This is a genomic window from Mycobacterium sp. G7A2 (assembly GCF_041902445.1).
Taxonomy (GTDB): Bacteria; Actinomycetota; Actinomycetes; order Mycobacteriales; family Mycobacteriaceae; genus Mycobacterium.
This window is the reverse complement of the sequence record NZ_CP169251.1, coordinates 5,065,571-5,123,241: the sequence shown is the minus strand read 5'-3', so window position 1 is coordinate 5,123,241 and position 57,671 is coordinate 5,065,571. Positions and strand designations below refer to the sequence as shown.

Sequence of the window (57,671 nt, the reverse complement as noted above, 5' to 3'; positions counted from 1 at the left end):
CTCGGGGCGCCGTTCGCGGTGCACGTCGTCGAGCAGGTCGCGCACGCCCTGGACTCCGCGCACAAGGCCGGGCTCATCCACCGCGACATCAAGCCGTCGAACATCCTGATCACCGGCCGCGACTTCGTCTACCTGATCGACTTCGGGCTGGCCCGCACCGCCGGGGAGCAGGCCCTGACCACCGCGGGCAGCACCCTGGGCACGCTGGCCTACATGGCGCCCGAGCGGTTCGAGGCCGGCCAGGTCGACGCCCGCTCCGACGTCTACGCGCTGACCTGCGTGCTCTACGAACTGCTCACCGGGTCCCGACCGTATCCCGCCGACAGTCTCGAACAGCAGATCGCCGGGCACATGATGGCCCCGCTGCCGCGCCCGTCGGACACCGACCCGCGGCTGGCGGCCTTCGACGCCGTCATCGCGAAGGGCATGGCCAAGAAACCGGCCAAGCGTTACCAGAGCGCCGGCGAACTCGCCGTCGCTGCCCGGCGCGCGCTGAACGCGCCGGTGCGGCGGGCCCGCGGATCGCGGCACTCGGCGCGCAGCGACCGACGGTTGCCCGGTCGTGTGCTGGCCCTGGCAGGTGCCGCCGCGGTCGTCCTGGCTGCGACGGCCGTCGGGGCGTGGATGTGGGCGCCGTGGCGCGACGCCGGCGCCCAGGATCTGCCCGACGGGGCGATCGCGCACATCGCCGAGACCGTGCCCGCCGACATCCGCGAGACGGGCCGGCTGGTGATCGGCGTGAACGTCCCGTACGCGCCGATGGAGTTTAAGAACACCGACGGTCAGCTGGTCGGATTCGATGTCGAGCTGATGAACGCGGTGGCCCGGGTGCTGGGCCTGGTTCCCGACTACCGTCATATCCCGTTCGACCAGATCCTGCCGTCGGTGCAGGCAGGGACGGTCGACGTCGGGATGTCCTCGGTCACCGACACCGTGCAGCGCGAGCAGCTCGTCGATTTCGTCACCTACTTCGAAGCCGGTACGCAGTGGGCGTCGCGGCCCGGTGTCGTGGTCGGTCCGGCCGCCGCGTGCGGCGTCACAATCGGTGTGGCGCAAGGGACGTTGCAGGCCACCGAAGAGTTGCCGCGCAAGAGCGACGAGTGCGTGGCCGCCGGGATGGCGCCGCTGGAGATCGTCGAGTTCGCCAGCCAGGACGCCGTGACGACGGCGCTGGTCAAGGGCGAGGTGGACGCCATGTCGGCGGATTCGCCGGTGACCGGTTTCGCGATCAAACTCTCCCGCGGTGACCTGGTGCCCGCCGGCGATGTGTTCGATTCGGCCCCCTACGGCTGGCCGGTGCCCAAGGACTCGCAGCTCGCGGAATCCCTGCGGCAGGCACTCGAGCACCTGATCGAGAGCGGCGACTACCGGGCCATCGCCACCATGTGGGGCGTCGAGCGCGGCATGATCGATAAACCGCAGATCAACGGCGCCGGCGGGTAGCGGCTCAGCGCGACTGCGGGAGCACTTCTCGCGCGTAGACGTCGAAGAATCCGGCCATGTCCGGTCCGAGTCGTCGGACATTCACCTCGTCCACCCCGGCATCGGGATGGCTGCGCACCTGCGCGACCTGGCCGCAAACGTGTAAACGGCGCTGACCGGGGTACGACCACCACACCCGGAACGAAGAGGAGCGTCGATGAGAGTTCGCACGATCCCGTGGGCGATCCTGCGGACGCAGTACCGGCTGGGACGGGTTCCGATCCGGCTGCTGCAGGAACAACTGGTCGCCCGGATGGGCCCGGAAGCGCCGGCGCGGCTGCTGTTCGAGCGTGCCATCGGCGCGCTGGACGCGGCGGTCGGCATGGTGCTCGGCGACGGCGCCCTCGAGGACGAAGGTGTCGCCCGCATCGAGCGCGCCGCCGAACTGGAAGAGGCGGCCCACATCGACGAGATTGCCGCCCGGCGTCTCCGACAGGCCGACGCCGAATTGCGACGCCGGCGCGACGAAGCCCCGGACGCCCCGGGCGGCGCCGCCCGGACAGGACGGTCATGACCGCTCTTCCCCCGGATCCCGCCCCCGACAACACCCCCGGTCCAGACCGCGCCGGGGGTGTTCCTCCGGGTGAGACGCCGCCGGATTCGGCGCAGACCTCGGCGACGTCGAATGCCGATCCCGCCGCGGGACGCAACCTCACCCCGCGGGCCGTGGTGACGTTTGTGGCGATCGGGCTGTTCGCCGCGCTGTTCGCCGTCACCGCGGTGGTGCTGGTGATGGAGTTGCTGGCGGCCTTCTAGCCCAACGGATTCACACCGGCACCGGGCTGCGGTGCTCGGCCTCCAGCTTCGTCCCCTCGATGTCCAGGTCGGGGACGTAACGGCCGAACCACTTGGAGTGCTTCCACATCGTGTCGCCCAGCATGGCCATCACCGCGGGAATCAAGGTCAACCGGACCACGAACGCGTCGAGGAACACCCCCACAGCCAGCGTCAGCCCGATGGATTTGATGATCGGGTCGCCCCCGGCGAGGAAGGCGATGAACACGCCGAACATGATCAACGCCGCTGCGGTGACGACGCGCGCCGAGAGCCCCACGCCACTGCGGACGGCGTCCACCGCGGTGTCTGTGCGGGACAGCTCTTCTCGGATGCGCGACACCACGAACACCTCGTAGTCGCTGGACAGGCCGAAGACGATGGCCAGCACGATGATCGGCAGGAAGCTGATCGTCTCACCGGGGGTGATACCGAGAAGTGAGGCGCCCCATCCCCATTGGAAGATCGCGACCTGGACGCCGACCGCGGCGAACACCGACAGCAGGAAGCCGACGATCGATGTCAGCGGCACCAGCGCGGCACGGAACGCGACGGTCAGCAGCACGAACGCGAGGCCGACGACGACGATGATGAAGATCGGCAGCGCGGCGGCCAGTTTGGCGGAGGTGTCGATGTTGGAGGCGGTGTTGCCGCCGACGAGAAGCGTTGCGCCGGTGTCGGCTTCGATCGCGTCGCGGTCGGCGCGGATGCGCTGGACCAGGTCCGCGGTGGCGGTGTCGTTGGGGCCGGTCGCCGGAATCACCTGAATGGCGGCCGTGTCCGCATTACCTCCGGCCGGTGCGGCGGCAACGACACCCTGCTCACGACCGAGGTTGGCCGCGATGGTCTGCACCGCCCGCGGATCGGTGGCGTCGCTGAGGTCGGCGACGACCAGCAGCGGGCCGTTGAAGCCGGGGCCGAGATGCTCGGCGGTCAGGTCGTAGGCCTGACGCGCGGTGCTGGACTCCGGCTGCGACGCTCCGCTGGGCAGGCCCAGATGCATGCCGAGGGTGGGCAATCCGATCAGGATCAAACCGGCGGCGCCGGTCACCAGCAGCGGCTTGCGGAATCTGACCACGAACCGCGCCCACGTCGCCCCCATGGTGCGGTGCGGGGTGTAGGTCGCCACCTGGGCGACCTCCTTGGGGCGGCCGGGCTGCAGCGGCGGTTGGATGAAGCGCGCAACCTGCCCGCCGGCGAATCCGAACAGCGCGGGCAGCAGCGTCACCGCGATCAGCATCGCGATGAACACCGACACCGCCGCGGCCAGACCCATGTAGGTCAGGAACGGAATGCCCACCACGGCCAGGCCGCACAGCGCGATGATGACGGTCAGCGCCGCGAACACCACGGCGCCACCGGCGGTGCCGACCGCCAGCCCGGCCGCCTCGTCGCGCGGCATCAGCAACAGCAGGTTGTTGCGGTAGCGGTTGAGAATGAACAGCGCATAGTCGATACCGACGGCCAGTCCCAGCATCAGCGCCAGGGAGAGCGCTGCGGTCGGCATGTCCACGAACGCGGCGGCGACGAAGATCCCGAGCGCGCCGATGCCGACGCCCACCCCCGCGGTGATGATCGGCAGCCCGGCGGCCACCACTGCACCGAAGGTGATGACGAGGATCAGGAACGCCACCCCGATGCCGATGATCTCCGGCAGGTGCGGCACGTCGACCTTGTATCCGGGGTAGACGCTGCCGCCGTATTCGACGCGCAGCCCGGCCTGCTCGGCGGGGGCCATCGCGTCCTCCAGCGACGTCAACGACGACTCGGACACCTCGCCGATCGGCTGGGTCCATTGCACCGTGCCCAGCCCGACACGGCCGTCGGGGGCGATCTGGCCGGTCTGGCTCGGGCCGGCGGCCGCCGCGACGTTGTCGACGTTGTTGGCGGCGGCGACGGCCTCGTTGATCGCCGGTGTCAGCGACGGGTCGGTGACGGCGCGGCCTTCGGGTGCGACGAAGGTGAGCTGGGTCTGCGCCCCGCTGAACGCGGGCAGGTTCTGCTGCAGCTGCTCCACGGCCCGCTGGGACTCGGTGCCGGGGATGGTGAAGTTGTCGCTGGGCTGGCCGCGGAACCCGAGGAAGCCGGCCGCCACCGCGATCAGCACCGCCAGCCAGGCGCCGAGCACCCACCAGCGGTGCCGGAAGCTGGACTGGCCAAGCGCGAACAGGAAGCGCGACATCGTTGGTCCTTCTGGGTCGTCGTAGTTCGAAATTGTCGTCGTTCGAAATTGGCGTCGTTCGAAATCGTCGTCGTTCGAAGTGGTCGTCGTTCAGTGGTGTCTCGCAGTGGTGTGGTTCTGCCTCGGCACGCCGGTCGCGGCGTCGAGCAGACACTTTTCGCAAATTGTGTTCCCACGCTGCGGCGGGTTACGCAGCCCAGACGGTGTGATCTGTGTGACGCGGGGCGGGCGCCCGCCGAAGGTGCTCGTCAACGTATTCGAAGCGCTTCCCGATTCCGGAGTTGTTGCTGGACAGCGGCCAAAGCGGCGTGACGCCGGGAGCCGGCTCGTAGGCTGGGCCGGGTGACGACGACGTCGCTGCCCGCGGGTCCACGCCTGCCGCGCGGAGTGCAGGCGGCGCTGATGCTGTCCCGCGGACCCCAGTTCATCGCCGTGTGCCGGCGGCGCTATGGGACCGCATTCACGTTGCGGGTGGCCTCGATGGGCACCGTGGTCTATCTGACCGATCCGGCCGACATCAAGACGGTGTTCTCCGGCGATCCGCGCGTCTATCACGCCGGGGAAGCCAATTCGATGCTCCGGGGGCTACTGGGGGACACCTCGGTGCTGGTCGTCGACGGCGATGTGCACCGCGACCGGCGCCGGTTGATGCTCGCGCCGTTCGCCCGGGACGCCGTGGCCGCGCAAATGGACCTGATCGCCCAGATCGCCGCGGACAACATCGCCGGTTGGCCGCGCGACCGGGCCTTCGCGGCGGCGCCGAAGATGTCGGAGATCACGCTGGAGGTCATCCTGCGCACCGTGATCGGTACGACCGACCCGGCCCGGCTCGCGGCGCTGCGGGTGGTGCTGCCCCGGGTGCTGCGGATCGGGGCCTGGCAGAGCCTGGCGGTCATGAATCCGGAGTTGTTGCAGAGGTGGCCGTGGCGACCGTTGCGTAGGGCGATCGCGGAGGCCGACCGGCTGCTGTACGCCGAGATCGCCGATCACCGCGCCGACCCGCACCTGGCCGAGCGCACCGACGCCCTGTCGATGCTGGTGCGCGCCTCCGACGAGGACGGGCGTGAGATGACTGACCGGGAGCTGCGCGATCAGCTGATCACGTTGTTGCTGGCCGGTCACGACACCACGGCCACCGGGCTGGCGTGGGCGCTGGAGCGGCTGAGCCGCCACCCCGCGGTGTTGGAGCGGGCGGTGCGCGCTGCCGAGGACGGCGACGACAACTACCTCGACGCGGTGGCCAAGGAGACGCTGCGCAACCGGCCGGTCGTCTTCGACGTCGGGCGGATCCTCACCGAACCGGTGGAGCTGGCGGGGCACCGGCTGCCGGCCGGGGTGATGGTGGTGCCCGGCCTCGTGGCCGTGCACGCCGACCCGCAGCTCTACCCGAACCCGGAGCGGTTCGATCCGGTCCGGATGCTGGACGCGACGCTGAGCCCGTCGTCGTACTTCCCGTTCGGCGGCGGCAACCGCCGCTGTCTCGGAGCGACGTTCGCGATGGTCGAGTTCCGAGTGGTGTTGCGGGAGATCCTGCGCCGCGTCGACCTGCACACCACCAGCGAGCCGGCGGAGAAGCCGCGGCTCAAGCACGTGATCTTCGTGCCCCGACGGGGCGCGCGGATCCGGTCAACCCCCAAACCGCAGGCCGCGGTGTAGTGTCACGGGCAGGTCGTGTCGCGCCGGAGACGGTGTCCCCGATGCCAGCGATGCGGTCTGCGACGCGATTCTCTTCGCTCGTAACCGACGTACGGGTTTGTCCCGTACCACGTGAGGACCTTGTTCATGGATTCGTCCGAACTGTTTTCCCACCGCCAAGGGCCGCAGGTCGCGGTTTCGACAACGGTGTCCAGCGAACCGGTGCAGGCGCCGGTGTTTTCTGATCAGCAGCGCCCGACCCGCTCCGGCGATTCGCCGACGACGTGAACGGGATGGCGCGGTCACGCCGCGCCGCCAGCCCGACCCGGCTCGCGTTGGCCCGTCTGTCGACGGGCAGCATCGACGGCGCCTGGTGGCCCCATTCGGCCCTGATCGCCGCTGAGCTTCCTGATCTGGTCGGCGCCCTGCACCGCATTCTGGGCGAGGTCGTCGACATCCGGATCAACTGGTCGGCGACCGAAGGCCAACTCGACCTCGAGACGATCGCGGCCGGCACCCGCATGATGAAGGGCGATACCGTGCCGCGTCGCCCGCGCCTGATGTTCGTGGCCGGTCGGGAACGACGTGTGAAACTCCTTGTGGTGCCGAGCATGACGTCGCAGGCACTCGGGTTGATGATGCTGCGCACGGCGGCGGGACTACCGGCCGACGATGCCGACAACCGGGTCAGCGATACGGCGCACGCGGTCTGGCAGCTCGCCGAAATCGAGAGCGCACAGTGGCGCTGCGAGATCACCACACCTGCGGCCTCGGGCAAGGTGGGCTCGTAACAAGACGTGAGCTCGTAACAAGACGTGAGCTCGTCGCAGGATGTGGGCTCGTAACAAGACGGAGACCGTGCACCGCCCGCCGCGACCGCCCGAAAAATCTTGATGGGGCTGATTTCCGCAGGTCGTGCTAGGCTCATCGCGGATGTTTGTTCGGCATCCGTTCGAAATGAAAGAAGTTGGAAAAGTATGGCACAGGGAACTGTGAAGTGGTTCAACAGCGATAAGGGCTTCGGCTTCATCGCTCCCGATGGCGGCGCGCAGGATGTGTTCGTCCACTACTCGGAGATCAGCGGCAACGGATACCGCTCGCTCGAAGAGAATCAGCGAGTCGAGTTCGAGGTCGAGCAGGGCAACAAGGGTCCGCAGGCTGTGAGGGTGTCTGCCGTCTGACGGCGACAACTTCCGTGTGGGCTGGTGGAAATCTTCCGCCAGCCCACAATTCGTTTCAGGACCCGGTCGCCGACAGGGGACCGAGTTCGCAGCCGTCCGACGCGCAGTCGGCGTACAGTGAAGTGCACGCGTCGTGACAACACGCGCACTGTTCAGACCCGAGATCAACCACGGTTCTCGGTGGTAGGGCTCTCGCCGGCACGAACCTCTGTTTCCGTTTTCACGTGAACCCCGGGCTACTTCGTCTCTGTCTCCCCACCGCGCTGGCTGGTCGCGACGCTCTTCCGAGAAACATCCCGCGAGCGAGGAGACAGATGACCGAAAACCCCGCAGAATTCCGAGCTTTCAACAATTTCACCATCGACAAGCTGGACCCGCGGGCCGAGATCTCGCGCCGCATGTTGAAGCGTCTGGAAAACGTCGACAATGTCGCCACCGGTGGCCCGCGAACACCCGAAGGTCGTGCCGCACTGGCGTCGAGCGTCGTGGCGCACGCGGTGGTCGAGCTGGAGACTCTGATCCTGGATCTGACCAACAAGCTGGAATCGAAGTCCTAGGGCTTCGGTAAAGCCCTCCCAGCCGCCCAACCGGCGACTGGGAAGGTGTGCCTGCTAGCCGGGAAAAGCCTTGGCGTTCAGCGCTTTATGTCGTTGACTGTGCTGGCCGAGGACGCCTTTGCCGCCGCCTTGGCATGTTTGTCGGCGCGCTTTTCCTTCAGCGACTTGCCTGACTTCTTGGTCATCGATTGTCGGGGGGACTTGTCGGACATGGATCGGACCCTTCGTTGCGGAGCCCTGGATGGTCCCGGTGTCCCGACACTACGCGCCAATTCCAGCCCCGACAGGGTGTACCGTGGAGAAGTTGGGAATCCTGCCAGTCCGGCAAGCATCTGGTTCGCTCTGGACACGCCGAGCAACCCGCTCGCGCCGGACATGCCGGTACCAACCGGCTGTAGGAATTTTGTGAACACCTTGTCTTTGTCTGGCTCCCATCGAATGTCCGCAGCGCCCCAACGTCTTTCGCGCAGTGTTCGAGTGGGTTTCATGGGCTCGGGTTCACCGATTCGAAAAGGATCGGCCCGGTTCGGTGCCGGCTTGGTGGCCGCACTGCGCCGCAGTGGTACCGAGGTCGACTTCGTCCGAGTCCGTGACAGCGCGTCGACGCACGAGAGTACCGAGCAACTCGGCGAAACACGGGCGGAGTCCGCGACCAGATGTGCAGAGTTGTTGAATGCCAGTGAAATTGCTGTCATCCAGCACGACGACGGCTTGTACGGCGGCACTCACGGCGACGAACTCTTGGGAGTCATCGACCGGCTCCGTGTCCCGATCATCGTGGTCGTCCACTCGGTCCCTCAGGACCCGGAGCCGCATCAGCGCTGGGTTCTGGAACGGATAGCCGCATCGGCCGACCGCCTGGTGGTGCTGTCGGAGGCGGCGCGCGAGCGACTGTCCCGCGACTACGCGGTGGAGCGCACCCGGGTGATGACCATTCCGCATGGCGGGACAGTCCCCACCACAGCGCGCAGCAAGCGCGCGAGCAGACCGGTGATCTTGACCTGGGGCTTGCTGCGCCCCGGGATGGGGGTCGAGCGCGTGATCGACGCCATGAGCACCCTGCAGGACGCTCCGGGTCAACCCCGATATCTGGTCGTGGGTCCGACCCATCCGCAGGAGTCGGCGGTCAATGGCGAGGCCTATCGCGACGCGTTGGTCGAACAGGCACGCAGGCTAGGGGTGTCCGGCTCGGTGTCTTTCGACCCGCGGTTTCACGACGGAGAAGCGCTCACATCGCTGATCCAGACGGCCAGCGTCGTCGCCTTGCCCTACGACTCGACCGAGAAGGTCACCTCCAGCGTGCTGGTCGACGCCGTGGTCAGTGGCAGGCCCGTCGTGGCAACGGCCTTCCCCCATGCCCTCGAGATGCTGTGCGGGGGCGCCGGCATCCTGGTCGACCGCGACGACCCGGCCGCTCTGTCCGCTGCACTGCGGCAGGTGCTGACGCAACCGCGCCTCGCGGGTTCCATGGCTGCGCAGGCACGCGAACTCGCCTCTCAGGTTTCCTGGCCGGTGGTCGCCGAGGCGTACCTCGGGCTGGCCCATCGGGTACTCGCTGATCGGCAGCGCCGCAGCTAGCGTCAGGATGTCTCATCGATTCTGCCGCAGCGCTTTCGGTCCCGGGATGAGTGCGGGTCAGGCGATGTGTCCACCACGTGCTCGGCGAGCTGAGGTAAACTTCGAGGACGCCGACAGTCCGCCACAGCTCCCCCCTTCTGGCTGGTGGTCCGCAGAGAATTCGGCTCGTACTCGAGCCCACGTGACGTTGACCGACACACCGACGGGACACCACTTTGGCCATCGCTGACATCGCTGCGTTCGCGCATCTGAGCGAAGCGGAAATCGATTCGCTGGGCGACGAACTCGACAGCATCCGCCGCGACATCGAGGATTCGTTGGGTGCGGCGGACGCCGCGTACATCCGCCGCACCATCTCGTTCCAGCGCACTCTCGATGTGGTCGCCCGTCTGGTCATCGCAGGGACGACGTCGCGAATCGGCTGGCTGGTCGGCTCGACAGCCCTGGCCTTCGCCAAGAGCGTCGAGAACATGGAGATCGGCCACAACGTCGTCCATGGCCAGTGGGATTGGATGAACGACCCGGAGATCCACTCGAACACCTGGGAGTGGGACATGGTCGGGCTGTCGTCGCAATGGCGGTATTCCCACAACTACCGGCATCACGTCTTCAACAATGTGATCGGCGTGGACGACGATCTCGGCTTCGGCGTCTTGCGGGTGACACCAGACCAGCCGTGGAAGCCGGAGAATCTGGTGCAGCCGCTGAGGAATCTGCTGTTGGCGGTCATCTTCGAATGGGGTATCGGCTTGCACGGTATCCATTCGGAGCGCGATCGGGTGGGGGCAGGCACTGTCGAGCACAAGGCGGCCCGCAGGGAGTTGATCCGTAAGTCCGCGCGTCAGGTGCTGAAGGACTATGTGCTGTGGCCCGCTCTGAGCGGCCGGCGCTGGCGTCGTACGTTGAGCGCGAACGCGGTGGCAAACCTGTTTCGGAACCTCTGGGCCTACGTGGTGATCTTCTGCGGGCACTTTCCCGATGGTGCGGAGAAGTTCAGTTCTGACGTCCTCGAGCACGAGACACGCGGCGAGTGGTATCTGCGCCAGATCCTCGGTACCGCGAACTTCGATGCCGGCCCGGTGTTGGCCTTCGCCAGCGGCAACCTTTGTTACCAGATCGAGCACCACCTGTTCCCCGACCTGCCGAGCAATCGTTACGCACAGATCGCGCACCGCGTCAGGGCTGTCTGTGACAAGTACGACCTGCCGTACACCACGGGTTCGATTGCCAAGCAATATCTGTCGACATTGCGGACGATTCACAAGCTCGCGTTACCCGATGGGTTTCTTGACCGCGGCCGGTGACGGCGCACCGGAGACCGCGTCCGAGCGCGGGGTCGGTCGTGCGATGGGGCGCCTGCGGTCAGCTCACCAACGCCAGCGAGTGCGCTCGGCGTAACTTGCCCGACGGGGTCTTGGGGATGGTGCCGGGGGCGAGCACCACGACGTTCCTGGGTCGCATGTCGACCTCGGCGATCACCTCGTGGGCGACTTGACGCTGGATCCGGCGGACGTGCTCGTCGTCGTCGAAATCGGTGCACTCGACGGCCACGGCGAATGTCTCACGGGACAATCCGGCGTCCAGGCGGACCGCCACCGCGCAGCCGGGTCGCACCCCGTCGACGCGGCCGGCGGCGCGCTCGATGTCGGTGGGGAAGATGTTGCGCCCGGCCATGATGATCACGTCCTTGATCCGCCCGCACACCACGACATCGCCGGTTTCGGTGAGATAACCGAGGTCACCGGTGTCGTACCAGCCCCGCTCGTCCTGGGCGGGCAGGAACCCGACGACGGTGGTGTATCCGCGGCTGACCGGTTCGCCGCGGACTTCGATGACCCCGACGCCGCGTGTCGGCAGCTCGGAGCCGTCCTCGCCGACGATGCGCAGTTCCATGCCGTGTAGCGGCCGGCCCAACGACACCAGCCTGCGGGTGTGACCGCGGGTGGCCGGAACCGCACGGTGCAGGACCGCGATCAGATCCGCGTCCACCTCGTCGACCACCATGCCCCGGCCGCATTCGGAGAACGACACCGCGACCGTCGTCTCTGCCATGCCGTAGGCCGGCACGATCGCCTCGGGGCGCAGGCCGAACGGGGCGCCGGCATCGCACAGGTCCTCGACGTCGAGGGGGTCCACCTGCTCGGCGCCCGACAACGCCCAGCGCAGGCAGGACAGGTCGAACTCGCCGGGAGCGGCCTGGCGGCGCAGTCGCTTGGCCAGCAGGGTGTACGCGAAATTCGGTGCCGCGGTCATGGTGCCGCGGTACTTGTCGATCAGCCGCGGCCACAGCAACGTGTCGCGCAGGAACTCCATCGGCGTGATCTTGACCAGCTCGGCACCGAAATACATGGGCACAGTGAGGTAGCCCGTCATGCCCATGTCGTGGAAGCAGGGCAGCCAGCTGACGATCACGTCGGTGTCGATGTCGAAGTCGCAGCCGACCGTCATCGCCTCCGCGTTGGCGACGATGTTGGCGTGGGTGATCTGCACGGCCTTGGGGGAGCCGGTGGATCCGGACGTCAGCTGCATCAGCGCGACGTCGTCGTCGGCGGTGTCCACGGGGTCGGCGGGCGGGCCGGTCAGGAGCTCGGCGACCGTCAGCACCGTCATGCCCAGCTCGGCCAGTACCGGCGCGGCCGCCATGAAGGGTTCGGAGACGACGACGGCCTTCGCCGCGATCATGTCGATCACGGCGGTGGTCTCCTCGGCCCAGCGCACCAGGTCGGTGCGGGGAGTGGGCTGGTGCAGCATGGTGACGCTGGCGCCGCGCATCCAGATTCCCTGCGCGGTCGGGGCGATCTCCACCGGGGCGCCGGCCAGGACGGCGACCGCGTCACCGTGACCCACCCCGGCAGCCGCCAGCGCGCCGGCGATGCTGCGCGCCCGCTCGTGCACCTCGGCCCACGACTGGCGCAGCGGGGCATCGGGATCGCCGGTGATGAAACCCTTCGTGCTGCTCGCAGCGTTGGCGTACATGGTTGTGGTGAAGCGACTCATTGCGTTCCTCTGCGACGCCGACGTGGCGTCATGCGAGCCGCTGGAGTTCGACTGTGGGTAAGGCCTGCCCCTCGACGGATCCACCCCAGATGGTCCTCAGGTCACTTGACCGTACCGGTCGCAACCCGGTCCCGTGGCCAACGCGCCCGGTTGAGCGGTGAGCTTTCTGCTTTGCTGGGGTGGATTCCGCCGGGTTCGGCGCCGTGTGCAGCGAAATCCGTCGACGAATCGCGGCGGATCTGACTCATCAGTAAGAAATGGCCGAAGGGGTCCCTAAGTCAGGTTAGGCAAGGTAAGTATGTCTCCCATGGGTGCGGGGTCATACGTAGGTCGAATCGGTTCATTGGCGGTGGCGCTCGGCGTCGGAGCGGCGATCGTGGCCGGCGCCGGAGTCGCGGCAGCTGAGGACAGCGAGGGTTCCTCGTCGTCGGCGTCTTCGGCGTCTTCTTCGTCGACGTCGGGATCGACGACGTCGGGTTCGACGTCGGGTTCGACGGGTTCGTCGGGAGCTGGTGACGCCGGGGAGAGCGAATCCTCTGACGACACCGTCAATTCCGATGACGGTGCCGGTCTCGGTGGTGAAGACAGCGTCGACGACGACGCCGTGGACGCGGCCGACGAAGACGCCGTTGACGAGGACGCCGTGGATCCCGGTGACGAGGTCGACGAGGACGCGGCCGATGAGGACGCGGTCGGCGACGACACTGTTGACGACGTCGACGAAGACGCCGCAGAGGAGGACGCCGTTGAGGAGGACGCCTCCGTCGATGAAACGCCGGACGAGGCGGGCGGAGACGACGCGGCGACGGGTGGCACCGAGTCGGCCGATGAGGCCGCCGGTGGTGCCGACGGCCGCGGCGACCGCCCCGAGATGTCCGACGCCGAGCAGGCCGGCGACGACGCGGTCGAGGAACCGGCTCCCGTCGAGGTCGAGGAGCCGGCAGCTGCCGAGACGCCGACCGACGAGGGCGAGCAACCGGCCACGGAACAGCCCGCGGCCGAGCAACCGGCCGAACCCAGCCCGGTCTCCGAGCCCGCCGATCCCGAGGCGCCCGGTGCCGAGGCCGAGGCCGTCACCGCCGACGTGTCAGCCCTCGACCCCGAGCAGCAGGCCCTCGACGAGGGCCCCGCGCTGCCCGCGCTCGCCTCGTTGGTCATGTCCATCGTCGGCGCCGGCCGCGAAGCCACCAACGAAACCCCTGAAAGCGTCGGCGATCTGGTGACCACCAGCCTGGTGGAGGCCGATGCTGCGGCGCAGTATCCGATCCCGACCGACGTGGTCGTCGAGCAGTGGACACCGCCGTTGCAGTGGCTGCAGAACATCCCGGTGCTGGGGCCGTTGGTGGTCACCCCGCTGGTCGGGCTGGCCCATGTGATCCCGTTCGTCGGCGACATCCTGAATCCGGTGATCGGGTTCCCGATCGACCACTGGGCTCCCGAGGGGACTCCGCAGGCGCGCAGCTTCCGGGTGACGTCGTTCGACGGCACCCGGATCTTCGTGCACTTCATGCCTGCCAAGGGACTGCAGGCCGGTGAGACCGCGCCGACCGTGCTCAACGGTCCCGGTCTGGGCCTGCCCGGCGCGACCACGCTCGAGCTCGATGTCGACAGCTTCCTGCCGCGGGACACGATCGGTGTCGGCGCGCTGCGTGAGGCGGGCTACAACGTCGTCACCTGGGATCCGCGTGGGGAGTGGCGGTCCGAGGGGATCATGACGCTGGATTCGCCCGACTACGAGGGCCGCGACATGTCCCACATCATCAGCTATCTGGCCACCCTGCCCGAGGTCGCGCTCGACGCCGCGAACGATCCCAGGATCGGCATGACCGGCGCCTCCTACGGCGGCGGCATCCAACTCGCCACTGCGGCAATCGATCACCGCATCGACGCCATCGTGCCGACGATCGCCTGGAACAGCCTGGTGGACGTGCTGTTTCCGCGGGGCGCCGTCAACAGCGGGTGGGGCACCCTGTTGCCGACGGTGCTTGCGCTGACGTTCGCCCGTGAGCACCCGCGCATCTTCCCGGTGGCCATCCAGGGCGTGTTGTTCGGCATCGCCGAAGACTCCGACATCGAGTTGGTCAACGATCTGGGCTTCCAGGAGCAGATCGGCGACATCACCGCGCCGACGCTGCTGATCCAGGGCACAGTCGACACGCTGTTCACCCTCGATCAGGCGCACACCAATGCGCTGACCCTGATCGAGGCCGGCACCACCACCAAGGTGGTCTGGTACTGCGGAGGGCACGGCGCCTGCCTCAGCGACTACAACGACGGTGAAGTGGTCATCGACCGGACGCTGCGCTGGCTGGACCGCTACGTCAAGGGCGACGAAAGCGTCGACACCGGACCGCAATTCGAGTGGGTTGATCAGAACGGCGAGTGGTACAGCGCCGAACAGTACCCGGTCACCGAGGGCACGCCCGTCGTCGCCGAACGCACGGACCGGCGCACCATTCCGTTCGTCCCGCTGCTCGGTGGGTCCGGACCCAACCCGCTGATCCTGACCCGCGGGCTCATCGCGACGCTGCTCGGTCTGCCCTCGGCGGCGGGCGCGATCAACGCGGTCAGCCTGCGCGTGCCTGACGTCACCGAGTTGACGCACATCGTCGGCGCGCCGGAGATCACGCTCACCTATTCCGGCGACGGAAACGCCGAGCACGTCTACGCGCAGATCGTCGACGATCGAACCGGTCTGGTGCTGGGCAACCACGCCACACCGATCCCGGTGGTGCTCGACGGTGACACGCACACGGTGACGTTCTCCATGGAGCAGGTGGCGCACACGCTGGCGCCGGGGCAGTCGGTCACCGTGCAGATCGTGACGTCGTCGGCGAAGTTCCTGAACTTCTACTCCTGGGGCGCGATCACCGTCGAGGGCATGTCGGTGAGCCTGCCGACCCGCGCGGCCGAGGAGTCAGCCACCGTCGCAGCCTGACCACCGAGAACGTTCGGGGCGTCGCATCCAGAACGTTGAGACTGCGTCCACGTCGGGGTCTACTCGCACTTCTCCGCGCTGGCTGCAGTCTCAACGCGGTGAGTTGGGCTCGCTGTGAGCGTGGTATGGCCTCCCCAGGCCGAGTGCGGCGTATCGTCGTTGCTGCTGGGGGTGGTGACATGTGTGGTTTCGGGATAGATCGAGGGAATCCCCCGATGTCTCGGCGGGGGCGGGCAGTCCACGATTCACCGATGGAGTCATGTCGGTAGACGGCGCCACGGTGCTGTGCCCGCGCGGTCACGTCAACAGAGGTGACCGGCGTTTCTGCGTGGTCTGCGGAGCCTCGATCGAGATCCTCGACTGGCCGGAGGACGTCGATACGCCACCGGCGAATCGGCGGGTTCTCGCGGTGGCGGGTATGGCGATCGCGGTGCTGATCGTCGTCGGCGTGGCCGCCTTCGTCGTGTTCGCGCCGTCCTCCGGAGACAACGCCGCGCAGCGGCGCAGCGACGGCTTCGCCGCAGAAATCCCGTCGGCGATGCCGACCGGTCCCGTCTTCTGCCCGGCGCCGCCGACGATCCGGGCCGAGTCGATGGAGTTGCGCGCCGAGGGACTCGCCGTCGACGCGGCCTTCCTGTCCCCGTGTCCGGGGGAGCCGCTCGAGGCTGACGCCGAATTGCGCATCACCGTCACCGACGGCCAGCGCGACATCGCGGCGGGCGCTTTCGACTTCGCGACCTATCCGTTGGCCCTGGAGCCCAGTCTGCCCGCGCGCCGGACGCTGATCTTCCCGCCCGGGATGTATTGGCGCACGCCAGATATGGTGCCGGAGACCCCGACGGTGACCGCGCATCGGGGTGCGGCGGTACCGGCGGGTGTCACACCGCCGAAGACGTCGGGATTCGACCTGCTGCTCGCCGCGGCGCCCGCGGTGCCCGAGCACGGCAGCGTCAACGGAGTCGCGCAGGCTGTGCTGGAGGAGCTCCGCAGCGGCGACTATTCCGGCGCGGTCGCAGATCTCGCGAATCGCTGGGTCCCGCAGCTCAGTTCGATGAAAGTGGGGCAGTCCGTCGACGGGGTGACGTCGACCGCCGCGGATGTGTTGCGGGACCATCTGGCGCTGCGGCAGCAGTTCAGCGGTGCCCGGTTGCTCTGGTCGGGTCACTGGTCGACGTTCGACAGCCCGGACTGGTGGGTGACGGTCGTCGGCCCGCCGAAGCTGAGCGCCACCGAGGCGAACCGGTGGTGCGATGTCAACGGATTCGCCGTCGACGAGTGCTTCGCGAAGTACGTCAGCTCGGCGGCGGGAGTCACGGGCACCACCGTCTACCGCGAATGACGTTCAGACCCCGCTCAGCGCGCACCAGATGCGTTGAGACTGCAGCCACAGCGGGGTCTACTCGTACTTTCCCGCACTGGACGCAGTCTCAACGTGGTGGTCAGCCGGCGAAGACGCTGCGCAGGAACGGCGTCGAGTCCGCCATCGACGCCAGCACCGTGCCCGAGTGATCCTCCTCGGGATAGATACGCAGCGTGACGTTCTGGTTGTTGGCCACCAGCTGGTCGTAGAACGCCAACGTCGACGCCGGCGGCACGTCGCGGTCGAGCAGCCCCACGCCGAGGAACAGCGGCCGGTCGAACCCCGTCGACGGTGTGCCCATGTATTCATAGAGCGCATCGGCCATTCCGGGGATCGACGACAGCGGGGCGCTGAAGAATGCCGCCGGGTTGAGGTCGGCGAGCTCGTCGGTCAGCGGGCGCACGCAGACCGTCTCGGCGCGCTCGGCGGCTGCCAGCCCCTCAGCAGTCAGCACGCTGTTGATGTCGAGGTCGGGGCGGGCTTCGCGGAACGCGGCCAAAATGTAGGCGGTATAGGCGTTGGCGACCGGCCCGAGTTCGGGCAGCTCGAGGGCGGGGCCGGCCTGCTGGACGAAGTTGTCGATGTTGGCGGGGGTACCGGTGGCGACGACGCCGCGGTAGTCCAGTCCGGTGCCAGCGCTGAACTCGGTGGCCCAGCGGGCGCTGGCGACGGCGGCGCCGCCGCCCTGGGACTGCCCGACGATCGCCCACTCGGGCGACAGTGGCAGGCCCATGTCGTGGGCGGCGATGACGGAGTCGACGACGCCGTGGGCGGTGGTGACGCTGTTGAGGTAGCTCATCAGACCGGGGGTGCCCAGGCCGGCGTAGTCGCTGGCGACCACCGCGTAGCCCTGGTTCAGCCAGTGCGACAGGTACTCGTCGTCGCGGGGGGAGCGCGGCAGCGCCGACGGGGTGCAGTCGTCGCCGAGCCCGACCGTGCCGTGTGCCCAGGCGATGACGGGGAAACCGCCCTCGGGTGCCGGACCGGGCGGCAGGAACACCGCGCCGGTGCTGACGGCGGGCTGATCATGTTGGTCGACAGTCGAATACAGCACCCGGTAGGCGGGACCGGCCCCGGTCAGCGACAGTGCCGGGGCCAGCGGGACCGACTCGATGGTGGTCCCCGGCGGCGGGATCGGTCCGTCGTAGAAGCGGGCGTCCAGGCCGGACCAGTTCAGCGTGGCGGCGTGGGCCAGCGTCGGCGGTATGAGCAGCGCCGCGGCGAAGATCAGGGCTGACAGGACCTGGATTGGCTTGAGGATCCGCACCACTCCAGTCAAACAGTGCGTTCAGACTGCAGCCACAGTGGGGTTCACTCGCACTTCTCCGCGCTGACTGCATTCTCAACGCAACCTGGGCTGGGGATGAACGTCGGGGTGGGGATGAATCCGCTTTCTGGGTCCAGGAAGTGACACGCTTCGGGCATGGAGGAAATTTTCCTCGGTAGTGAGGCATTGGCGCGCAAGGAGCTGACGGGCCACGAGCTGCGCACCCACCATCGCCGGCTGCTACCCGATGTGTATGCGCCCAAGCGGGCTGTCCTCACGTTGCCGCAGCGCGCCACAGCAGCGTGGCTGTGGTCGGGGCGTGAGGGTGTCGTCGCGGGACTGACCGCGTCGGCGCTGCACGGCGCGAAGTGGGTGGACGGCGAGGTGATCGTGCTGAACTGGCCCAACCACCGTGCCCCGCCGGGAGTTCGCACCTGCAACGACACCCTGGTGCCGGGCGAGACCACCACGCTGGACGGTCTTCCGGTGACGACGCCCGAGCGAACCGCGTTCGACCTGGCCCGCCGTGACAGCGAGAGCAGAGCGGTGGCCCGGCTGGATGCGCTGGCCAGGGCCACGCACTTCAAGACCGAGGACGTGCTTGCCGTGGCCGACTGGCATCCGCACGTCCGATGGCTGCGGCGGGTGCCGAGGCTGCTCGACCTGGTGGACGCCGGTGCGGAATCTCCCAGGGAGTCGTCGCTGAGAATGATGCTGATCGCCGCGGCGTATCCGAGGCCGACGACGCAGATCCCGGTACCTGGGCCGGACGGATACCCGAAGTACTTCCTCGACATGGGCTGGGAGAAAATCAAAGTCGCGGTCGAGTACGACGGCGAGCATCACCGTGAGGATCCCGACGCCTACCGCAAGGACATCATCCGGATGGAATACCTGGCCGGCGTGGGATGGATCGTGATTCGGGTGGTCAAGGGTCAGACACAGGCGCACATCCTGTCGCGCGTCGAGCGTGCGGTGCGTGCCCGCGGCGGCTTCTAGCGCCCGGGGAGTCGCCAGTGCCTGCCGCGACTGCGCCAGCGCCCGCGCCCCCGTCCTTCGAGACTGCGCTCACCGTGCGTTGAGACTGCGCCCAGTGCGGCGTCTACTCGAACTTTGCCGCAGTACACGCAGTCTCAACGCATGGGGCCCAACGCATCCGGAGCCCCAACGCATCAGGAGCCCCGGCGCACCAAAGCTCGCTAATGCGTGGGGAGAGCCTCGGCACCGCGCGAGGGCCAGGGCTGGGGGCGGGGGCGCATCCGGACGTGCTGCGGCCACCAGAACCAACGGCCCAGCAGCGCGGCGATCGACGGCGTCATGAACGAGCGCACCACGAACGTGTCGAACAACAGACCCAGCCCGATCGTGGTGCCGACCTGCCCGATGACGATCATGTCGCTCACCGTCATCGAGATCATCGTGAACGCGAACACCATGCCCGCCGCGGTGACGACCGACCCGGTGCCGGCCATCGACCGGATGATGCCGGTGTGCAGCCCGGCGCCCAACTCCTCCTTCATCCGCGACACCAGCAGCAGGTTGTAGTCCGCGCCGACGGCCAGCAGCACGATCACCGACATCGGTAACACCATCCAGTGCAACGGAATACCGATGAAGTGCTGCCACAGCAGCACCGACAACCCGAATGACGTGCCGAGGCTGAGTACCACCGTTCCGACAATCACCGCTGACGCGACGACGGCGCGGGTCAGGATCAGCATGATCGTGAAGATCAGGATCAGCGCGGCGGTCGCGACGATCAGCAGGTCGTAGTCGGCACCGTGCTGCATGTCCTTGTACAGCGCCGCGCTGCCGCCCAGATAGATCGTCGACCCGGCCAGCGGTGTGCCTTTGACGGCGTCCTCGGCGGCGATCTTCAGCGCGTCGATGCGCGCGGTGCCCTCCTCGGTCAGCGGGTCGCCCTGGTGGATGATGGTGAACCGCACCGCATGCCCGTCCGGCGACAGGAACAGCTTGATGCCGCGCTGGAATTCGGCGGTCTGGAACGCCTCCGGCGGCAGGTAGAACGAGTCGTCGTTCTGCGCGGCGTCGAACGCCTCACCCATCGCGGTGGCGTTGTCCTGCATCGCCATCGTCTGATCCTGCTGCGCCTTCTGGATCTGGTACTGCGTCAGCATGATCTCTTTCTGATGCCGCATGGTCTCGATCATCGGATCCATCAGCGTGACCATCTGCGGCATCAGCGACGCCATCCGCTCGAAATCGGGAATCATGGCGGCGAAGTCCTCGGACATCGACCCGATTCCGTCCAAACTCTCGAACACCGAGCGCAGCGCCCAGCACACCGGGATGTCGAAACAGTGCGGCTCCCAGTAGAAGTAATTCCGGATCGGGCGGAAGAAGTCGTCGAAGTCGGCCAGGTGGTCGCGGACGTCGGCGATCGTCGCGCTGGTGTCCTTCATCTTGGCCACCATGCTGTTGGTGATCTCCGACATCTGCTGGGTCAGCGACTTCATCTTCGTCATCGAGTCGATGCTGACCTGCATGTCGTCGGCCTGGGCGAGCATGTTGTCCAGCATCTTCTGGACGTAGTCGTTGTTCATGATCTGCCCGGTGCTGTTGGCGCTCAACGTGTACGGGATCGTGGAGTGCTCGATGGGTTTGCCCTCCGGGCGGGTGATGGTCTGGACCTCGGCGATGCCGCGCACGTCGACCAGCGCCTTGGCGATCTTGTCGATCACCAGGAAGTCGGCCGGGTTGCGCAGGTCGTGATCGCTTTGCACCATCAGCAGATCGGGGTTCATCGTCGCCGACGAGAAGTGCCGGTCGGCGGCGGCGTAGCCGACGTTGGCGGGGACGTCGTCGGGCAGGTAGACGCGGTCGTCGTAGATGGTGTGATAGCCCGGCAGCGTGAGCAGGCCGACGAGACAGGCCGCCGTCGCCGCGACCAGGATCGCGCCCGGCCAGCGCACGGTGGCGGTGCCGACGCGCCGCCACCCGCGGGCGCGCCCCAGCCGTTTGGGTTCGAGCACCTTGCCGAACCGGGTGACGATGGAGATGACGGCCGGCCCGAGCGTGAGTGCGGCGGTGACGACGAACGTCATGCCGACCGCCAGCGGGATGCCCATGGTCTGGAAGTAGGGCAGCCGGGTGAAGTGCAGGCATGCGGTGGCGCCGGCGATCGTCAACCCGGAGGCCAGGATCACGTGGGCGGTGCCATGAAACATGGTGTAGTACGCCGACTCTCGGTCCTCGCCGTTGCGCCGGGCCTCCTGGTAGCGCCCGACCAGGAATATGCCGTAGTCGGTGGCCGCGGCGATGGCCAGCGTGACGACCATGTTGGTGGCGAACGTCGTCAGCCCGAACACGTCGTGGTAGCCGAGGAACGACACGATGCCGCGCGCCCCCATCAGCCCGAGCACCACCATCGACATCACCACCGCGGTGGTGACCACGGAGCGGTAGACGATCAGCAGCATCACGGTGATCACCGCGAAGGTGACCATCTCGATGGTGCGCATGCTGGCGTCGCCGACGATGTTCTGGTCGGTGGTGGTGGCCGCCGGCCCGGTGACGTAGGCGCGCACCCCGTCGGGTGGGGGCGTTTCGTCGATCAGGGTGCGCACCGCCTGCACGGACTCGTTGGCCAGCGTCTCGCCCTGGTCGCCGGCGATGTAGACCTGCACGTAGGCGGCCTTGTTGTCGTTGCTCTGGGCGCCGGCGGCGGTCAGCGAGTCGCCCCAGAAGTCCTGGACGTGCTGGATGTGGGTGGTGTCGGCGCGCAGGTCGGCGACGATCTTGTCGTAGAACTCGTGCGCGTCGGCGCCGAGGTCGTGCTGGCCCTCGAGCACGATCATCACCGAGCTGCTGGTGTCGAACTCCTCGAACACCGCGCCGACCTTTTTCGTCGCGATCATCGCCGGCGCGTCGTTGGGGCTCATCGACACGGCGCGCATCTTGCCGACCTCTTCGAGCTGCGGCACAACGACATTCAGTGCGGCGATCAGCGCGATCCAGGCCAGGATGATCGGCACCGCCAGCACCCGCAACGTGCGGGGCAGCCAGGGACGCTTGGTCGCGGTGTGTGCGCTCATGCGGATTTCACCACGCAGACGGTCTGGGCGTTGACGCCGGTGGCGGTGTTCTCCTGTTCGAGTTCGCCGTCGACGAGGATGCGGCAGGTGACGTCGTCTCCGTCGCTCTGGGCGAGGATGTTGGCGCTGACGGCGGGCACGGTGGTGCTCAGTGTCAGCGACCAGGGCAGCGCGGCGTTTTCGACGCGCTGCGGAATGCCGTCGAGGTCGACGTAGTTGATGACGCCGGTGCTGCCGGAGCCGAACACCTCGTAGGTCACGACTTTGGGGTTGAAGGATTCGGCGGTGTTGTTGCCGGTGGGGGTGACCAGGACCGGGTTGGCGCCGAACGCCTCACGCAGCTGGCTGACGGTGGCGGCGCCGATGACGACGGCGATGACGATCAGCACGGGCAGCCACACCCGTTTGACGAGTGCGGTCACGGCTCGGGGGCGTAGAGGTGGGTCACGAACGAGCCTTTCGCCTTGAGCTAGACGGTCTAACGAACTAAGTGGATAGAACCAATCAAAATGGACAAAGTCAATCCGTTTACCCTGTGACGGCCCGTACACTCGCTCGCATGAGTGCCGGCGAGCAGACGTTGCGCCGCGACGCCGAACGCAACCGGCGGCGCATCATCGAAGCCGCCCGCGAGCTGTGCGCCACCCGCGGCCTCGAGGCCACGCTGAATGAGGTCGCCCATCACGCCAACCTGGGCGTCGGCACCGTCTACCGGCGCTTCCCCACCAAAGAGGCGCTGTTCGAGGCGATCTTCGAAGACGGCGTCGACCAGCTCGTCGCGCTGGCCGAAACCGCGCTGGAGGCCGAGAACTCCTGGGACGGGTTCGCGTGGTTCGTGCAGCAGATGACGGAGTTGACGGCGACGGACCGTGGGTTGCGTGAGGTCGCGTTCTCCCGGGCCTGCTGCGGCGGGCGGGTCGACGCCGGGCGCACCCGGCTCGACCCGGTGGTGACGAAGCTGGTGGAGCGGGCCCAGCGGGACGGCCATCTACGCCCGGAGATCCGCTCCACCGACGCGCCGCTGCTGGGTTTGATGGCCGGCGCGGTGAGCGAGTACTCCGACGGGCGGTCGCCCGATCTGTGGCGGCGTTACGTCGCGATCCTGTTGCAGGGTATGCGGTGTCAGCCGGGGTTGGACCGTCTGCCCGTCGACGCGCTCACCCACGACGAGCTGGAGGCCGCCATGTACGCGTGGCCGCCGACGGGGGAGACGGTCGAGCGTTGAGAATGCAGCCGCGCCGGCCCCAGGTCGTTGCGGCTCCACGGCGGCGGCCCCAGGTCGTTGAGACTGCGGCCACGGCGGCAGCTACTCGCACTTTCCCGCAGTGAGCGCAGCCTCAACGGGGTTAGGGTCGGGCATGGTCTGGAATCTCGATCAGTCCGACGGCGAGCTGCTGGTGCGCACCGGCGTGGCCGGCCCGGCCGCCAAGATGGGCCACCGGCTGACCATCGCGTTGCAGACCTGGCACGCGCAGGTGCGCTGGGACGGCGACACCCCCGCCGAGGTCGACCTGACCGTCGAGGTGGACTCGCTGCAGGTGCAGAGCGGTGAGGGCGGGGTGACGCCGCTGACCCCGCCGGAGCGCGTCGTCGCCCGTGCCAACGCGCTCAAGGCGCTCGAGCAGCGTCGCTATCCGCAGATCCGCTTCCACGCCGAGGACATCACCGCGACCGGCGGCGGCTACCGGCTGAGCGGGTCGCTGCAGATCCACGGCCAGACCCGCGACTGCGTGGTCGAGCTGGCGGTGGAGGATCAGGGCGACGAGTGGTCGATGTCGTGTGAACAGCAGGTGCGGCAGACCGATTTCGGGGTCAAGCCGTACTCGCTGGCGATGGGCACGCTCAAGGTCGCCGACGTGGTGACGGTGTCGTGCACGGCGCGGCACTCCAAGTAGCTCACGAGTAGCTCACTTCGAGCGCGTTGAGGCTGCGCTGGCCGCGGTGTCCACTCGCACTTTTCCGCGCTGGTTTCAGTGTCAACGATCAGGGAAGTCACAGTTTGGGTGAAGTGTGACTTCGGGTACAGGCCGGACATGGAACGGCTGAGTGGTCTGGACGCGGGCATGTTGTACAGCGAGTCGACCACGGTGCCGTTGCACGTGTGCTCGGTCATGGAGCTCGACCCGTCGACGATGTCCGGTGGCTACTCGTTCGCCAAGTTCTGTGCCGAGGTGGAGAAGCGCGTCCCGGCGGTGCCGGAGTTTCGCTGCAAGCTCGCCGACAACGACTTCAACCTCGACCATCCAGTCTGGGTGGAGGACGAGGAGTTCGAGCTGTCCCGCCACCTGAACCGGGTCGCGCTGCCCTCACCGGGCGGACGCCAGGAACTGTCCGAGGTGTGCGGCCACATCGCGTCGGTGCCGCTGGATCGCAGCAAGCCGCTGTGGGAGATGTGGGTGATCGAGGGTCTGGGCGGCTCGGCGGCCGAGGACGGCGGCGACGTGGTGTTGATGATCAAGGTCCATCACGCCGCGGTCGACGGTGTGTCGGCGGCCAATCTGCTCGACAAGCTGTGTGACATCGAGCCCAACGCCGCCACCCCGGAACCGGTCGACGGCCCCGGCGCGGTCCCGGCGTGGGCGATCGCCGCGGACGGGCTGTGGCGATTCGTCACGCTGCCTTGGCAGTTGACCAGGGCGGTTCCGGTCGCCGCGTCGATGGTCGCCAAGACGGTCGGGCGCGTCGTGAGCGGCAGGTCGATGGCGGCCCCGTTCTCGGCGCCGACGACGCGCTTCAACGGCACGCTGACCGCGGAGCGCACCATCGCCACCGTCCAGCTCGACCTCGACGACGTCAAGACGGCGAAGAACCAGTGCGACGCCAAGGTCAACGACGTCGTCATGGCGTTGTGCGCCGGCGCGCTGCGCGGCTATCTGGCCGACCACGGCGAACTCCCCGACAAGCCCCTGATCGCGATGGTGCCGTCGTCGGTGCAGGGCCAGTCGGACCGGCCGGGCCGCAACCAGCTCTCCGGCATGTTCTGCAACCTGCAGACCCACATCGAGGATCCGGTGCAGCGCCTGCACGCCATCGCCGAATCGAATCGGCACGCCAAAGAACACAGCGCCTCGCTGGGCCCGACGTTGCTGCTGGATCTGGCGCAGAGCATCTCGCGGGGAGCGTTCGGCGCGATGATGGGCCTGATGTCCCGCTCGCCGCTGGGCAACACCGCGATCCACAACGTCATCGTCTCGAATGTGCCCGGCCCGCCGATGACGCTCTACAGTGGTGGGGCCGAGGTCAAGGGCCTATATCCGCTGGGGCCGATCTTTCCCGGCTCGGGGCTGAACATCACCGTGGTCTCGGTGGCCGACAAACTCAACGTCGGCATCATCTCCTGCCCGCAGCTCGCCGACGATCTGTGGGACCTGGCCGACCGGTTCAAGTCCGAACTGAGTGACCTGCTCGCCCGTTGCTGATCTTTAGACGCCGCGGGAATCGGGAAGCCTAGACCGCGGCCGAGGTCAGCGACGGAAGGATCGAGTGTGGGCTCCCCGAAGAGCGGTTCGCGGCTGGGCACCCGGTTCGGGCCCTACCAGCTGCAGTCGGTGATCGGGGTCGGCGGCATGGGCGAGGTGTACCGCGCCTACGACACCGCCCGCGAGCGTATGGTCGCGATCAAGCTGCTGCGCCCCGAGATGGCCGCCGACCACAGCTTCCAGCAGCGGTTCCGCCGGGAGTCGAAGGTGGCGGCCCGGCTGCAGGAGCCGCACGTCATCCCGGTGCACGACTTCGGCGAGATCGACGGCGTGCTCTACATCGACATGCGGCTGGTCGAGGGCGACAGCCTGGCGTCGCTGTTGCGGCAGGTCGGTGCGTTGGCGCCGGGGCGGGCGGTGTCGATCGTCCGCCAGGTCGCCGCGGCGCTCGACGACGCGCACACCAACGGCCTGGTGCACCGCGACATCAAGCCGGAGAACGTGCTGCTGACCGCCGACGACTTCGCCTACCTGGTGGACTTCGGCATCGCGCACGGCGGCGGGGAGGCGTCGGTGACGTCGACGGGCCTGGTGGTCGGGTCGAGCGCGTACATGGCGCCGGAGCGGTTCGGCGGCGATCGCGGTGGCCCCGCCTCTGACGTGTACTCACTGGCGTGTCTGCTGTACGAATGCCTGACGGGCCGGGCGCCGTTCGACTCGGCGGACCTGCGAGAAGTGATGGGGGCGCACATGTTCGCGCCGCCGCCGCGGCCGAGCATCATGCGGCGCGGGATCAGCCGGGCGTTCGACGACGTCGTCGCGCAGGGCATGGCGAAGAATCCCCAGGAGCGCTACCGCACGGCCGGGGAGCTGGCGCGAGCCGCGGCCGCCGCGGTGGACGGAGAGGCCGCGGCTTCGGTGGGTCCGGCGGCTCCCGTGGCGCCGGTGACGCCGCCGTCGACGCGGCGGTTCTCACAGGCCTATCCGAACCCGTCGGGAACCGGTTACGCGCCGTACCCACCTGCGCCGCCAGCGCCGACGCGCCCGCCGCGGCGGGCCGGACGGGGGCAGATCGCGCTGATCGTCGGGACCATCGTGCTGTTCACCGCGGCCGTCATCCTGGCGCTCGTGCTGGTGTCCTCGGGTGACTCGGGTCCGTCGCCTCGGGTCGCGGCGCCGCCACCGTCGTCGTCCGTGCCCTCGTCATCGGCAGCGCCGTCGGAAGCGCCGTCCCCGTCCGCCCCGGCGATCGAGGGTGTATCGGGAACGGATGCACAGGGTTTCGTCGGGCACACGGCGCGCTGCGATGCCGGTGACGCGCCGGCGGCGATGATCCGGACGTCGCTGTCGCTGGCGATCATCTGCGACGACGGCGACGACTTCTACTACCGCGGGGAGCGGTTGCGCGACGGCGCCAACCGGGAGATCCAGAACGTGCGGCGCTCCGGGGATGGGTTCGTCGCGGTCGGTCCGGACGACGGTGCGCGCTATGACGTGCAGCCCGACCAGCTGACGATCTCGAGTAACGGTTCCGTGGACTCTGCCGAGCCGGCGCTCGAGTACGGCTCGGCGCGATGAGCATCGCGTCGAGACCGCGCCCACCGCGGCGTCTACTCGCACTTTCCCGCGCTCAGCGCAGTACGAACGCGCCATGAGTTTCAAGGGGGCGGTGAACTGGGCGACAGGCAGCCGCACGGTGGAGGTCATCGCGCGGTCCGGCTACCCCGTCAACGGGGTGCTGCATCTGCTGATCGCCTACATCATCGTGCGCATCGCGTTCGGCTTCCGCGGCGAAGCCGACCAGACCGGCGCGTTGGCGACGCTGGCTGATCAGCGGGGCGGGGAGTCGTCGCTGTGGATCGTCGCGGCGGGGCTGCTGGCTCTGGCGATGTGGCGGCTGGCCGAGACGGTGATCGGGCTGCACCCCGGTGAGCACAGCCATGCGCATCTGCGGGAGTCGCCGCTTGTCAATCGGCTCAAGGCTTTCGGTCTGGCGCTGCTTTACCTGGGTCTGTCGTTCACCGCGGCGCAGTTCGCGCTGGGAGTCGGCCGGCAAGGCAGCGAGCGGGCGGTGGGTCTGAGTGCGCGGCTGATGCGCACCGAGGGCGGCAATCTCGTGCTGGTGGCCGTCGGCGCGGTGATCGCCGCCATCGGCGCCTACCTGGTCTACAAGGGGGCGATGAAGAAGTTCCTGCGTGATCTCACGGTGCGGGGCGGGCTGCTGATCACCGTGCTGGGCATGTGCGGGCACATCGGGGAGGGGATCGTGCTGTTCGCCGCCGGGGCGTCGGTCATCGGGGCGCCGTTCCTGCGGGATCCGAGCAAGGCCGCCGGGCTGGACGCCGCGGTCAAGACCGTCGGGCACACCCAGTTCGGCAGGACCCTGTTGCTGTTCGCCGCGGTGGGGTTCGCGGCCTACGGGCTGTACAGCTTCGCGCTGACCCGCTACTCGCGCATGTAGCCCGGCGTTGAGACCTCGCGTTGAGACTGCAGCCAGCGCGGCCGTTACTCGCACTTTTCCGACGTGGGTGCAGTCTCGACGCAGGAACTGGTTCGTGGGGCTGCGCCTGTCTACCTGCGGCGCAACGCTTTACGTAGTCGTCGCCGGGCGCGCGCCAACATGGATCGCCGAGGACGGCGCGGCTGAGCAGGCGTGTTGCGGCGCTGACGGGCAGACGACGTCGGGCGGACCGGCTTGACCCCGGGCGGAATGCCGAAATATGCCAACGTCTCCAGGTGCTCCCGTTCTGCCTGCGCGCGCAGGGTCGCGGTGGCCTGCCCCTGAAGCGCGTCGGCGGGACGGCGGAGCTCGTCCAGAGTTTTTTGGCGTAGGTCGACGAGTTCGGCGGCGAGCGGATCCTCCGTATCGGAGTCTTCGATGCGCAGCGCCACCTGTAGGCCCTCGGTCAACCAGGCCAACGCTGACTCGTGATCGCCGATGTCGGCGTATTCGATTGCGGAGGCCTCGTGGATCGAGACATCCTCAGGATTCTCGCTGCATACCGCCTCCCAAATCTGTTCGGCTTCGGCGACTCTGCCCATTCGCATCAAGATTCGCGCCCGCAGGCACCGCGCAGGCGGATTCATGAGAGGCCGTGCTTCGGCGACCGCATCTGCCACCACCAGGGCATCGTCCCACCTGCCGAGGACTTGGTATTCGTGGACCAACTCTTCGTACAGCGAAAGCAACGGGGGATTCCTGGGGGTCTCCGGATCGTAGAGACGCGTCAGCACCGCTCTCTCGAGCGCGGCGACGTAGCGCGCGGAATCCCTCGGGCGGTCGATCGACGCCTTGTAGAGCTCCACTTCCATCGGGTCGTCGTCCATCGTGACCCTCTCACCTCATGATCAGGCGCAGCCTGCGAGCCGGCACACGCGGCGAGACAAGTGTAGTCACTTGCGGGTCGGACCAGCGGAAACAAGACCGGACCTGTCGCCGGCGCAGTGACGCGGCATTCGGTGTTGAGACCGCAGCCAGCGCGGGGTTCACTCGCACTTTCCCGACGTGGGTGCAGTCTCGACGCAGGAATTGGTGCGCGGAGGGGGTCTGGCGCTGTCTTATGCTGATCGCCGAGGGGGTGTGTCCAGCGTGAGTCTGCTCGGGGAAGCGCTCGATTTGCTGCGCAAATACGGCGACGTCGTCGGCATCGACTGGGACAAAGGGCCCAGCATCATGGACCGGACCACACCGAACCTGTCGGCGATCAGCGAGGTCGCCAACCTCGCGAGCTCGCCGATTCTGGCGGCCGCTCAGCTGACCATGTACGGCATGAAGGCGACGACGGGCTCTGGGGAGCCGGAGGACGGGGAGGCGTTCGAGAAATCGGCGGACCTCTACGAGGAGGCCGGGAACCTGTTGATCGACGCTGCGCCAGTACCAGACCGGTGGAACGGCGCGGCGGCTGGGGTTTACAGCGACAAGAATGACGAACACCGCCGTCTGACGCTCGAGGTCGCCGCGGCTGAGAAAGAGATGCGCCAGGTCTTGAGTCGGCTCGCGGCTCAGGTGAAAGCGACGCGGACCGAATTGCAAGACGCTATCGATTTCCTCTCGGACACCGACCTCTCGACGTCCTGGATGAACTTCGTTCCCGGCGGCGCGGCGGTCAAGGCGGCCTTCGATGCAGGGGTCGCTGCGACACAGCTCGGTGTGGCACAGGCATCGATCACGAAGTTGGTGGCGGAGTCGGTCTCGGCAGCGAGCAGCATGAGGGCATTGCTGGATAACTACACGAATGCCGCCGATCAGAAGATGCTGGAGTCCGGCCCCGACGAAGCCAAGAGGTTTCCCTGCAACGAGCCCTTCGACCGCGAGAGGATTCCTGGTGGCCTCCCCAGCCGGGCCGAGGATGAAACGCCCTTCACGCGGCCCGAGCCCCTAGGGCCCCCGGTCGCCTATCCACCCGCGACTCCGTACGAATCATCGCGTCCTAGGTGAGTTGAAGTTGAAGAGGAGAGCTACGTGTCGGATCTGGCTGAGAACCTGCGAGTGCTCACCGAGCACATCGACGATCTCGCCGCGAAGCAGACGACTGCGGCGGGTGATCTGAAGATCGCGGGCGAGACGGTCAACGGCCTGGCTGCCAGCGTGTGGTCCACCCACGGTGTCGTGTGTGCAGCGAGCAATATGGCCGTGGATGCAATCGAAGCTGCTCGGGAAGCCGCGGATGCGACTCTCTGGCGGATGTCACATGACCTGTCGGTGCGGCTCCAGATGGCTTCGGCGAATTACAACAACGCTGACTGGCGTGCAGGCAAGGACATCGATTCGTGCGACCTTTGAGTTTCATCTACTCACATCGGAATCGTTCGCATGAGACGTGATGACACCTGGGACGGCGAGGAGCCCGACGTTGCCGGCGAGTCCTACGTGGCCGGGGTGGACTTCCTCGCACAGTACGTGCGGACCGACGCCGCGACGGGAGATCTCAGTGTGGTCGGCGAAGCGCCGGGTGACGAGGACGCGCATAGCCAGCCGTCTCCCGGTGTCTGGTTTACCGTGGCGAACCCGTCTGGTGTTCTCTCGGCAAGCGCCGCTCTCGGCGGACGACTCGGCTACGTTGAGGTGAAGGACGTTTCCCAGTTCGACGAAGCTCGTCTGGGCCAGGAGATCGTCGAAATCGCCGCATTGGCCAGTGACCGAGCCCGGGCCGCCCAGCATGAGGTGACCGTCGAGTTGATGGGAAGACGCGGCCAGGATCGGTTTGGTGTCAGCGCCTTTCTTGAACACTCCATCGGGCTGCCGTCGTTCGAAACCACCAGCGCGCGGGCAGCGGAGGCTTTCGCGGAGCGCTATCGGTCACATGACGACTGAGTCCCCAACTCCTTCCAAGCGAAATCTGCGTCGTCGCTGGTTAATCGGAATCAGCGTGACGGTCGTTGTCGCGATCCTCGCCACGCTAGCCGTCACTTGGTGGATTCCGGCGTATCGTCTCGAGGCGGCGCGGGAGGCTTGGCAGCCGCCCCCGGATGCGCTGCTGTCGGAGTCGATGAGCGAGCAGCCAATCCCCGGATGGCGCGTCACGATCGCTGATTTGGGCCTGCCCCGCACCGTTGACAGCCGGGTTGCGGTCGGTAACCTCCCGACTGATCCGAGGCCGCTCGTCGGCAGCATCGACGGACGGGCCTACTTCCTGGCCGATAGCGGTGCTGAGGATGCGAGGCAGTGGTGGCTGGCCGGCGTCGACGTGCGTAGTGGCCGAACACTGTTCGACGCGGTGCCCCTCGGCTCGAACAAGCAGACACCGGACTGCTTCCTCAATGGGCCAACCCACATCCTGTGCCTTGAGGGTGCAGTGACGACGTCGGCTTGGGTGATCGACGGACGATCGGGTTCGGTGGATTACAACGGACCGACGGATCTGCAGGAGAAGCTCGGCACCCTGACCGTCCATCAAGTCGGCATCTACGCGGTTGCCACCAATCAGAATGAGGGTGTGTACGGCATCGGTTCGCGGGCGGAAACCACGTGGTTCGTGCCGGGTGCCGGGTCGGTGAGAAAGGTCGACTCATCGCGACCGGCGGCATCCACGCAGACTCTCACTGGACAGCTCGAGGCGAACCCCAGGACTTACATCTTCACCGTGTTCTCCGTCGCGGACGGCGAGGTGATCGAACCCGAGATCGCCGAGGGTTACACACTCGGGAAGCCGGTCTTCTACACCGGCGGATTTGTCGCTGAGGTGAACGATCCTGACGGGATACCCTCCGAGATCGCCTTCTTCGACGAAAGCGGTAAGCGCCTGGGGGAATACGATGGGCGCGGTAGCGCCGGCGACAGCCCGGTCGATCTACCGGTGATCGGACCGACTTCCGACAATCGGAATACGGTGTTCACGACTCAAGGGCAGCCACTGATCGAAGTCCCAGGTGGCACTCTGTATCTCGTCGGAACAACGTTGATGGTCGACGCCGGCAACAGTCTGGCCTTCCCGGAGCTGCACCTTTACGACATGCGCGACGGCACCGCCATAGGATCTGTCTGCGACTACCTGATGCACAACTACATCGGCACCGACGGATCGACATTGGTGTTCGAGGTCCACAACCCCGGTGCCGAGGTGCTCGTGACGGCTAGCGATATGCGTTCGTGCGAGCGGTTATGGACGCTTCCGAAGCGAATCGACTCGCTGGACCGCGTCTGGAACATCGACGGCACCCTGGTGCAACTGACGAACGAGGGGACGGAACTGATCTCTCTGGTAGCGCCGGCGTAGTGATGTTGGGGCGTGGCGAAAGGGGTCTGTAGTCAGGTTTTGATGGTCGATTGCCGACGAACAACAGCCGCGAACGTTGAGCTGCGCATCGAAGTCTCGGTTCGATTTCTGCGGTCAACCCGATAGGCCTATCGCTTCCGCGAGCCGCGGACGCCGAGAACCGGTTGTCGTCGTCGGCCGTGGCCCCACCCGCGATCCCACGGCCACCGGCCCCGGTCGTCGGCCCATACAAGTTGGTAGGCGTGCACGTCCGGACCGCCGAGTCTGATGGCGAACGTCAGGTGCACGTCCGGGTGCTCGACCTCGACCACCTCGAGGAGGAACCTTCCCCCGCAGTCGATGTGCTCGGCCGGCCGAAGAACCATGCCGTCGTCGACCATTCCCTGACCGATGACGTTCAGCAGCTTCGCTGAGGTCTGCGCCGGCATACCCGTCACCAACAACTCCGGCAGACCCCTCCCATGCAGACCAACGGTGTAGGCGAACGGCCTTTTGTCGCATTCGACGAATTGCACTGCCCATCGGTGATCTTCAATTGTCCTTCGCAGCACGTCCAGGTAGTCGTTGGTGGTCTTATCCGGGTGATCGCACTGCCAGCACATGGCCTCCCCTTAATGTCGTGGTTGTGGCCCAGCGTGCACGCACCCACCGACAGAACGAGTTGTCACCACCCGCCGTTGGCGGCAGATCGAGGAATCCTCACACCGCCACGACGCGAATCAGGTCCGCCAAGCCCTGGAAGTCGTCCGGGTTGCGGCTGTAGAGGTCCAGGCCGTTGGCGTGTGCGGTCGCGGCGATGAGCAGATCCGCGAAGCGGCTGCGCGGTTTTCGGCCAGCGCTGACCACAGCCGCAACGATCAGGCCGTAACTGCGACTTGCTCTGCCGTCAAACGGAATTGGCTCGAGTAGCGACTCGACCTCTTGTAGCCGGGACTGGCGTCTGGCTGCCTCGGCCGGTGTGGTCGACAAGAGTGGACCGGCCGTCAGTTCGGCGGCGGTGATGGCGGAAATCGCAAGTTCGTCCGGTAGCTTGTCGGCGATTGACGGGTCGTGCCAGTCAATCACCACCGAGGTGTCGAGCAGTCCTGCCGCCATCTACAGGCTCTGGTCGACGGCGTTATCGAGGTCGCGACGAAATTGGTCTGGGTCGATCCGGGCCTGCACGCCAGCGTTGCGCAACAGGTCCTGGCGTCTGATGAAGGTCTTCCGAACAGACTGAATGGGACGAATCTCGGCCACCGGCTCCCCGTTGCGGGTGACGATGAACGTCTCGCCTCCGGCCACCGCATCCATGACCTTGGCATTCTCGTTGCGTAGCTCCCGCTGAGGGATGGACTTCGCCATGAATTGCAGCGTAGCGTGGTGTGCTACATCCCGCTACAAGCGTGAGTCCCGAGGCCCGGCGTGGACCACGTTGAGGGTGAGCCCCCGGTTCACGTGGCTATTCAGGCAGACTTGGGGACGTGGCCGAGTTGTTGATCGCGCTCAACCCGGATGAGGTCTCCCGGCTGCCTTACCTGCTACGTGTTCCGCTGCCCGGCGGTGACCTGCTGTTCCGCACCTCCGGGACCTGGCCGCGGGTCAAGGCGCTGTACTGCCACCCAGTCGGCCTGCATGAGTGGCCCCCTGATGTCGAGATCGTCGAACGGCTGCCGCTGCGGTCATGCCAGCGCCGCGGTGCCTCCATCGATCTGATCGCGCAGCGAGCCCGGGAGAACCGCTCGCAGTTGGTGTTCACCACGGCGCGCGGCCGCGACGCGGTGTTCTGGCAGGCGCCGCGCACGCGCAAGCAGGCGCGTCCGAACGTGCGCACCCCCACGGCCCGCGCGCACGGCATCGCTGAACTGGAGATCCTCGTCGACGCCCACGAGCGGTACCCGTACCGGTTCAGCACCCAGCAGGTCTCCACCGTGCGGCGGGCACTCACGTCCGGCGACTACGGGGTGCTCGCCGACGGCGAATTGATCGCCAGTGTGGAACGCAAATCCCTGGCCGATCTGGTCGGCAGCCTGACCGGTGGCAAGCTGCGCTACCAGGTCGCCGATCTGGCCGCGCTGCCGCGCGCGGCGGTCGTGGTGGAGGACCGCTACTCACAGCTGTTCAAGCTCGATCGTGTCCGGCCCGCGGTGGTCGCCGACGGGCTGGCGGAACTGCAGATCCGCTGGCCCAACGTCGCGATCGTGTTCTGTGAGACCCGTCCTCTCGCCGAGGAATGGACCTACCGGTTCCTCGCCGCCGCCCATGACTGGGCCAGTACTGAAACTGCTGCGCTGCAGCGTATGTCGTCACCCACAATCGATATCGCCCCCTTGATTGACTCCGCCGCAACGCCGGAACCCAGCACCGCCGAGGTTCGCTCCTGGGCACGTGCTGCGGGCTTGGACGTGCCCGACCGCGGGCGGCTGCACCCCGACATCTGGCAGGCATGGCGGGAAGCCAAAGCCTCGGGCTGACTACGGACTGCGTTCACATTGCGGCCAGCGCGACCTCCACTCGAACTTTCCCGCACTGAGCGCAGCGCCAATATCAATCGGGTGCTTCGGCCCGCGCGACGGCCAGTCCGAGCTCATCCGCTCGGAAGCCGAGTCATCAGCAACTGGTGCGCCGTAGCACTCGGAAGCTCTGGGACAATCAACTACCGTGCTGCCTTCCCGACCGTCGCTGGAGAGCTGGAACCCTGACTCATTGACTGCGGGTGGTGGTATCGGCGCCTTCGTTGGAGTCGAGTTGGGACAATTCATTGGTGATGTCGTATGCCCGAACTGAGACTCCCCGAGCCGGGGAACTGGGCACAAACCGGGAAAGTCGCACTCTCGGTGAAAGTCGTTTTGGTCGTCGCGTTCTGCTACGTGGTCGTCAGAGGGCTGGTGGCTGTATGGGAGGGCAGCTACCTCACCGCGACCGTTTGGTGGGCGACGTTGGGAACGCCGTTCCTGTTGGTGGCCGCATACCTCGCTGTGGCGGTGGGCGGGGCGGGACAGCGAGTATCGAGTGACTCCTCCGGCCTCACTTTCCGACCGGACAAACGCCTCAGCGTGACCTACTTCGTGGTGATGGCCGTACTGCTTCCGGCGGCACCGTCGTTCGCTGTCCTGTTGTCGCGCGGTCAGCTTGACCTTTCCACAACTCCTGGCTTGCAGATCGCGGTGTCAGTGGCCTTTTGGGCACTCGCCTTGCTCGCTGTCGTGGCACTGGCCGCTGGAATACGCCGTGGCGGCTCCGGTTATCTCAAGTTCACGCCGACGAGGATCGAGATCGCCGATGTTCTCAAGACGCGTGTAGTGCAGTGGAATGACGTCGTCGATGTGCGCGATGTCGCGTCCACCGCCAAGGCCAATCAAGGCGGAAAGGCAGTGGTGCTGTGCTTGCGTGAGGGCACGGAGGAAGTGGCGAGCGGCCTTCCCGTCTACGTTCCGAACGGTGTAGCGCTGTACTGGCTGGTGCGTCACTACTGGAAACATCCCGAGCACCGTGACGAACTGCTCGACGGCCGAGCGACACGGCGTCTGGCCGAGGGGGACTTCGACCTGTCCGCCTGACGATCTACTCGAAGCGGTTCCCGTACCGGCGTGCCTCGATGTGAGTTTCCTGGTTGGGGCCCTGGGTATTCGGTGATGCTGTCATCCGATACCGCGGGTCCTCCGGAAGGCCGGAGGGCCGCTCGGGCAGGCCGTTCCGTGGATGGCCGAACCACCAGATGGAATCGTCGTCGCCGGGGCGGCGGAAAGAAGTCGAAGGTTGGTTCTCCTCGAAGTCCACCAAACAAGTAGTACCGGGCAGCCTCGTCTTCGTTCGTCCACGGACCGGGGTCGATGGTGGACTCGGTGGTGTCTCGGGCCAGCCCCCAGGTCCGGTCCGACGGCCCCGCGGTGTAGGCGACGTACAGCATCGGTCCGGCGGTCCAGGCGTGCGAGACAAGATACGGTCCGCGCCCTTCGGCGTTGGCCTTTTTCGATGCGCTGCGGCAGTTTCCACAACACTGCTTCGGCGAAATCCGCGTCGGCCGACGACCCTGTCGCTACGTCCATGCCTCGTTCATACCGCACTCACGGTGGCCCCACTCGCACTTCTCCACCGTGGGCGCGGCCTCAACGCAAGGAAAGTAGCCCCCAGCCCACTAGGAACGCAGTCACCACGCAGACCAGGATCAGCGGGACGCCGAAGCGCACGAACGTCGCGGTGGAGTAGCCGCCGGGCTTCATCACCATCAGGTTGGACTGGTGGCTGAACGGGTTGATGAACGTGAACGAGATGCACGTGCCGATCAACGTCAGCAGCAGGATCGGGTCCATTCCGGTGGTGTCGGCGACGGTCAGCGCGACGGGGGTGAGGATGGCCGCGGCGGCGGCGTTGGACACGATGTTGGTCAAGATGGTGGTGCCGACGGCGATGACGAGGATGACGAGCGCGGCGCTGCCGGTGGACAGCGACAGGATCGCCGAGGAGATGATGTCGCCGAGGCCGCTGTTGACGACGATGACGCCCAGGCCGACGGAGCCGGCGATGATCGCCAGGATGTTCCAGTTCAGGGCGCGCACCGCCGACCGCGGGGTCAACACACCGGTGACGACCATGAGGGTGGCGCCGGTGACGGCGATCAGTTCGATGGGAGCCAGGTTGAGCGCGGCGGAGGTGACGACGGCCAGCAGGATGAGCAGCGCGATCCAGGTCTTGCGGGTCTGCGGGGCTTTGCCGGCGACCTTCTGCCACAGCCCGACCAGTGGGTTGTCGGCCAGCTTCTCGACCGAGCGGGCGGTGACGAGGCACATCTCGCCGGGTCGGGCGGGGGCTTCGCGCAGCAGCTTGGTGGTCTGGGCGGCGATGACCTCGATGTTGTCGTCGACCTCGAGGTCGCGCACGGACTTCTGCTCGTCGGTGGAGATGGACACCATGTACAGGTCCTGGGGTGCCTGGCCGAAGCGGGGGCTGGCCCACAGTGTGCGCACCCCGGATTCGGTGGCGCGGTAGATCAGCACGTCGTCGGCCTGCATCGGTTCGTCGGCGTCGACGGCCTCACCCCAGCGCTGTATCTCGAGCAGCTCGAAGTCCGGCGTGGTCGCCACACCGAGGGAGGCGGCGGTGCGCCCGACGGCGTTGGAGCCTCGAGCGATGGGAATCTCGGCCCGCCACTCCAGTTTCCGTTCCTTGTGTTCGGTGGCGCCGCGCAGCACCCGGGGGGCGAGCAGGAACAGCACCGCCCAGCCGACCAGCGCGACCGGGACGGCGATGGGCACGAAGCTGAACATGGTCAGCTCGACGCCGGCCGGGTCGGCGATGCCGGCGATCAGCAGGTTGGAGCTGGTGCCGATCAGAGTGGCCGAACCGGCCAGCGTCGTGGCGTGCGCGATGGGCAGCAGCACCCCGCGGGCCGGCACCCCGGACTGGCGTTCCAGTTCCTTGGCCGCCGGGATGAGCATCGCGACGATTGGGGTGGTGTTGATCAGCGCTGAGGCGACTCCAACGGGCGGGACCAGGCGCGCCAGGGTCTGGGTGGCGGTGGTGACGCCGTTGAGCAGCCGGTAGGTGACACGGGTGATGACGCCGGTGTAGAGCACGCCCTTGGCGATGACGAGCATGGCGGCGATGGTGATGACGCCGCCATTGGACAACCCGCCGAACAGTTCGGCCGGGGTGGCGATGCCGGCCAGCCCCGCGACGACAAGGGCGCAGATCAGTGCCAGGACCGCGGGTTGGCGGCCGGTGGTCATGACGATCAGGGTCACGACGACGATCACTACGGCCAGGATGGTCATGGGGAGAAGGTAGCGGCGAGTGCAGTCTGCGTTCAGGCAGGCGGACAGTAGGTCATGTAGGCCAGCACGACGTAGTCGCCAGCGCCTTTGCGGTCGAACGACGGGTTGTCGCTGAGGACGAAGTCGACGATTCGGGCGACCGGGGTTCCGAGGTCGATCTGTCGGCAGACGCCGTGCGCGTACATGACGGTCGCGTACGGATTCGACGTGGTGATGCCGACGGTTTGAAGCCTGTTGAGAAAGGCGGCGTCCTGCGGCTGCGCGCTCGCGGCGGGAGCCAGGGTCAGTGCGGAGGTCACTGCAAGTCCGGCGACGACACCAAGTCCGGCGCTCAGCGGATTCATGCGGTTCCCAACTGTCGAACACAGTGTGTGGCACGTGCGCTGTATTCGCTCTAGTTGTAGCAGCGCCCGAGGGCCTCGGCTACGGGAAAACGAAGATCAGATCGTTGCGCCTCGGGCGCAACCGATACGTGCGTGGTGAGACAGTCAAGGCTCGAAACGGCAGATTGAATGATGCAGCTGTGGCAGACGGTACGTATTGGGCAGATGGGGTAGTCGCCGCTGATATTCAGGGGGTCATCCCGATTCGTCGTGTCGGCGGTTTGCGGCATCATTCATGAAGTCAGGGCGGCTTCGGCAGAGCTCGGGGCAAACAGCACAGGGCTTGGGGGAGCGGTGTACAGCGAGTTCGACGGGACGGGACCGATGGTGGTCTGTCCGCAGGGGCACGCTAACGCCTGGAACTACAAGTTCTGCGGCCAGTGCGGGCTTCCCATCGGCGTGGTGGCCTTTCCTGACGATGAGTCTGAGGACGAGGACGCTGCACGTGATGATGCGCCGAAGCGGCGAGGCTTGCTCGTCGGAAGTGCGATCGCCGCGGTCGTCGTGGTGGTGGCTGTCGCCGCCACGGTCGCTGTGCTGTTGACTCGGCCGTCGGCCGACGACTCGGCAGAAACGGCTTTGCCAGCGTTCCCCACCGGCGGCGTCGATCCTGCCGGCATGGTGCCGCAGTGCACGGCCGCGCCGGCGGTACAGGCCGAGTCTGTCGACATGACGCCCGAGGGATTGACGGTCGGTGCCGCGTTCTTGTCGCAGTGCGGGGGAGGCAACACGGAAGCGGGGGAATCCGTGCGAATCACCGTCGCCGACGGCAACCGGGACATCGCCGCAGGATTGTTCGATTTCTCGGCTGCGCCGTTGACGATGAAGCCCGGTGAGACCGCGCGCCGCACGCTGGTGTTCCCGGCGGGCATGTACTGGCGTACACCGGCCATGTTTTCCGGCGCGCCACAGCTCGTCTTCCATCCGGGCGAGCAATCGACGTCGACGACCGCCGTTGCGCGTTCGGACACGATGGTGGCGCAGGAGGCCGCTGATCCTGAGCACGGCAGCGTCGACGGCGTCGCCGATGCGGTGCTCCGCGAGCTGCGGGACGCCGACTACGGATTTGTGTCCGGCTCGATTGCGAATCGTTGGGTTCCCCAGATCAGTTCGAAGAAGCCGGGCCTGACTGTCGACGGCAGGACATTGACGAGTGCCGACGTGCTGCGCGACCACCTCGATTTGCGCGCCAAGTACAGCGGTGTGCGGTTGGTGTCATCGGGGCAATGGACGACGTTCAACTCACCGGACTGGTGGGTGACGGTAGTAGGCGTTCCGGCGCTGGATCCAACCGCGGCCAACGGATGGTGCGACTCCCAAGACCTGGGCGTCGACGACTGCTTCGCCAAGTTCGTGAGTTCCCTCTTCGGTGTCGAAGGCACCACCGTGTACAGGAAGTGAGTGGACGATGAGCTTCTGTGTGTTCTGTGGCGGGCGCCTGGCCGACGCGATGCGGTGCCACTCGTGTGGTGCCGTCAATGTCGATGGCACCTGGCATGAATCGGCGTACGCACAGACGGACTTCCCGAATCCCCCTTCAGGAGCGGGATGGTTGCCCGACCCCACGGGCCGGCATGAGGGCCGCTACTTCGTCGCTGGACAGCCGACGGACCTGATCCGTGACGGCGGTGTGGAGGCGCTCGACCCGCTGGGTAAGCAGCAGCTGGAATCATCTGGCGACGACAGCTCCTCGGCGACAACCCCACCAGCCAGCCGCCGCCGGGTATGGCTATCCGTCGCGGCAGCAACGGCAATCTTGCTGGTGGTGGGAGCGGCCGTTGGCGCATTCTTGTACGTCAACCGTGATCAGACGACTGTCGACGACCGGTACCTCAGGGCGCTGCGGCAGGACGGGTTCTCCGGCGAGTTCAACTCCGATGCCAATGCTGTGGCACACGGTAAGAGCGTATGTCGGCAGCTGGAGGAAGGTGGCCCGCAGCAGGGAATGCCCGCGGATGAGGTTGCCGTGCAGTACTTCTGCCCACAGTTCGTCGAAGGATTCCATGTGCTGGAGACGGCGACCATCACAGGTAGCTTCACGCTCAACGACGAGGACGCAAACGCGTATTCGTCCGCGATCGAGGTCGACGGTTCGTCCTGTACTGGATCCGGCGGATATTCGGACGTCGATTCGGGAACGCCGGTGACGGTCAAGAACGGTAAGGGGGAGACCCTGACCACCACCTACCTGGAGGAGGGCAAGGGCGGTCGGTACATGTGCACCTTCGGCTTCACATTCGAGATCACCGAAGGCCAGGACCGCTACGTTGTCTCAGTAGGTCGCCGGGGCGAGCTGAGCTACTCCTTCGAGGAGCTGCGCGCCGGCGGCGTGGCGTTGTCGTTGGGTTGATGATGGACAACTCGCGACGGCGCGAATTGGATGACAGCCTGCTCGACCTAATCGGTGCGGTCGTGGCACCGGGCGACGAGATCTACACGTTGACATCGAAACGGTCCAACCGGATCGTCTCGATCGATCGCGCCGCGATCGAGGTCGAAACGATCCTGTCCGACGACCGGGGCTCCGGTCCGCAGCTCGTCCGTCTGTCACGTTGGCGAGACGAGCCCGCGACCCATCAACGTACGAGTCAGCCGGAAAGCCTATGGCCGTAATGGCTTCAACAAGGTTGACTATCAAGATTAGGAGCAATCGTGGTGACACTCGGCGGTCGGGACACTGGGATGGCAACGCATTAGAAAGGCGCCGATTCGTGAGTGGCCATGATCCATCTAGTCGCCTCAGGCCCCTAGGCTGAAGCAGTGACGGAACTGAATCCCGGGATCTACGAGGCACTTGTCACGGAGGCGTTGCGTTCTCGCCTCGTTTCGCTCGAAGGTTCGTTTCGCCCGGCGCGACGGTTGCAACAGGCAGAAGCTGCCGATCGGATTGCCCTGCATTTAAGCCGCCAGATCGAGCAGTCCCTCTCGGCTGTGGCTGAGGACGTGCGCGTCCAGGTCGGCATCGAAGTTGCCCAAGCCTTGATGGCACGTCTTGCCGAAGTCGTTGACGTCGAAACGTCCGACACACCCACCAAACCTGGCGAAGTTCTGCACGCAATCCTCGAGCAGCGCCCGGATGGAACTCCACGCCCGGTCGCTGAACCGCTGATTCCACTCATCGACACCACCCTCCTGACCAACGCGCCTGGCGAACCGGGCCTGTTGAATCAGCTTGACGCCGAGATCGACTCCGCAGACGCGATCGACATCGTCATGGCCTTCATCCGCCGCAGCGGTCTAAACCCATTGTTCGGCTCGGTGCGGCGCCATTGTGAACGCGGCAGACCGCTACGGGTCCTAACCACCACCTACACCGGTTCCACCGAACGCTCCGCGTTAGACCAACTAAAAGGACTTGGCGCAAACATCCAAATCTCTTACGACCTAAGTACTACCCGTTTGCACGCTAAATCTTGGATCTTCCATCGCCGCTCGGGGTTCTCTACCGCCTATGTTGGGTCGTCGAACCTCACCCACTCGGCACAAGTGACGGGCCTGGAGTGGAATATCCGGGCTTCCTCGGCTCGGAATCCCGACATCCTCGCAAAGTTCGAGGCCGTCTTCGAAAGTTACTGGCAAAGCAGCGAATTTGTTCCCTACGAGCCTCAACAGTTCGAAGAGGAGCTGCGACGGGCAAGCCGCGCCGACTCTGGGGCCACCGTGATCCTCAGTCCGATCGAGCTCCGTCTGGAGCCATTTCAGGAACGTCTCCTCGAACAGATTGAGGTCTCTCGCGAACGCGGCCACCACCGGAATCTGCTTGTCGCCGCCACGGGCACCGGCAAGACCGTCATGGCCGCCGTCGACTATGCGCGTCTACACGCAGAACTGCCGCGCTCCCGTCTGCTATTCGTCGCTCATCGTAATGAAATACTCGATCAAAGCCTCGCCACCTTCCGCTATGCATTGCGGGATGCATCATTTGGCGAGAAGTGGATCGGTGGTTCACGGCCCCACTATTTCGAGCATGTCTTTGCTTCGGTGCAGAGCCTCAGTGCCGCGGACCTCAACGACCTCCCGCCAAATCACTTCGACGTGGTCATTGTTGACGAGTTTCACCACGCAGCAGCGCCGTCATACCACAAACTGCTCGATCACCTCGAGCCCGTGGAGATGCTCGGCCTCACCGCCACACCGGAGCGCAGTGACGACCTCTCGATCCTGCACTGGTTCGGTGAGCGAATAGCCGCCGAGCTCCGGTTATGGGACGCCGTTGACCAGCAGCGCCTTTCGCCGTTCATGTACTTCGGTATCCATGACGGGCTTGATCTCACCCAGATTCCGTGGCGGCGAGGCCAAGGTTATGACCTTGAAGCATTGAGCGGCCTCTATACCAGTACCGACGCTTGGGCCCGCACCGTCCTCCAAGAGGTGCTTCGTCTCGCCGAAGACCACAGCACCATGCGGGCCTTAGGGTTCTGTGTCACCGTCGAGCACGCGAAGTTCATGGCCAAACACTTCAATAGGGCCGGCGTGCCCGCTGTTGCCGTATGGGGTGACAGTCCGCGGTCGGACCGCAACGCCGCGCTTCAAGACCTCGCCGCCGGCAAGATCCGCGTTGTGTTCTCAGTTGACCTCTTCAATGAGGGTATCGACGTACCCGCTGTCGACACCGTAATGATGCTGCGTCCGACCGAGAGCCCCACGCTGTTCCTCCAACAACTTGGCCGAGGGTTGCGGCGGTCGAAGGGAAAGACGTTCTGTACCGTCCTGGACTTTGTCGGCATACATCGCCCCGAGTTCCGCTTTGATCGGCGCTACCGCGCGCTCCTCGGCGGTACCCGGCGCGACATCGAACGCGCCGTACAGCAAGGGTTTCCGTTCCTGCCGGCGGGATGCTATATGCAACTGGACGCGAAGGCGTCCGAGATCGTGCTCCGCAGTTTGCGTGAAGCCATTCCTACGCGATGGCCTGCGCGCGTCCAAGAACTAAGAACCATTCACGCCAAGTATGTTGACGTCACACTGTCGAAGTACCTTGCTGAGTCCGGACTTGACTTGCCAGATGTCTATGATGGGTCGCGTGGGTGGTCGGATCTGTGCGAGGCCGCTGGTTTACCGACTGCACCCGCAGGTGAGCACGAGAAGCCACTGCGTAAGGCGCTCGGACGTTTATTGCATGTCGACGACGACGAGCGCATCGCCGCCTACCGGCGACTGCTCTTAGCATCCGGTCCGGTAGACGTGTCTGAACTGTCAGAACGGACGCGACGCCTCGTCAGGATGCTCGTAGCCAGCATCGGCGACCAGGTGCTAACTAAGAGCACTTCGCTGCAAGCGGCGGTCGATCTGCTGTGGGCGCACCCGCAGGTGCGCATCGAGCTCGCTCAGCTTCTGGTCGAACTCGACGACCGGGTGGACCACCTCCATGGTGGACTGGATAGTCATCCCGATGTGCCTCTGCAGGTGCATGCACGCTATACACGGCTGGAGATCCTGGCGGCGTTTGGCATTGGGAACAACGCCAAGGTGGCGCCCTGGCAGACCGGCGTGTATGAGGCGAAGAGCGCAAAGGCTGAGCTGTTCGCCTTCACCCTCGATAAGAGCGGTGGCGCCTTCTCGCCAACAACTCGCTACCGTGACTACGCGATCAGCCCCTCGCTCATTCATTGGGAGAGCCAGTCGCTGACCCGAGCAGACAGTGACACCGGTCAGCGGTACCAGAACCACGAGCGCGACGGCCGTGCGATCATGTTGTTCAGCCGCCTGCGGGCCGACGACCGCGCTTTCTGGTTCCTTGGCCCCGCCACATACCGCGGACACGTCGGCGAGAAGCCAATGGCCATCACCTGGGAGCTCGATACGCCGCTATCCGGCGACCTGTATCAGTCGTTTGCCGCGGCGGTGGCTTGAGGAAGACACCCGTCCTCTGGCATAGGGTTTAAGCACAAAGCGAAAGCTTGAGAAATCTACTCGACCCGCGGGTGGGGGCCGCTGGCACAATCCGGGACACCACGTCAGCGAGGTTCTATGCGCCGGAGTCGGCCAGTGCTCCGTTGCGGGGACTGGTGCACCCACGAGGGCGGAAAGCTGATATCAAGCCGTTCGTGTTGCCTGTACCCCGACCATGTGGGCACCCCGGCGGGCTGGCCGCGGTACAGGCCCCGGGCAGCCGAGATCACTCGATCATGCTGTGTGGGCCACTGCAGAACAGATGCGATCGTTTCCAACACCTGTCGATCTCGACGCAGCACGCGGTCGACCAATCCGACCGCAGGAAGTGCACCACTCTTGTCGCCGTTGCATCGTGCGCACGCCAGGACCAAGTTCGATAGTCCGTCGATGCCCACCAGCGACCACGGCAGAACATGGTCGATGGGGTTGTTTGCCGGCAGACGTACGCCACAGTAGAAGCAGTGTGGCCCGAAAGCCGCCTTGAACGGCTCACGCACAGCCGATAGTGCGGTCCGCTCGCGACCGAACAGGTGACCGGCCACATCGGGAACCTCTGCATCGAGGAACTTGTTCATTCGACGGACGTCTTCCACCCACATAATTTCGAGGGCCGGTTTCAACAGCCCGGCTAAGCGAGCCAGCCCTGCCGCGACTCCCGGTCTGAGCACGATCGCGTCGCCGGAGGCGAGCAGTGTGGAACGTGAGACATGGTCATGGAGGAAGGAGTCGTCGTAGAGGAAGGGGTCGCTGGCCGTCCCGCCGGGCAGCCTCTGCAACCGGTGTAACGGCTGCTGCGCCAGGCACAACACGATCGATTCAATCGCCGTCTGATAATCGGCGGGCACCCGCATACGCGCTATCTCGACAGAGCCAGCTCGCCCAGATGCGGCGCGCAGCTGACTGGTAGCAATGAGTATCCGCGCGCGCGGTTGGGTTGACTGGCGAAGCTCATGCCCGTCGAACGGGCGCACCTGCCGCCAATATGTCACCAACACACGGTGAGCCAGCTCGGGCAACCGCACAGACAGTGTGTCGTCAGGGTTCTCGGGTAGGTTCTCAATAGAGTGCTCGATTAGGGCCATTAACGTCGCCAGCTTATATGTCGCCGTCCGCAGACCCGTTTCCAGAATCGCGACTACCCGCTGGCCTAGCAGCAGGGGGTCCATGGTCTCCTGAGTCACCTGCCCGACCTTGCTGTCTCCTCGCCCGGGTACAAACGCACTATCGCATTATGCAGAGAACCGGGGGACAACGTGGGTAAACCGAGCAGTGACTAGCTTCCTGAAGTCATTCGGGTGTCACACGGCGCGCCGTAGGTTCGATCTCTTCGCCGAGCGCCAGTGTGGGCCACGAATAGCGAAGTTCGACGATAGGGCCAGCTGAACTGAAGCCAGCGCAGAAGCTAGAAGCGGCAGTCCGGAGAACGGCCAACGGTCCGGAAGTCTTCACCATGAACACAGCCAAACACTTTGCAAAGCTGAGCTTATCGCTGATATCGCGCGAATGAATCAGTAGACCCTTTAAAGATTCTGACCAATCGGAATGGCTTGATTCATTAAATACCAAGCATTTTCGACGTGTGCTGTGCGCGAACAACTGCACAGGTATCGGATTACCTCCACGTCAGAGTCCCTGCGGATGCGGCTGATCACTTCGAGCTGTGAAGTTTCCAGGGTCTTTGCGTCGAGGTCTCGGTCCAAGGCTCCACGCCTTCCGCGCCGGCTAGTGGTATCTGGAGGGCCCCATGCTCGGCTACGGCAATCGCAATCGAGAGCATCTGGCTTCGCCACGCTGGCCCGATGGCGACCGGCCGCGAAGTGGCTACGGGCTTGGGCGCCATATCTGTCTCCTCCCCAGGTGGATACGTGTGACGGCACTGCATGCGGCACGTCCGAGGAGTTCGGATCTCGCAGTGCGACTTGCCCAGCCGATGGTCGGTTCATGCTGTGCTTGCGGCGGCGTTTCGGGCGGTATCCCCGTCGTGACTGCATGTGAACGCAGCCGTTAGCGCCCCTTGTTCACCGCAATCAGATGATGCGACACCGGCATACCCCCGACGATCCGCTCGACGGTCTGCTCGATGAGCAGGTCCTGCCCGGTGAGCCGGGTGTAGTGCTGCTGCAGATGCTCACCCCAGGACCGCACGACGAACGTCTCGACGAAGGTGTGCTCGCGCTCGACGCTGCGGTAGAGCCGCCACCGCGCGGCTCCGGTGCGTTGCCGGGACCGTCCCAGCACGGCCATCGCGGCCAGGAACTCCTCCTCGTGTTCGGGGTCGACGCGGTAGTCGGTCATCACCAGCACCGGCCCGTCGAGCGGTTCGGGTTCGAACAGCAGCGTCGGCTCCGGCCAGTGCGACGACGGGGTCAGGTCGATGGCGCCGGTCTTGGCGTGCAGCGGCCACCACAGCAGCGACAGCGCGCACACTCCGAGCAGCGTGACGCTGACCAGCAGGCTGGTCACCGGCGACGTCGCCCCGGCGAGCACCCCCCACAGCAGCGAGCCCAGCGCCTGGCCGCCCATGAAGATCAGCTGATACACCGACAGCCCGCGGGCGCGCACCCAGCCCGGCAGGCTCAGCTGCATCGCGGCGTTGAGCGTCGACAGGCACAGCAGCCATGCCGTCCCGCCGAGCACCAGCGCGGCGAGCACGATGGCGAACACGTGCACCAATGCCAGCACCGCCGTCGCGATCGCGAACCCGGCCGCGGCCATCAAGAGCAGCGTGTTCTCCTCGAACCGGGACCGCAGCCGCGACAACCCGAACGCCCCGAGCACCGCGCCCACCCCGAGTGCGCCCAGCAGCAACCCGTAGCCGGAGGCCGTCAAACCGAGTTGGCGGTCGGCGACCACCGGCAGCAGACCCCACAGCGCGCTGGCCGGGGCGATGAACAACGCCGTGCGCAGCAGAATGCGACGCACGATCGGCGAGCTGCGGATGAACCGGCCCCCGGCGCTCAACGCAGACAGCGCCCGCTCCGACGGGAAGTTGGTCTCGTTTGCGGGCCGGCGCCACCACACCAGCACGATGACGATGCCGATGAACGACACCGCGTTGAGCGCGAACACCACCGTCGGCCCCGACAGCGACACCAGCGCCCCGGCGATCGCCGGCCCGATCGCCCGCGCCCCGTTCATGCTCATGCTTCCCAGCGCGGCGGCCGCCGGAATCTGCGCGGGCGGAACAAGATCAGGCTGGATGGCCTGCCATGCCGGCGCGGTGAGCGCCTGCCCGCAGCCGATGACGAACAACAGCAGCAACAGCACCGTCGGCGTGGTCAGCCCCGCCCCGGTCAGCACGGCGAGCAGCCCCACCGACGCCGCCATCGCACCCTGGGTGGCGATCAGCAGCCGGCGCCGGTCGATCAGGTCGGCCAGCACCCCCGACGGCAGCGCCAGCAGCATCACCGGCAGCGTCGTCGCGGTCTGCACCAGCGGCACCAGCACCGCCGCGCGCGGATCGTCGACCAGCATCCACTGCGCCCCCACGGTCTGCATCCAGGTGCCCAGGTTGGAGACGAACTGCGCGATCCACAGCGCGCGGAACACCGGGGACTGCAGCGGCGCCCACGTCGACACGGGCTGGGTGGTGGTCATGGTGCTCCCGCGGACAACGTCACCCGGTCAATCTATCGGCGTCGAGGCCTGCAGATGCGGGGCCGAGCGGTGCGGCGAGCTCCATTCTTCGGTGGTGCTGTTGACCAGATCGACGCAGAGGATGCCGGCATACCGGCATACCGCCGACGCGCAGCCGTGGAGTCGATGTGGCCACGACAGGGCAGACCTGCACACCATCAGGCGGGTCGGCAGAATGATCCGGTGCCGGAATTCCGCGACGCCGATGGAGTGACGTGGCGGGTGCGTCGCGCCCAGTGGCCACTGCTGGGCGCCATCGACATGGCGTCCTATGGCAGCAGCACCTTCGGCGTGGTGCTGTTCCTGCTCGCGCTGCCGCTGCTGGCTGCGTGGCCGATCTGGCTGCTCGCCAAGCTGTGCGGAGTGCCGTGGAAGGTGGTCACTGAACGCGACGGGGACGAGGTCGCTCGCGAGAAGGTCAAGGGGTGGCGGGCTTCCGGCCGGCGGGTCCAGGAGATCGTCGCTGAGAAGAAGGCCACCGCCGCGGGCGACGACGTCACTTTCGAGCTGCGGGAGACCACCGGCACCGAGTTGGGAGAAAGCTAGCTGCGACCCGTCAGGTCCTCGAGGAGGAAGTCCATCGTCACCGGCTCGTTCAGGCGTACTCTGCCTGCGTCGAGCGCCCTCACTCGGCGGTAGATGTCGCCGTCGAGTCGGTAGGCGAGGAAGCGGTCGTCGGCCGGCGCGTCGGGGTCGACGATCCAATAGTGCGCGATGCCGGCCGCCGCGTACTCGTGCAGCTTCATCACGTGATCGGTGCCGCGTGAGCCTGGTGAGACGATCTCGACGACGAGGACGACGTCCGTCGCTGCGACCCGGGCGGGACGATCCTCGAAGACCCGGTCCGGAACCACGACGATGTCGGGGTCGCGCACACTTGGTGGGAACGCCGCGCGGGTGATGACCTAGATCTCAGGAAGTGCTTCGAAACCGTCGGGCAGATGATCGTCAAGGAGGCGGGTGAGCCTCTTGGAGATGCGCTGATGCCAGAGTTGCGGCCGCGGCGACATGGTCAGGGTCCCCTCGCTGAGTTCCCACCGTCGCGTCGGGTCAAGTTCGAGCGCGTCCCATTGCTCGAGGGTCAGCAGCCCAGGAGGGACGTGGGCGATGTCAGACATCGCGCACCTACTTTCGCACTTCGTTCAGTGCAGATTACCCGCGACGGACGCTCGACTGATACGGGCGCGACCCCAGTCGCGCCACAGCAGATGGGGGCCGACATGGGCAACAGGGCGAACTTCGTCATCGTCAAAGACCAGGACTGGCAGCTGAATTAGTCGCATTGGGCGGGTTGTCGCATGCTCGACGCGTTGATCGGCACTGCGCGTACCTGAATTGGATGTGGCGGCCGGAATCGACAATGTCGAGGACTGGGTCGGCAAGCCGGTGTTCCAACGCTTTGAGGACAGTCCGGCCGGACCGATCCTCAAACTCGCTGAAATTCTGGCGCCCCACGCGCCCGGGATGGTGGTCGGCGAGGACGCCGTGTTGAACTGTGCGGTCCGCCCCACGGCCCCCGAGTGGGCGCGGTTCGTCGCGGAGTGTGATCGGCTGCGGGGAGCCAACGCCAGGTCGGCCTGACCGCTCTCGACATGGCGAGGTGAGAAGCCGGTGCCGCTCGGCTGGCGGTACCTGAATCAGTACTGATCTTGGTACCATGGCTGGCATGCCGGCTTTGAATGTCAATTTCACCGACGAAGAGATGGAGCAGCTACGCACCGCTGCCGCGTCGGGGGACCTGTCATTGCGAGCTTTCGTGCACCGAGCTGCGTTGGATGCTGCCAGTGACCACAAACGTCGGGTCCGCGCGGCCGCCCGCATCGTCGCCGAACGGAGCGCCGAACTCAACCGCCGCCTGGCGTGACCGAGTACCTCGATCGGGAAGACGTTCTGATGGCCGGAGCCGCGGCCGTGGGCATCGAGGTGCGTGTCGCCGACTACGGATTGCTCGACGCTGCCGTGGCACGGCCGCAGGCGACCGCATTCGGAGTCGACGCCTACCCCGATCTGTTCACCAAGGCTGCTGCGCTTCTGCAGTCACTCGCCCGCAACCACGCGCTGGTCGACGGAAACAAGCGAACAGCATGGGCCGCGGCGTGGACGTTCCTGTTCATCAACGGCATCGAACTCCCGCCCGATTTCGATGTCGATCACGCCGAGGACTTCATGAATTCCGTGGCCACCCAAGGGGATCTGGAGCTCGTCGAACTCGCCCGGGCACTCCAGGACTTCGCAGCCGACAAATCGCCGTGACATCACGAGGCTGTCATGGACCCGGCTCCGCCAGCCCCAACGCGGCGCGCAGCCGCTCCGCGTCCATCCCGACGGCGCCCTCCAGAACCGGGAAGGTGTCGAGCAGGGCGATCAGGTCGCCGCGCCGGGTCGGGTCGTCAGCCGCCTGCCGCGGGGTGTAGCCGTCCAGCGCCGGTATGGGCTCGTCGAGCCACGCCGCCTCGTACCGGCGGATGGCCTCGTCCATTGCCGCGACGACGGCCGGATCGTCACGATCGACCCCGGACGGCGCCGAGCGGGGCATGGTGCTCGCCAGTTCGGCGACGTCCGCGGTGTCGCGCAGCGGCCGGCGGACATCGTCGAGCACAGTCATCGACGGGTCGAGATCTGCGATCGCCGCGAGCACGCGGTCCATCCGCCGCTCGCTGTTGGTCTGCACGGCAAGCCTGTCCCCATCGAGGGTCAGCGTGGCGCTGATGTGGCTGTTCCCGTGGGTCATGACGTGGTCAAGCCACGCCGGGGTGTCCTCCTCGACCCGGTCGTACGCGTTGTCGAGCAGGGGTTCGATATCGGCGTTGACACGCACGGTCGCTTCGCAGAGCGTCAGCAGATCACCCTCGGTGTTGACCATCGTCGGCGGGGCGAAGCGACGGCTCAAGAATTCAACCAGGTCCACCGGGTCGGGGTCGGAGTCGAGCACGTCGATCAGCTGGTCGCGCTCGTGAAGCGCGACAGGCTCTATCCCGCCGAAGAATTCATAGGTTTCTGGTGCCGGTGCCACCCGGGTGCAGATCAGCTGCCCGGGCCGCAGCTCTCGGCTGGCGGTCCGCTCGTGGACGTCGTACACATCGCCGGTGCGGACGTCGCGCACCTGGACCCGACGCCCGGACTCCACCTCCTGCACCTCGAACAACGAGCGTGGTGACAACTGCCATTGCTCGGCGAGCAGCCGCTCGTCGTCGGGCAGCAGCACACCGCGGGTGGCCAGGAAGTCCGCGAACGCGCCGCCTTCGAACAGGACCGCGTCGACGAAGAGGGGATCTTCCGGAAGTTCGTCGTCTTCGCCCAAGTAGGCGTCCCGCGCGTCGGCGACGTCTATGAACAGCTCACGCCACGGCGTCACGAAAACATATTGGCACGCTTTGAAATACAGCCAACCCCCGCGATCGGCCAGCGGCAGCTGTTCACGGCCCAGGTGGCATTTCTTGTACTTTCGTCCCGAACCGCACCAGCAGGTGTCGTTGCGTCCGAGGTCATCTCGCGGGGCGGGGCGGTGTTGTTCGAGAAGCTGTGTCAAGGGATGATCCGGCTCGGTGCCGGCCCGGCGCAACAGAGCCAACGCCCGCTCGGCGTCACCGCGGTCCGAGGCGAACCGGGCCAGATCGAACAACGTCAGCGGCCATTCGGTGTCCATCGACTCGGCGGCCAGGTACTCCTGCTCGGCCTCCTCGATCTGGCCGGTGAGCTCCAGCGCGACGGCGCGCAACCACCGCAACGCCACCCGTGCGCTGCGCGGCACCTGCGGCTCGAGTGTCTCGGCGAACACCCCCAGCGCGGCGGGGGATCCGCCGTTGCCCACGGTCTCGTTGCGGAACAGCTCGGCGAGCAGCGGCTCGGCCAGTGCTGCACCGAACTCGGCGATCAAGTCGCCGTAACCGCTGTCATCCGCGGTGGGCGCGTCGTCCTCGACAGGTTCATCGGGAACTTCCACGAGCTGGGTCAGCATGTCCGACATCTGGTCGTAGATCGTCATGAGGGTCCGCAGCGCCAGTGCATCGTCGGGCTCGATGTCATGGCGCAGGGCCAGCCGGTCGCAGTCGCGCTCGAAGCGCCATTGATCGAAATCGAAGTCGGGCCGCGCCACCATGCCGTAGCGGCGCACCAGGCCTTGGCTTTCGACAATCTCGGTCAGCGGGGGCATCGGCTCGGTGAACAGCAACGGGTTCGCGACACAGAGTTCCAAGACCGTGGAGCCCAGGAACGACGGCTCGTCGGCGGGCAGGGACTCCGCCAGCGTCGCGCCCACGTCGGTCGCCGGCCGCGTCGTCTCGACGCGTTCCAGCGACACGCCGGCAGCGGAGAGCCGCACGCCGACCAGATCCCCGTCGGCGATTTTCAGCGCACGCAGGGTCCCAGGCTTCAAGAGAAGCACGCCCGACTCAGGGACGGACTCGGGGGAGATACCCCGCTCGAGCAGGAGATCGTCGTCCCAGCCGGGCATCGCCAGGCTCACGGCCGAACCGTCGGCGAGGCGCTGAAAACGGCTGTGGTGGCACAACCCAGTAATGGGATCCAGGTCCGGGTCGACGACGAGTGCGTCGGCGGTGACCTCTTCGGCGTCCACGCGGTGGGTGAGTATCCGGCCGAGGACCACGTATGGCTGCCACACCCAGCGCCCGTCGTTCAAATCCACTACCGGGTGGTCCGTTTCGGCGAGCCCCGCGGTCGCGACCTTCACGGCGTCTGGGACGCCCTCGGCCTGCAGTCGCGCGACGATGTCGTCTTTGCTCAGCGGGCCATCCTCGATGAGGATCCGCGCTACGTCGGTGACGTCGTCATCTGCCACGGTTGGCACGCTACGCGCGTTCGCCTTAGCGTTCAGGCTGCGCTGGCGGCGGGATTTCCGGTGATTCTGCCGCCGTAACTGCAGTGGCCGGGATGTCCATGCTTGCCGATACCATCCCAGGGACGGAGGGGAGGACGTCGGATGACCATCACCGTCGCTGAGACACCGCGGCTGGCCAACGGCGCCGAGCGCAAGGTATGGCAGGCGCTGATCGACCAGCTCGAGCCGGGTGACCTCGTGATCCCCGGCAAGCGCGTCACCGATCACCTGAAGGACCACGAGGTCGACTTCTTCGTCGCGATCGAGGGCGCGGGCATCGTCTGCGTCGAGGTCAAGGGCGGCGAGGTGTGGCACGACGGCGAGACGTGGGGGATCAAGCGCCGCGGCCACGAGCACAAGATGGACCCGGTCCGCCAGGCCCGCGAAGCCTGCTACGCGCTGCGCGACTTCGTCGAGAAGGACCCCCGGTGGAGCCAGGGTCGGCTGCGCTGGGACCACGTCGTCGTGCTGCCCAACACCGACCTGGCCGACGACTTCGCGCTACCGGACTGCCCGCGCTGGAAGGTGATCGACCGCGCCGAGCTACCCGACATCGTCGCCAAGCTGCGCCAGGTCTTGCTCGCTCAGGAGCTGGACCGGCCCCTGCTGACCCGCGACGGCATCGAGCAGCTGGCCGACGCGCTGAGCGGTCGTGGCCTGCCGCAGCGCAGCGTCGTCGCCCGGGCCCTCGAAAACGAAGACGCCGCAGACATTCTCACTGAGCACCAGTCGGTCATCCTCGATGCGATCAAGCTGCTGAACCGTGTCGAGATCCGCGGCGGCGCCGGCAGCGGCAAGACGTTCCTGGCGATGGAGCAGGCCCGCCGGCTCACCCGCGACGGCAAGCGGGTGGCGCTGGTCTGCTACTCGCACGGCCTGGCGTCCTACCTCGAACGCATCACCGCCACCTGGAACCGTCGTCAGCAACCCGCCTACGTCGGGGAGTTCCACGACCTCGGCAAGAAATGGGGTGCACCCGAAGGCCCCGACGAGTCGCTGCGCACCGACGCGACGGTGCAGTTCTGGGAGCACGATCTGCCCGCCCAGATGGCCGAGTTGGCAGCGGGTTTGGAGCCGGGACACCGCTTCGACGCGATTGTCGTCGACGAAGCGCAGGACTTCGCCGACGCGTGGTGGGATCCGCTGCTGGCCGCGCTGGCCGACGAGGAAACCGGTGCGATCTACGTGTTCACCGACGAGGGGCAGCGGGTGTTCAACCGGTACGGCTCGCCGCCGGTGCCGCTGGTGCCGTTGATCCTCGACCACAACCTGCGCAACACCCGCCAGATCGCCAACGCGTTCCAGCCGTTGGTCGATCACCCGATGCGCTTCCTCGGCGGGGAGGGTCCTGCCGTGCGGTACGTCGCCTGCTCACGCGAGGACGCGATGAACGTCGGCGACGACGAAGTCGAGCGCCTCCTCGACGACGGGTGGCGCCCGGAGGACGTCGCGCTGCTGACCACCGGCAGCCGCCATCCCGAACAGCGCGAACGCCAGGCCGCGGGCAGCTCTGCTTACTGGGACAGCTTCTGGGACGCCGAGCAGGTGTTCTACGGCCACGTCCTCGGGTTCAAGGGTCTGGAGCGGCGCGCGGTCGTGCTCGTCGTCAATGAGGAGTCGGCGTTCGACCGCTCGCGGGAGCGCCTCTATGTCGGGCTGTCGCGGGCCCGCGACCAACTCGTCGTCTGCGGCGATCCGGAGTTCATCCGGGAGGTCGGGGGGCCGGATCTGGCTCGGCGGCTGAACATCCGGGGCTGATGGCTTCCATCTCCAACGCGAGTTAGTTCCGAACCTCGAATGAAATGGCGGAAAGTGTCGGTCGCCTCTGCCACGATGGTTCGTACCCGACGAGGAGGCGGTATTGACTCTACAACTTCACCGAGATATCGCAGCTGCCGTTCGATCGGCGTTAACAGATGCTGATGGGGTGCCAAATAGCCGCGAGCGAATCGCAGTCTTCACCAGAAGGGCAGCAGACCTGTTGAAGGCTGACAACGCAGCGTTCAGTTACGACTGGTTCTTTGGTGCATGTGGCCTCGACAATTGGGGCGAGCCGATGTCGGACCGGCGCATGGTCCGGTGAATGCGTCAGCACAGCTGCTTTACGAACCGCTGGCGTCTTACGCCGACCAGATTGCTGGATCGGCATACCGACAGAATGCTGTGCCGTTTGTGGAGTCGACGTGGCGTAGTTGGCTCGCGAGCTCAGACATCGACGCATCAGTCATCGATACGGTTTTTTCCTCCCTAGGTAAGGGAGCAACTACACGATCAGAGATTCGCGATCTGGCTGCGTTGCCGGAGCAGGATGCTGATCGTCGACTCACACTCTTTATCGCAGTGCTGATATGGGGCAGAGGAAAGAACAACGGTCGAATGCGTGACCCAATCTTGAGGGTCCTCAACAACCCAAGACGGGATGAAATTCTCGCCTCTACAGCCGAACTCGCTATCGCAGGTGATGCAGCCGATGCTTTCAAAGCTTGGCGACTGCCTGGACTGCAGTCGGCCTTCTTTACCAAGTGGCTATGGGCTGCCTCGTCGGCGCATCCAGAACGGTGTTGCCTCGTCCAAGACAAACTCGTCTGGGACAGCCTCAAGGCGTTCGGTTGGAATAGTCGAGACGCGGCAGGAGGGTCCCGTAACCGCGCTGTCCGTTACGCGGCATACGTACGCGATGCGCGATTGTGTTCAGAACAGCTCAGCAGTGAAACATTTAGCGTCACTGCGGAAGACGTTGAGTACACTCTGTTTGATATCCGGGGCAACTTCCCAGAATGGATTAAGGGTAAGCAGAGCAGGTGACTGTACTCCGGCATTATTTTGTGGGCACGCATGACGAAGGCAGCGAGGTGTACGTGAAGGCCATGCCATTGGATTCGGATCGGCCCTCGCTGCAAAATTGTCACACCCAGAACGCGTCAGTGCATCCCGATAGTGTGTAGCTATGCGCTGGTACAGCCGTCCTGAGGGCGCCCCTTACGCACTGAGGGTCTCGCCCCGCTTGGAGTCGTGGAATAGGGCAGACCACCCTGACCAACTTCGTCTCAAGGCGTATCTGGATGATACCGAAGCCCTGCTCGCAAATTCGAAGATAGACGGACCCTGGGCACTGCGCCTTGATGTGGGCCTACCAGCCACACGAGACCTGCTCCATGCCGCCGATCTAGACAATTATTTGTACCCCCTAGCTCGTCGCATCGGTGACCGAAATTTGGTATCCGCTTGGTGCACGAAACACCACGCGGAGCAGTCTCTTGTACGCGTGGGACCCGCGACGGAGTCGCATGCCCCGACAGGACGATTGTGGACCGCGGAAACGACAGCGCCGAGCTCCAGCATCAAGTTCAAGGAAGAGATCAACGCGGTCGTCGCCCAGGCAGCGGAAATTCCAGCGGGACCAGTCAGACTTGAACTGTCCTTCGTCGTGGGCAAACAACGGAATTGGTTGAACCTGTGGAAGCAGACCATCGATTCGCTCGACCCTCTGCTGGGACGTACATATCCCGACCGTGCATGGCATCCACGCGACGGTAGGATCACTGAACTAGGTATGCACGTGAGTGTTGACGCCTCTTTACGTAACGGTGTGGTGGTCGGAATCTGTGCCTCACAATTCGTGTCGGATGTAAGTGCACAGGAAGCTCTTGGCGCACCAAAAAAGTTGCAGGGGAATCGACCCCGGGAATCGGTCGCGCCTCCAGTGTTGCCGTCGCCTCAGGCATCGGCTACTTGCGATTCATTCTTCGGCGCACACGAATTCCGTGACGATGACAATGGCTACCTGACGTGGATTGCCGCTCACCCCGACGGCTACGTCATCAACATCGCACGTAGTCACACGTTGAGCACAGCTCGACTTCACCACGCGAGATGCTGGACGATCAGTAGCCGGAATCCGCACATGGGGCCATGGACAGGCCAATACGTGAAAGTATGCGCCGAGCGGTTGGCCGACCTCAGGCGCTGGGCCACCGACTATGTGCAGGGGCCAATTTCGTCATGCGGGACATGTCAACCCCCGACGGCGTCTTGAAGGCGCGGGCGTTTGAAATTTCGTGCATGGCTCGGTCGCTGGATATTTTGGCTAATCGCAGCTGTCACACGCTCCTGTTAGGGATAACTGCATCCCGCACCCACAGAAGCCCGCTTGCCGCCTGACACTCTTGGAATGCTCACCCGCGGGACGAACCTGGTTGATCGGGTGTTCGACGTACCAGGTTCCTTTACGTGAACTCGGTCTTCCTACGGCGTCCGGCCCCGCTGCCGCGCGGATCTCGTCCCCCGATAGAAAGCCGGTCGTGTAGCCGTAATAGATGTGCAGATCGGGTTCTCCAACGCTGCGCTTCGCGATGACGTACGGTTTGTCATCCCTCACGACCGCCCGGAGATTGGCAATACCGATTCTCTGCAGAAACGCTCGGATGAATTCATGATTTCGCGCTGGAACTCGAGCCTTGGCTAGGGCTCCAGGCAGAGAGTCCCGGTGCTCGTCGCTTTCCATGAGTCCAACAGTAATCGGCGCAAGCGACACCGAATACCTACTTAACGAAGCGCGGCGCCCAAGAACATCAGCACAACGACCACAACGAGAAAGACCACAACGCCCAGCACCGCGATTAGGGCACCCTTGGCGAACTGAAAATGCCCTCGGATAGGGATCGCCGCAGCTACACCGGCCGTCAGGGCGGGGAACAACGGCGCGAACGGCCAGAAGACTCCCATCGTGAGGCACACCGACGCGAAGCCGACGAAGAACCCAGCGAGCAGCGCTGTGGGACGCGGTGAGTCACTCTTCTCGGCTCGTCGACTCATTGCCACGAACCGACTTCCACCAGAACGCCGGCTGCGCTGAACATCGCCACCGGCACCAATCCGGTCAGTGGCGCCAATGCCAACCCCGCCCCGTAACAGCGTCTCGTCGGTTGATCCGCGCGACGGTAGAGAATCACGCCGACGACAAGTGACGCGACGGCAATCACTGCGACGGTGATCCACGCAGCAGCGCGCCCTTCGGTCGCTATGA

50 protein-coding genes and 1 pseudogene (2 of these 51 running past the window's edge) are annotated in these 57,671 nt (G+C 66.0%); 33 read left to right on the top strand and 18 right to left on the bottom strand.

Going from position 1 to position 57,671, the window contains the following annotated elements; translation table 11 throughout:
• From ACEWX3_RS24300 to ACEWX3_RS24290, 3 genes are all read left to right on the top strand, one after another.
• Nucleotides 1–1,443 carry the 3' portion of a bifunctional serine/threonine-protein kinase/transporter substrate-binding domain-containing protein gene (locus ACEWX3_RS24300; protein WP_374157932.1) on the top strand. The gene continues 312 nt to the left of window position 1, outside the view, so only the last 1,443 of its 1,755 coding nucleotides appear in the window; its start codon lies off the left edge, out of view; its stop codon occupies nt 1,441–1,443.
• A gap of 196 nt (nt 1,444–1,639) precedes the next feature.
• A complete protein-coding gene (locus tag ACEWX3_RS24295; RefSeq protein ID WP_374157931.1) occupies nt 1,640–1,996 on the top strand; it encodes a hypothetical protein in 357 nt (118 codons plus the stop codon).
• Nucleotides 1,993–2,238 (top strand): DUF6480 family protein, encoded by a 246-nt coding sequence (locus ACEWX3_RS24290; RefSeq protein ID WP_374157930.1) that lies wholly within the window; start codon nt 1,993–1,995, stop codon nt 2,236–2,238. The genes ACEWX3_RS24295 and ACEWX3_RS24290 overlap by 4 nt, the downstream gene beginning before the upstream one ends.
• 10 nt (nt 2,239–2,248) lie before the next feature.
• Here the strand turns inward: ACEWX3_RS24290 and ACEWX3_RS24285 are convergent, their stop codons facing one another.
• On the bottom strand, nt 2,249–4,438 hold the full coding sequence (locus ACEWX3_RS24285; RefSeq protein ID WP_374157929.1) for an MMPL family transporter: 2,190 nt from the start codon (nt 4,436–4,438) through the stop codon (nt 2,249–2,251).
• Between the two features lie 402 nt (nt 4,439–4,840).
• On the opposite strand from ACEWX3_RS24285, the gene ACEWX3_RS24280 reads away from it, so the two are divergent.
• From ACEWX3_RS24280 to ACEWX3_RS24265, 4 genes are all read left to right on the top strand, one after another.
• A complete protein-coding gene (locus ACEWX3_RS24280; RefSeq protein ID WP_374159937.1) occupies nt 4,841–6,094 on the top strand; it encodes a cytochrome P450 in 1,254 nt (417 codons plus the stop codon).
• A 272-nt stretch (nt 6,095–6,366) separates the two neighbouring features.
• Nucleotides 6,367–6,864 (top strand): DUF5994 family protein, encoded by a 498-nt coding sequence (locus ACEWX3_RS24275; protein ID WP_374157928.1) that lies wholly within the window; start codon nt 6,367–6,369, stop codon nt 6,862–6,864.
• A 186-nt stretch (nt 6,865–7,050) separates the two neighbouring features.
• On the top strand, nt 7,051–7,254 hold the full coding sequence (locus ACEWX3_RS24270) for a cold-shock protein (RefSeq protein ID WP_152515514.1): 204 nt from the start codon (nt 7,051–7,053) through the stop codon (nt 7,252–7,254).
• A gap of 314 nt (nt 7,255–7,568) precedes the next feature.
• Entirely contained in the window at nt 7,569–7,811 is a 243-nt protein-coding gene (locus tag ACEWX3_RS24265; RefSeq protein ID WP_374157927.1) for a hypothetical protein, read from the top strand.
• Nucleotides 7,812–7,888: 77 nt separating this feature from the next.
• On the opposite strand, the gene ACEWX3_RS24260 is transcribed toward ACEWX3_RS24265, so the two are convergent.
• Nucleotides 7,889–8,023, bottom strand: coding sequence for a hypothetical protein (locus ACEWX3_RS24260; protein WP_286182744.1), 135 nt, complete (start codon nt 8,021–8,023; stop codon nt 7,889–7,891).
• A 226-nt stretch (nt 8,024–8,249) separates the two neighbouring features.
• On the opposite strand from ACEWX3_RS24260, the gene ACEWX3_RS24255 reads away from it, so the two are divergent.
• Both ACEWX3_RS24255 and ACEWX3_RS24250 read left to right on the top strand, forming a co-directional pair.
• The gene (locus ACEWX3_RS24255; protein WP_374159936.1) at nt 8,250–9,389 is read left to right on the top strand and encodes a glycosyltransferase; all 1,140 of its coding nucleotides are present in this window, start codon (nt 8,250–8,252) and stop codon (nt 9,387–9,389) included.
• A gap of 215 nt (nt 9,390–9,604) precedes the next feature.
• A pseudogene (locus ACEWX3_RS24250) lies at nt 9,605–10,787 on the top strand (fatty acid desaturase).
• Here ACEWX3_RS24250 and ACEWX3_RS24245 read toward each other — a convergent pair.
• Nucleotides 10,752–12,386: a fatty acyl-AMP ligase gene (locus ACEWX3_RS24245; protein ID WP_221349714.1), complete on the bottom strand. Its 1,635-nt coding sequence runs from the start codon at nt 12,384–12,386 to the stop codon at nt 10,752–10,754. The pseudogene ACEWX3_RS24250 and the gene ACEWX3_RS24245 overlap by 36 nt on opposite strands.
• Nucleotides 12,387–12,735: 349 nt before the next feature.
• Here ACEWX3_RS24245 and ACEWX3_RS24240 point away from each other — a divergent pair, with 349 nt between their 5' ends.
• The gene (locus ACEWX3_RS24240; protein ID WP_374159935.1) at nt 12,736–15,324 is read left to right on the top strand and encodes a CocE/NonD family hydrolase; all 2,589 of its coding nucleotides are present in this window, start codon (nt 12,736–12,738) and stop codon (nt 15,322–15,324) included.
• Nucleotides 15,325–15,583: 259 nt separating this feature from the next.
• Complete coding sequence (locus ACEWX3_RS24235; RefSeq protein WP_374157926.1) at nt 15,584–16,663, top strand: hypothetical protein; 1,080 nt, start codon at nt 15,584–15,586, stop codon at nt 16,661–16,663.
• 100 nt (nt 16,664–16,763) lie between these two features.
• Here ACEWX3_RS24235 and ACEWX3_RS24230 read toward each other — a convergent pair whose 3' ends face one another.
• Entirely contained in the window at nt 16,764–17,915 is a 1,152-nt protein-coding gene (locus tag ACEWX3_RS24230; RefSeq protein ID WP_374159934.1) for an alpha/beta hydrolase family protein, read from the bottom strand.
• A 192-nt stretch (nt 17,916–18,107) separates the two neighbouring features.
• On the opposite strand from ACEWX3_RS24230, the gene ACEWX3_RS24225 reads away from it, so the two are divergent.
• Nucleotides 18,108–18,950 (top strand): type IV toxin-antitoxin system AbiEi family antitoxin, encoded by an 843-nt coding sequence (locus ACEWX3_RS24225; protein ID WP_374157925.1) that lies wholly within the window; start codon nt 18,108–18,110, stop codon nt 18,948–18,950.
• A 200-nt stretch (nt 18,951–19,150) separates the two neighbouring features.
• On the opposite strand, the gene ACEWX3_RS24220 is transcribed toward ACEWX3_RS24225, so the two are convergent.
• Both ACEWX3_RS24220 and ACEWX3_RS24215 read right to left on the bottom strand, forming a co-directional pair.
• Nucleotides 19,151–22,006 carry an RND family transporter gene (locus ACEWX3_RS24220; RefSeq protein ID WP_374157924.1) on the bottom strand — a complete coding sequence of 952 codons (2,856 nt, stop codon included), beginning with the start codon at nt 22,004–22,006 and terminating at the stop codon, nt 19,151–19,153.
• Entirely contained in the window at nt 22,003–22,428 is a 426-nt protein-coding gene (locus ACEWX3_RS24215) for an MmpS family transport accessory protein (RefSeq protein WP_374157923.1), read from the bottom strand. Before ACEWX3_RS24215 ends, ACEWX3_RS24220 begins: the two co-directional genes overlap by 4 nt.
• 137 nt (nt 22,429–22,565) lie before the next feature.
• Between ACEWX3_RS24215 and ACEWX3_RS24210 the strand changes: the two genes are divergently transcribed.
• The 5 genes from ACEWX3_RS24210 (at nt 22,566) to ACEWX3_RS24190 (ending at nt 27,886) form a co-directional block, all read left to right on the top strand.
• Nucleotides 22,566–23,231: a TetR/AcrR family transcriptional regulator gene (locus tag ACEWX3_RS24210; protein ID WP_374157922.1), complete on the top strand. Its 666-nt coding sequence runs from the start codon at nt 22,566–22,568 to the stop codon at nt 23,229–23,231.
• A gap of 133 nt (nt 23,232–23,364) precedes the next feature.
• Nucleotides 23,365–23,901 (top strand): YceI family protein, encoded by a 537-nt coding sequence (locus tag ACEWX3_RS24205; RefSeq protein ID WP_374157921.1) that lies wholly within the window; start codon nt 23,365–23,367, stop codon nt 23,899–23,901.
• A gap of 138 nt (nt 23,902–24,039) precedes the next feature.
• On the top strand, nt 24,040–25,425 hold the full coding sequence (locus tag ACEWX3_RS24200; RefSeq protein ID WP_374157920.1) for a wax ester/triacylglycerol synthase family O-acyltransferase: 1,386 nt from the start codon (nt 24,040–24,042) through the stop codon (nt 25,423–25,425).
• A gap of 66 nt (nt 25,426–25,491) precedes the next feature.
• A complete protein-coding gene (locus ACEWX3_RS24195) occupies nt 25,492–27,003 on the top strand; it encodes a serine/threonine-protein kinase (protein WP_374157919.1) in 1,512 nt (503 codons plus the stop codon).
• A gap of 73 nt (nt 27,004–27,076) precedes the next feature.
• The gene (locus tag ACEWX3_RS24190) at nt 27,077–27,886 is read left to right on the top strand and encodes a DUF1206 domain-containing protein (protein WP_207065952.1); all 810 of its coding nucleotides are present in this window, start codon (nt 27,077–27,079) and stop codon (nt 27,884–27,886) included.
• Nucleotides 27,887–27,996: 110 nt separating this feature from the next.
• Here the strand turns inward: ACEWX3_RS24190 and ACEWX3_RS24185 are convergent, their stop codons facing one another.
• A complete protein-coding gene (locus tag ACEWX3_RS24185) occupies nt 27,997–28,752 on the bottom strand; it encodes a hypothetical protein (RefSeq protein ID WP_374157918.1) in 756 nt (251 codons plus the stop codon).
• Between the two features lie 262 nt (nt 28,753–29,014).
• Here ACEWX3_RS24185 and ACEWX3_RS24180 point away from each other — a divergent pair, with 262 nt between their 5' ends.
• From ACEWX3_RS24180 to ACEWX3_RS24165, 4 genes are read left to right on the top strand one after another with little or no spacing between them, the layout of a single operon-like run.
• Nucleotides 29,015–29,863, top strand: coding sequence for an EspA/EspE family type VII secretion system effector (locus ACEWX3_RS24180; RefSeq protein ID WP_374157917.1), 849 nt, complete (start codon nt 29,015–29,017; stop codon nt 29,861–29,863).
• Nucleotides 29,864–29,887: 24 nt separating this feature from the next.
• Nucleotides 29,888–30,208, top strand: coding sequence for an ESX-1 secretion-associated protein (locus tag ACEWX3_RS24175; RefSeq protein WP_221349691.1), 321 nt, complete (start codon nt 29,888–29,890; stop codon nt 30,206–30,208).
• A gap of 30 nt (nt 30,209–30,238) precedes the next feature.
• Entirely contained in the window at nt 30,239–30,739 is a 501-nt protein-coding gene (locus ACEWX3_RS24170) for a hypothetical protein (protein WP_374157916.1), read from the top strand.
• Nucleotides 30,729–32,141, top strand: coding sequence for a hypothetical protein (locus ACEWX3_RS24165; protein ID WP_374157915.1), 1,413 nt, complete (start codon nt 30,729–30,731; stop codon nt 32,139–32,141). The genes ACEWX3_RS24170 and ACEWX3_RS24165 overlap by 11 nt, the downstream gene beginning before the upstream one ends.
• Nucleotides 32,142–32,269: 128 nt before the next feature.
• Here ACEWX3_RS24165 and ACEWX3_RS24160 read toward each other — a convergent pair whose 3' ends face one another.
• The 3 genes from ACEWX3_RS24160 to ACEWX3_RS24150 form a co-directional block, all read right to left on the bottom strand.
• Nucleotides 32,270–32,743 carry a DUF4262 domain-containing protein gene (locus ACEWX3_RS24160; protein ID WP_374157914.1) on the bottom strand — a complete coding sequence of 158 codons (474 nt, stop codon included), beginning with the start codon at nt 32,741–32,743 and terminating at the stop codon, nt 32,270–32,272.
• A 97-nt stretch (nt 32,744–32,840) separates the two neighbouring features.
• On the bottom strand, nt 32,841–33,236 hold the full coding sequence (locus ACEWX3_RS24155) for a type II toxin-antitoxin system VapC family toxin (protein WP_374157913.1): 396 nt from the start codon (nt 33,234–33,236) through the stop codon (nt 32,841–32,843).
• A complete protein-coding gene (locus ACEWX3_RS24150) occupies nt 33,237–33,485 on the bottom strand; it encodes a type II toxin-antitoxin system Phd/YefM family antitoxin (RefSeq protein WP_374157912.1) in 249 nt (82 codons plus the stop codon).
• 119 nt (nt 33,486–33,604) lie between these two features.
• On the opposite strand from ACEWX3_RS24150, the gene ACEWX3_RS24145 reads away from it, so the two are divergent.
• Nucleotides 33,605–34,594, top strand: a complete 990-nt coding sequence (locus tag ACEWX3_RS24145; protein WP_374157911.1) for an ERCC4 domain-containing protein — start codon at nt 33,605–33,607, stop codon at nt 34,592–34,594.
• 300 nt (nt 34,595–34,894) lie between these two features.
• The gene (locus tag ACEWX3_RS24140) at nt 34,895–35,680 is read left to right on the top strand and encodes a hypothetical protein (protein WP_374157910.1); all 786 of its coding nucleotides are present in this window, start codon (nt 34,895–34,897) and stop codon (nt 35,678–35,680) included.
• Nucleotides 35,681–36,229: 549 nt separating this feature from the next.
• Here ACEWX3_RS24140 and ACEWX3_RS24135 read toward each other — a convergent pair.
• Together ACEWX3_RS24135 and ACEWX3_RS24130 are read right to left on the bottom strand one after the other, a co-directional pair.
• On the bottom strand, nt 36,230–37,894 hold the full coding sequence (locus ACEWX3_RS24135) for an SLC13 family permease (RefSeq protein WP_374157909.1): 1,665 nt from the start codon (nt 37,892–37,894) through the stop codon (nt 36,230–36,232).
• A gap of 32 nt (nt 37,895–37,926) precedes the next feature.
• Complete coding sequence (locus ACEWX3_RS24130) at nt 37,927–38,238, bottom strand: DUF732 domain-containing protein (RefSeq protein ID WP_374157908.1); 312 nt, start codon at nt 38,236–38,238, stop codon at nt 37,927–37,929.
• Between the two features lie 333 nt (nt 38,239–38,571).
• On the opposite strand from ACEWX3_RS24130, the gene ACEWX3_RS24125 reads away from it, so the two are divergent.
• The 4 genes from ACEWX3_RS24125 to ACEWX3_RS24110 all read left to right on the top strand — a co-directional run bounded on the left by ACEWX3_RS24125 (nt 38,572) and on the right by ACEWX3_RS24110 (nt 44,130).
• Entirely contained in the window at nt 38,572–39,678 is a 1,107-nt protein-coding gene (locus tag ACEWX3_RS24125) for a hypothetical protein (protein WP_374157907.1), read from the top strand.
• A 7-nt stretch (nt 39,679–39,685) separates the two neighbouring features.
• Nucleotides 39,686–40,627 (top strand): DUF732 domain-containing protein, encoded by a 942-nt coding sequence (locus ACEWX3_RS24120; protein WP_374157906.1) that lies wholly within the window; start codon nt 39,686–39,688, stop codon nt 40,625–40,627.
• A 62-nt stretch (nt 40,628–40,689) separates the two neighbouring features.
• Complete coding sequence (locus ACEWX3_RS24115) at nt 40,690–40,890, top strand: hypothetical protein (RefSeq protein WP_374157905.1); 201 nt, start codon at nt 40,690–40,692, stop codon at nt 40,888–40,890.
• A gap of 147 nt (nt 40,891–41,037) precedes the next feature.
• Nucleotides 41,038–44,130 (top strand): DUF3427 domain-containing protein, encoded by a 3,093-nt coding sequence (locus tag ACEWX3_RS24110; RefSeq protein WP_374157904.1) that lies wholly within the window; start codon nt 41,038–41,040, stop codon nt 44,128–44,130.
• A gap of 104 nt (nt 44,131–44,234) precedes the next feature.
• Here the strand turns inward: ACEWX3_RS24110 and ACEWX3_RS24105 are convergent, their stop codons facing one another.
• Nucleotides 44,235–45,338, bottom strand: a complete 1,104-nt coding sequence (locus ACEWX3_RS24105) for an HNH endonuclease domain-containing protein (protein WP_374159933.1) — start codon at nt 45,336–45,338, stop codon at nt 44,235–44,237.
• A gap of 838 nt (nt 45,339–46,176) precedes the next feature.
• Nucleotides 46,177–47,769: an MFS transporter gene (locus ACEWX3_RS24100; RefSeq protein WP_374157903.1), complete on the bottom strand. Its 1,593-nt coding sequence runs from the start codon at nt 47,767–47,769 to the stop codon at nt 46,177–46,179.
• Nucleotides 47,770–47,991: 222 nt separating this feature from the next.
• Between ACEWX3_RS24100 and ACEWX3_RS24095 the strand changes: the two genes are divergently transcribed.
• Nucleotides 47,992–48,354 (top strand): hypothetical protein, encoded by a 363-nt coding sequence (locus ACEWX3_RS24095; protein ID WP_374157902.1) that lies wholly within the window; start codon nt 47,992–47,994, stop codon nt 48,352–48,354.
• On the opposite strand, the gene ACEWX3_RS24090 is transcribed toward ACEWX3_RS24095, so the two are convergent.
• The gene (locus ACEWX3_RS24090) at nt 48,351–48,683 is read right to left on the bottom strand and encodes a Uma2 family endonuclease (RefSeq protein WP_374157901.1); all 333 of its coding nucleotides are present in this window, start codon (nt 48,681–48,683) and stop codon (nt 48,351–48,353) included. The two genes, ACEWX3_RS24095 and ACEWX3_RS24090, sit on opposite strands and share 4 nt — an antisense overlap.
• A gap of 30 nt (nt 48,684–48,713) precedes the next feature.
• Complete coding sequence (locus tag ACEWX3_RS24085; protein WP_374157900.1) at nt 48,714–48,926, bottom strand: hypothetical protein; 213 nt, start codon at nt 48,924–48,926, stop codon at nt 48,714–48,716.
• A 223-nt stretch (nt 48,927–49,149) separates the two neighbouring features.
• Here ACEWX3_RS24085 and ACEWX3_RS24080 point away from each other — a divergent pair, with 223 nt between their 5' ends.
• The 3 genes from ACEWX3_RS24080 (at nt 49,150) to ACEWX3_RS24070 (ending at nt 50,061) form a co-directional block, all read left to right on the top strand.
• Nucleotides 49,150–49,389: a hypothetical protein gene (locus tag ACEWX3_RS24080; RefSeq protein WP_374157899.1), complete on the top strand. Its 240-nt coding sequence runs from the start codon at nt 49,150–49,152 to the stop codon at nt 49,387–49,389.
• An 85-nt stretch (nt 49,390–49,474) separates the two neighbouring features.
• Nucleotides 49,475–49,672, top strand: coding sequence for an antitoxin Phd (locus ACEWX3_RS24075; protein ID WP_374157898.1), 198 nt, complete (start codon nt 49,475–49,477; stop codon nt 49,670–49,672).
• Nucleotides 49,669–50,061: a type II toxin-antitoxin system death-on-curing family toxin gene (locus ACEWX3_RS24070; protein ID WP_374157897.1), complete on the top strand. Its 393-nt coding sequence runs from the start codon at nt 49,669–49,671 to the stop codon at nt 50,059–50,061. Before ACEWX3_RS24075 ends, ACEWX3_RS24070 begins: the two co-directional genes overlap by 4 nt.
• A gap of 13 nt (nt 50,062–50,074) precedes the next feature.
• Here the strand turns inward: ACEWX3_RS24070 and ACEWX3_RS24065 are convergent, their stop codons facing one another.
• Nucleotides 50,075–52,615: an SEC-C metal-binding domain-containing protein gene (locus ACEWX3_RS24065; RefSeq protein ID WP_374157896.1), complete on the bottom strand. Its 2,541-nt coding sequence runs from the start codon at nt 52,613–52,615 to the stop codon at nt 50,075–50,077.
• 132 nt (nt 52,616–52,747) lie between these two features.
• Between ACEWX3_RS24065 and ACEWX3_RS24060 the strand changes: the two genes are divergently transcribed.
• The gene (locus ACEWX3_RS24060; RefSeq protein ID WP_374157895.1) at nt 52,748–54,403 is read left to right on the top strand and encodes an NERD domain-containing protein; all 1,656 of its coding nucleotides are present in this window, start codon (nt 52,748–52,750) and stop codon (nt 54,401–54,403) included.
• A 321-nt stretch (nt 54,404–54,724) separates the two neighbouring features.
• A complete protein-coding gene (locus ACEWX3_RS24055; protein WP_374157894.1) occupies nt 54,725–55,450 on the top strand; it encodes a hypothetical protein in 726 nt (241 codons plus the stop codon).
• A gap of 2,006 nt (nt 55,451–57,456) precedes the next feature.
• Here the strand turns inward: ACEWX3_RS24055 and ACEWX3_RS24050 are convergent.
• A protein-coding gene (locus tag ACEWX3_RS24050) for a hypothetical protein (protein ID WP_374157893.1) crosses the window boundary here: on the bottom strand, nt 57,457–57,671 show its 3' portion. The gene runs 85 nt beyond the window's last position; the window shows 215 of its 300 coding nt (coding positions 86–300); the start codon falls outside the window, past its right edge — the gene reads right to left on this strand; its stop codon occupies nt 57,457–57,459.

Coding starts and splice junctions, on each gene's coding strand:
- ACEWX3_RS24075 (WP_374157898.1), top strand. CDS start 49,475: ATGCCGGCTTTGAATGTCAATTTCACCGACGAAGAGATGGAGCAGCTA.
- ACEWX3_RS24060 (WP_374157895.1), top strand. CDS start 52,748: ATGACCATCACCGTCGCTGAGACACCGCGGCTGGCCAACGGCGCCGAG.
- ACEWX3_RS24160 (WP_374157914.1), bottom strand. CDS start 32,743: ATGTGCTGGCAGTGCGATCACCCGGATAAGACCACCAACGACTACCTG.
- ACEWX3_RS24275 (WP_374157928.1), top strand. CDS start 6,367: ATGGCGCGGTCACGCCGCGCCGCCAGCCCGACCCGGCTCGCGTTGGCC.
- ACEWX3_RS24200 (WP_374157920.1), top strand. CDS start 24,040: ATGGAACGGCTGAGTGGTCTGGACGCGGGCATGTTGTACAGCGAGTCG.
- ACEWX3_RS24085 (WP_374157900.1), bottom strand. CDS start 48,926: ATGTCTGACATCGCCCACGTCCCTCCTGGGCTGCTGACCCTCGAGCAA.
- ACEWX3_RS24255 (WP_374159936.1), top strand. CDS start 8,250: ATGTCCGCAGCGCCCCAACGTCTTTCGCGCAGTGTTCGAGTGGGTTTC.
- ACEWX3_RS24265 (WP_374157927.1), top strand. CDS start 7,569: ATGACCGAAAACCCCGCAGAATTCCGAGCTTTCAACAATTTCACCATC.
- ACEWX3_RS24100 (WP_374157903.1), bottom strand. CDS start 47,769: ATGACCACCACCCAGCCCGTGTCGACGTGGGCGCCGCTGCAGTCCCCG.
- ACEWX3_RS24185 (WP_374157918.1), bottom strand. CDS start 28,752: ATGGACGACGACCCGATGGAAGTGGAGCTCTACAAGGCGTCGATCGAC.
- ACEWX3_RS24165 (WP_374157915.1), top strand. CDS start 30,729: ATGACGACTGAGTCCCCAACTCCTTCCAAGCGAAATCTGCGTCGTCGC.
- ACEWX3_RS24285 (WP_374157929.1), bottom strand. CDS start 4,438: ATGTCGCGCTTCCTGTTCGCGCTTGGCCAGTCCAGCTTCCGGCACCGC.
- ACEWX3_RS24140 (WP_374157910.1), top strand. CDS start 34,895: ATGCCCGAACTGAGACTCCCCGAGCCGGGGAACTGGGCACAAACCGGG.
- ACEWX3_RS24295 (WP_374157931.1), top strand. CDS start 1,640: ATGAGAGTTCGCACGATCCCGTGGGCGATCCTGCGGACGCAGTACCGG.
- ACEWX3_RS24260 (WP_286182744.1), bottom strand. CDS start 8,023: ATGTCCGACAAGTCCCCCCGACAATCGATGACCAAGAAGTCAGGCAAG.
- ACEWX3_RS24150 (WP_374157912.1), bottom strand. CDS start 33,485: ATGGCGAAGTCCATCCCTCAGCGGGAGCTACGCAACGAGAATGCCAAG.
- ACEWX3_RS24130 (WP_374157908.1), bottom strand. CDS start 38,238: ATGAATCCGCTGAGCGCCGGACTTGGTGTCGTCGCCGGACTTGCAGTG.
- ACEWX3_RS24220 (WP_374157924.1), bottom strand. CDS start 22,006: ATGAGCGCACACACCGCGACCAAGCGTCCCTGGCTGCCCCGCACGTTG.
- ACEWX3_RS24105 (WP_374159933.1), bottom strand. CDS start 45,338: ATGGACCCCCTGCTGCTAGGCCAGCGGGTAGTCGCGATTCTGGAAACG.
- ACEWX3_RS24190 (WP_207065952.1), top strand. CDS start 27,077: ATGAGTTTCAAGGGGGCGGTGAACTGGGCGACAGGCAGCCGCACGGTG.
- ACEWX3_RS24205 (WP_374157921.1), top strand. CDS start 23,365: ATGGTCTGGAATCTCGATCAGTCCGACGGCGAGCTGCTGGTGCGCACC.
- ACEWX3_RS24290 (WP_374157930.1), top strand. CDS start 1,993: ATGACCGCTCTTCCCCCGGATCCCGCCCCCGACAACACCCCCGGTCCA.
- ACEWX3_RS24210 (WP_374157922.1), top strand. CDS start 22,566: ATGAGTGCCGGCGAGCAGACGTTGCGCCGCGACGCCGAACGCAACCGG.
- ACEWX3_RS24120 (WP_374157906.1), top strand. CDS start 39,686: ATGAGCTTCTGTGTGTTCTGTGGCGGGCGCCTGGCCGACGCGATGCGG.
- ACEWX3_RS24225 (WP_374157925.1), top strand. CDS start 18,108: ATGGAGGAAATTTTCCTCGGTAGTGAGGCATTGGCGCGCAAGGAGCTG.
- ACEWX3_RS24280 (WP_374159937.1), top strand. CDS start 4,841: ATGCTGTCCCGCGGACCCCAGTTCATCGCCGTGTGCCGGCGGCGCTAT.
- ACEWX3_RS24235 (WP_374157926.1), top strand. CDS start 15,584: ATGTCGGTAGACGGCGCCACGGTGCTGTGCCCGCGCGGTCACGTCAAC.
- ACEWX3_RS24170 (WP_374157916.1), top strand. CDS start 30,239: ATGAGACGTGATGACACCTGGGACGGCGAGGAGCCCGACGTTGCCGGC.
- ACEWX3_RS24245 (WP_221349714.1), bottom strand. CDS start 12,386: ATGAGTCGCTTCACCACAACCATGTACGCCAACGCTGCGAGCAGCACG.
- ACEWX3_RS24155 (WP_374157913.1), bottom strand. CDS start 33,236: ATGGCGGCAGGACTGCTCGACACCTCGGTGGTGATTGACTGGCACGAC.
- ACEWX3_RS24135 (WP_374157909.1), bottom strand. CDS start 37,894: ATGACCATCCTGGCCGTAGTGATCGTCGTCGTGACCCTGATCGTCATG.
- ACEWX3_RS24270 (WP_152515514.1), top strand. CDS start 7,051: ATGGCACAGGGAACTGTGAAGTGGTTCAACAGCGATAAGGGCTTCGGC.